Below are 56672 nucleotides of genomic sequence, written 5' to 3' on the forward strand. Positions count from 1 at the left end.
CACAAGCGCGCCGGGCGTTCCTGCAAAATAGAAGCGTCCCGCCCGGCGCGCTTGTGCCGGCGGGCGAGCAAGAATATCAATCCGACAGACTCTCGTTATGACTGCGGGACCAGCGGGGGGCAGGTCAATCTAGGTGAATTTAGGCATGTTACCCTTCCGAGCCAGCTTGCCGAATGGCGGGTGAGCCGGACGCCACACCCGATGTGGGGCTATATGTGGGGCGTGCCCACCGCGATGACAAAATAAACGTTTCTGATCAACGCTTTAAGCGAAGTAGTTGGCGGAGCGGGAGGGATTCGAACCCACCCCTGGCATCGCTTTCAAATTCCACTGTTTTCTGCTACCTATCCCTTGGAAAATCAAGGGTTTTAAGTCGTTCGAAGCAGTTTGGCAGATCGCTCCAGTTCGCTGCGTTCCGCCCCATTCCGCGACTCAAACCCGGACGCAAACCCGGACGGAAAGCCGGACGCGGAGAACACGGATGGGAACCCGGACGGAAGGACGGGTTCGACGGACGAAGGAGGATTCGAATGTCTCGCGCAATGCACAAGCTGAGCGCCCGTCGCGTGGAGACGATCAAGGCGTCTGGCTGGCACGGTGACGGCGGCGGGCTTTGGCTGCGCATTGACAACAGCGGCTCCCGGAAATGGGTGTTCGCTTGGGAGCGATCCAAACGCCGCCGAGAGATGGGGCTGGGTGCCGCCTCCGATATAACGCTTGCGACGGCACGCGAACTCGCTGCCGAGGCTCGTGCCTTACTGGCGCAGGGTCTTGATCCAATCGAAGAGCGTCGTGCGAAAGAGGCTGAGCAGGAAGCTCCCGCGGCCACTGACGATGCCGCGGACGAAATTCCCAGCGTCCCGACCTTCGGCCAGTTCGCCGATACGTACATCGATGCCCACGAGGACGGCTGGAAGAATCCCAAGCATCGGCAGCAGTGGCGCAACACGATCAAGACGCATGCCAAGTCGCTTCTGGACATGCCTGTCGACACGATCACGTCGGATGACGTGGTTGCCGTCCTTCGTCCCATCTGGCGCAAGGTTCCCGAGACTGCCGGTCGCCTTCGAGGCCGGATCGAGAACATCCTGGATGCGGCAAAGGCGTCTAAGCACATCGTCAGTCCTTGGGAGAACCCTGCGCGGTGGCGTGGTAATCTGATACATCTCCTGCCCCGCCCGCCCAAGAAATCCCAGGTCAAGCATCACGCGGCGATGCCGTTTGATGATCTGCCTGATTTTTTTGGCAAACTGCGGCGGCGCCCCGCAACGGCTGCGCGGGCGCTCGAACTGACGATATTGTGCGCAACCCGGACCAACGAAACGCTGCAGATGACGTGGTCGGAGATCGACCTTGAGCAGGCCGTGTGGACGGTGCCGGGCGAGCGGATGAAGATGGGGATAGAGCATCGCGTGCCGTTGCCCAGCCACGCCGTCGAACTCATCAAGGCACAGGCTAGAACGTCAAACAAGGCACCGGATACATATGTCTTCCCAGGCGAAAAGCCGGGCAGGCCCTTGTCGCAGATGGCGATGACGATGGTGTTGCGTAGGATGAAGCTCGGGTATTTCACAGTTCACGGCATGCGAAGCTGCTTTCGCGATTACATGGGTGACATGACCGATCATCCAGAGTCGCTCGTAGAGCAGGCGCTGGCGCACCAGATCGGTGACGAGACGACCCGGGCCTATCGGCGCGGCGACGCGTTCCTAAAGCGACGCGCCCTAATGCAGGAATGGCAGGATTATCTACTTCCGGTTCAGAAGCGCAGTCCGATGAAACGAGGCAGCATTAAATTGGCGGATTCTAAAGCTCCCTCGCCAGTGCCCGCCTGAGCCCTTTAATGCTGGCAATATAGCCCATTCCGCAGGCCGCGAGGCAGACTGCCTCATAGCACGATCTTCCAATAGGCGAGCGCGTCCCGGACTTTCTGTCGAGGGTAGAATTCGCCCGCGTTCTCGAGATCGCGCGTAATCGCGACCCTGCGCTTTCGCGCATTGGCCCGGACCTTGTCGTTGATCGGAACGATCCCGGGCACGGTTCCCGACGCGGCGTGCCTCCAACTCTCGGGATAATCGGCGGAGTCGAAGGCGTCGCCAGCCTGCGGCAACAGGTCGGGATGGTCGCAGGACCAGCCAAAAAGATCGCCGGAGCACCGGCGGAGCATCGCCTTCACCTCCGGCATGACATCGGTGAACGCTTTCAATGGCGTTGGCAGCAGGACCATGTTGGCCACGCAGGAGAAAAAGCGATGGTCCTGCACGACCGAGTTGGCCTTTACGAAGCTCGGATCATCGACCCCCCAGATATGGCAGCAAGTCCAATGTGGCCTTTCTTTGAGGGTGATGCCCATAGCCTCGCATAGCGCTTTGTTTGCTTGAGTGTTGCCCTCGATTTTGTCGGTGACGTCGCCTGACTGGCGGTTGGTGTTTTGCCGGCGGATTGACCAGTTCGCGTTGTAAAGCGCGCCACGCCGTGCAAACTCGGGAAACCATACCGGCAGGAGCCTGAAGGTCTCTGGGTCGACCCAACGCGCAGTTCGCTCGATGAGTGCGGCGATGCTGCGAGTGTCGATATGACGCTTGAGAACGAGCAAGCCATCTTCCACTTTTTCACTCCCGCTTGTGGACGGTCTTCAGCCGATCATGACCTCTTCGCGCACGCATGACTTGGTGTCGGAAGTCACGACCGACAGGAAGAGGCCATGGGATGCGACGGCTTGCACGACCGCCGTGCCGGGGTGCCTCCACGTGCCGATTGCATCGGCGGCAACTATGCAGAAACTGGGGTCTATTTTGGTGAGGAGTTCGGCATCGAAATTGCCTTCCGATCCGTGGTGCGGGACAGTCAGTGTGACGACTTCGTCGAGGAGCTTGCGATAGTGCGCGAGGAACCGCCGCCGTCGGGCCTTTTCCTTCAGCGCCGCGTCCCCCGTTCCCAGCCAGGCTATTCCGCCTTTGCCCTGCGCGTTCCAGATGCCGAAAGTCCCATAATGCCCTTCCGGTCGAACGATGCCGTCGGGGAGCGGTCCAGAATACAGACACATCGAGGTGATGTTGAGGTTCTTCGAGACGGTAGAATATGCCTGTGTCAGGTCACCCGTCCGATTTGTAACGAGATCCCGCAGATTGGCCGGCACGGCAAGCCAGGGCTTCAAGGCCGCAGCCTTCATCTTGGCCTTGGCGGAAACGCCGTGGTTGAGCGCCTTTAGCAGAGCGCGGAAAAACACGGCCTGCTGTGCATCAACCGCCGGATCGACGAAGGGAGAGAGAAGCCACAACCCCAGGTTGGGATCAATGCTGGGAGAAACCAGCCCAACGCTATCGGGCAGAGTGGCGACGATCGGGCCAGGAAGCGCCGACTCTGCCCGGGGTCGGCCGTTCGGAGAATTGATCCATCCCCGGCCCAGTGGCTTCCAAGTCACCTGACCTTTTTCGTCGCGCAAACCTTGTATGTCGTAGCCGTCAGGCCCTTCGGGCCTGCCGCCGTCCAGATCCGGCGCACCGGGACTGTCTGGACCACCGGGAACCATGAAAAGTATCTGACGTGGACGAAATCCCGACAGCGCCGTTGTCGGGTCGATCACGAACTCCCGATAGAAGTCGTCAAGCAGCGTTGCGGGGTCGTCGATGGCGTCGCGCGCATAGGCGATCAGGCGATCGGCAACATTGAAGAATGGCAATACGATCGTATCGACCGCAACGCCCTTCTTGCTGTCGAGAAGTTGGGTCAAGCCGTTCAGGTGATCGGCATGGACATGGGATATGAAAAGAAGATCGAGCTTTGAGCGCGCTCCAACCGACTTGATATGCTCTTTAATGCAGTTTGAACGAGCCACCTGGTATTTTGTCATCGCTCCACAATCATAGACGTAGCGAAGTCGCAGCGTGCTCCCCTCATGAAGCTCGGCGGTGTGGAAAAAGCCTTGGCCCACCGCATGCTGCAATCTTGTGTTGGTCAGGCCCACCCATTCCTCCGTCATCGACTGCGCGAAGTCGTGACGGTTTAACAACGGTCGGTAAAGAGGCAGACAAATTGGCCTCTTACGTTTCCGGCTATTTCAATTTCCGCGAACGACGCGTTCGATCCACGCTTCGACCTCGCGTTCGCTCCATCGTGCAGCGGCGGCGGTGATCTTGTATGGCTTCGGGAAGCGCCCATCGCCGATCATGGCGTAGATCATGGTCTTGCCCAAGCCCACCCGATGGCGAACTTCCGCCAGCCTGAGCAACCTTTCCGGCTGCGCCGCATCGGGTTCGGCCGTCATTTGCGCCGCTCCGCCAGTCCTTCACGCGCCTTTGCAAAGCCGCGGTCACTCGCAAGGAAGACAGCAAGCATGTGCGGGACGAGTTCGGCGACCGTCTGCGCTTCGCCATAGGTCTGCTGATAGATCGTCGCATAGTCCGCTAGCGCCTGTTGAAGGTCAGGGGCGATGCTAACGGTCAACTTCACCGGCGTTCTATCCGGCAGGCGAGCAAGCTTGAGATCAGACATATCGGGCTCCTATTCCTTCCAGGGTGCCAGGATGAGATCGCGATGCACGACTAGCCGGACCGGGGCGCCGGGCCGGATCGTAATGGTCGGTTGGATCTGAAGGTTGCGGGACGTGATCTGGTCGCCGGCGCGGGATACATTCTGCTGGGTGGATTCGCGGATCGCCTGGACGAGATCGCTCTCCCCGGAGAAGGTCACGTTCGCGCCCACGCCCAGCAGAGTCGAGATCGCAACGCCCTTGAGCAGTGTCCAGGTGTGGAAATCGACTTGAGACATGCGCCGACGCCTTTGGCCGCAAGCGGCTTGGACATGCGCGTCGGCCACCCGGCCGCGTCGATGGCGGGTCAGACTTTCCCAAGCGAGGTTCTCAAGCCTCGGCGCCACCCTGGCGGCGCCCTGCCAGACTAACACCCTGATTCCGAGAAGCAATACCAACGGCATTGGCGGGGCATTGCCAGAATCGGAGTGCCGCAGCGGTCGGGTTGCTCGACGATCCTGCTGGAGCAGGTGTCACATTGCGGACCAGCTTTTCCAGAGCATGTAGAGGGCGACACAGAAGATCAGCACCGCAAAGACGCTGTTGAGAAGGCCCTTGCGGGCGGACAACCGCCGGGATGCGGCTGCCCCAGTGACACCGCCGATGATACCGCCGCCAATGAAGGTCGCGGCCAGGCCCCAATCGACCAGCCCGGAAAAGGCGTAGTTGAGCGCTGTCGTCAGGCCAAAGGCTGTCACCGCGACGAGCGAGGAGCCAACCGCATTGATCATCGGCATGCCGGTAGAGGCCATAAGGCCCGGTACGATAAGAAAGCCGCCGCCAATGCCGAAGAACCCTGAAAAAAGACCTGTCGCGCTGCCATAGGCGATGACCTTGGGGGCATTTTCGCGCCGGCACTGTACGTCGGGATTGCCCAGGTTGTCGCGATTGCGCAGCATCAGCGCGCCGACCACCAGCATGAGCATCGCGAACAGAAGGAGAAGGTGCTGGCCGTCGAATGCCTTGCCCAGCGTCGAACCGCCATAGGCGCCGAGCACGCCGGCAAGAGCATACATGCCCGCACAGCGCCATTTGATCGTGCCCTGCCGGGCATGGGGAATGAGGTTCGCGCCGGCATTGGCAGCGACGGCGAGCGCGCTGGTGCCGATAGCGACGTGCGGCGAGGTGACGCCCACAAGATAGACCATGAGGGGAACGGCCAGGATCGAGCCGCCACCCCCGACCAGTCCCAGCGTGAAACCGACAAGCGAACCCGAAGCGGCACCCAGCAGATATTGGACGGGCTCGAGCATAAGCGCGTTACAAGCTGTTCAAGGGAAGCTTGAGATAGCGCGTACCGTTATCCTCGGGCTCGGGAAGGTTGCCGCCGCGCATGTTCACCTGAATCGAGGGCAGGATCAGGCGCGGCATGCCGAGTGTGGCGTCGCGCGCTTCGCGCATCGCGACGAAGGCCTCTTCGGAGACGCCCGGATGGACATGGACGTTGCCCTGTCGTTCATCCGCCACCGTCGTCTCCCACACGAAATGCTCACGGCCCGGTGCCTTGTAATCATGGCAGAGGAATAGCCGGGTCCGGTCCGGGAGCCCTAACAGGCGGTGGATCGATCGGAACAATGTCCCGGCGTCCCCGCCGGGGAAGTCCGCACGGGCAGTACCGTAATCGGGCATGAAAAGCGTATCGCCCACAAAGGCTGCGTCACCGATGACATAGGCCATGTCGGCCGGGGTGTGGCCCGGGACATGGAGTGCGATCGCCTCGAGCGATCCGAGCCGGAAGCATTCGCCATCCTCCAGCAGTCGATCGAATTGCGATCCGTCCCGCGCGAAGTCCGGACCTTCGTTGAAGATCGTCCCGAAGACCGACTGGACCGTCAGAATATCGCGTCCGATCGCAAGAGTGCCGCCCAGCCGCTCATGCAGATAGGGCGCCGCCGAAAGATGATCGGCATGGACATGGGTTTCGAGCAACCACTCGATCTCGAGGTTTTGGGCCTCGACATAGGCGATCACCTGGTCGGCAGAACCATGCGAGGTTCGGCCTGAAGCCGGATCGAAATCGAGCACGCTGTCGATAATCGCCGCCTTGCGGGTTGCCGGATCGCTGACGATATGGCTCGCGGTGAAGGTCACCTCGTCGAAGACGGTGTGCACGATCACGCTGCCGGGTGCCGCCTCCACAAGGCGGACGGCATGGCTGAGAGGAAAATCGGTCATGTCGTGCTCCACGAACGGCCTGCTAAGCGCTTGTCGGTGCAGCGCCGGCTTGCGCCGTGAACTGGTCGAAGGCCTCTACCGCCTGGGCCGCGTACATCAGGCTCGGCCCCGCGCCCATGTAGAGCGCCATGCCCATGACCTCCATGATTTGCTCGCGGGTCGCGCCCTGCCTGACCGCCGCCTGGCTATGAAAGGCGACACAGCCGTCGCAGCGGATCGCCACCGAGATGGCGAGCGCGATCAATTCCTTGGTCTTGGTGTCGAGCGTACCTGCTTCGGTCGCGGCCCTGGCCATCGCCGAGAAGGCCTTCGTCACCTCTGGACTGCCCAGGCGTACTTCCTTGATCGCGCCGGTCAATTGCGCGGCCATTTCCGGCCAATCCTTATGCATCTTGGTCATCCCTCATGTCAGCAGCGGCCCATCAGGCTCAGCAGCCGGTAGGCCGCTACGATGCGGTCGGTGCCGGCCCGCGCGGCGCCTGCCTCAGCGGCAATCGATTCGCGCTCGGCATCGAGCAGGTCGAGCTGCGGCTTCATGCCGACCCGAACCTCGTGTCGCACGCTCTCGAGCGCTTGCGCCGCGGCGCTCGCCTGTTCGGTAGCCGCCTGTTCGACCAGTTGCGCCGTACGAACGTCCTGAAAGGCGGAGATGACCTGTTCCTCGATCTGCATCCGCATGGCCCGTACCCGCGCATCGGCTGCCCGGACGCCGCTATCGGTTTCGGCGACCTTGCCCGAGACCCGGCCGCCGCTGAACAGCTCCCAGCGCGCGCGGATGCCCACGGTCGCGCTGTCCGCGCGATAGTCGGGAAAGAACTGATCGCGTACCGTGGCGCCTTCCACGAAGGCACCGACCGTAGGCAGGCGCTCCGCGCGCGCACCGCGAGCCGCGGCCTGAGCGGCGCGCAGGCTGGCTTCGGACTGCGCCAGCGCGGGATTGCTGCGGATTGCCGCATCCATCGCCTCGTCGAGCGTGGCGGGAAGCAGGGGATTGGATGGGAGCGGCTGCAGATCGACGGGCTCAAGCCCTGTCAGGTTACGGAAATGCGCCTGCGCCGAGACCTGCATCCCTTGTGAGCGGGCAAGCCCGGCGCGCGCCTCGGCAAGCCGGGCACTCGCCTGGGAGACGTCGGTGCTGGGGCTCTCACCTGCGCGAAACTTGAGCCGGGCCTGGCGCTCGATCTCGGTCGTCTGGATGACAAGGCGGCCGTAGAGATCGACCATGTGCGCGGCTGTCAGCAGGTCGCCATAGGCTTGGGTCACCGCCATGACGAGCTGGCTGCGCATGCCGATCTGCCCGGCCTCGGCGCCGGCAATACCGGCGCGGGCCTGATCGATCCCGGCGCCGACCCTGCCCCCGGTGAAGAGGGGCTGCTCGATCGTCATCTGGGCGGCGCGCGGCGTCACATTCGCCGCGCCAAGTCCGAAGAAGCCGCGCGGATCGAGCCGACCATAGCCGATCGTGCCGCTGAGCGTCGCGGTCGGCAGTCGGCCCGCCTTCGCCTGTTCGAGCCGCGCCTTGGCGGCATCCGCATCCGCGTCGGCCGCGGCAATCTCTGGCGCATGCGCGATGGCCGCCGCAAGCGCCTCTTCAAGCGTCGTAGCGTGCGCCGCGGTGCTCAGCGCCAGCGGGGTGGCAAGCCACAGCATCAGGCGCGCAATGCGGCGCTTGACCGTCATTTGAAGGCGTTGCCCGGACGGACGCCCATCGCCTTGAAGACCATCGCTGCCGGACAAAAGCCGGTGAAGCCGGCCTGGATCATATTGAGCCCGGCAAAGGCGCTGAGCCCGATCCACCAGGGATGGACGGTGAAGGACAGGACGATCCCCAAGAGGACGACAGTGCCTGCGAAGATCATGACGGCGCGATCGAGAGTCATTGTGCTGTTCCTTTTCGTGTCGAACGAGGCGGTCACATCCGCAATTTCTTGATGCCCATGACGTGGAGCGCGAGCTTCTCGTAGAAGGGCTCGCTTTCGCCCTTGCGCACCTTGCGTAGGAAATATTTCTCGAAGCCGATCTTGGCGAAATGGACCCATTTTCCGCTCGCCGCCCAATTGACGTTGCGCGGGGGAATCTGCGGCTGCGCGACGAAGGCGACGCCGCCATCGCCAAAGTCGGCGAGGCACACCGCATTCCAGGTCGCCTCGGCGGTGGGCTCCTTGCCGTCGAGGATCGCGTCCAGATTAGCCGCGATCGCGGTCACCATGCTCTCAATCATGAAGCCGGTCTTGGGAACGCCGACCGGCACGGGCGTCGGCCCGGTTGGCGGGATCGCGACGCAGACGCCGAGCGCGAAGATCTCCCGGAAGGCCGGATTGCGCTGGTGCTTGTCGATCAGGATGAAGCCGCGCGGGTTGGTGAGGCCCGGAATATCGCGCACGGCCGCCACGCCGCGGAAAGCCGGCAGCATCATGGAGAATGCGAACGGCAGATCGTGCGTCTTGGCGACCGCGCCCCCTTCCGCGATCTCCTCGACATGCATCATGCCCGCTTCAACCTTCGCGACGCGCGCGTTGGTGACCCATTTGATGTGGCGCTCGCGCAATGTGCTTTCGAGCAGGCCCTTGGTGTCGCCGACGCCGTCGAGCCCGAGATGGCCGATATAGGGTTCGGCGGTGACGAAGGTCATCGGCACCTCGTCGCGGATCTTGCGCCGGCGAAGTTCGGTGTCGAGGATCAGCGCAAACTCGTAAGCCGGGCCATAGCAGGACGCGCCCTGCACCGCGCCGACGACGATAGGGCCTGGATTTTCGACGAACCGATCGAATGCGTCCGCCGCAGCCGAGGCGTGCGCGGTCTGGCAGATCGAAACGGTGTGGCCGCCATGCGGCCCCAATCCCTCGATTTCGTCGAACGCTAAATCAGGGCCGGTCGCAATTACGAGATAGTCGTAATTGATGTTGCTGCCGTCATTGAGTTCAAGGCGTTTCTCGGTGGCGTGCAATCGCTTCGCCCCCACCGCCGTGAAGCCAATCTTCCTCTTGGCGAAGATCGGCGGCAGATGCACCTGGATCGCCGCGGGTTCACGCCAGCGGACAGCCACCCACGGGTTCGAAGGGATGAACGAATAGGTTTCCGTGTCCGACACCATCATGACTTCGGCGCGGCCCTTGGCGGCGGCCTGGATTTCGTAGGCGGCGATGGTGCCGCCCAAGCCGGCGCCCAGCACCACGATCTTCGGTTTGTTCATGATGTCGGTTCCTCGCCTCAATATCGTGCTTGACTGAATATAATGATTACACGATATATGCAATATACAAATTGATGATCCAATCAGGAGGCCCGGGCATGTTCGGATTCAGCAAGACCAAGGCGCACCGGGAAATCGACGCGCAGACTCTCAAAGCAATGCTGGCCGATGGTTCAGCGCTCCTCGTCGACGTGCGGGAACCCGACGAATTTGCCGCCGAGCATATCAAGGGCGCAGTAAACGCCCCGCTTTCGACATTCGCACCGCGTAATGTTCCGGATGCAGCGGGCCGAACGATCGTGCTCCAATGCGCCGGCGGCAAGCGGTCGGGCCTCGCGCTCGACCGCTGCGTCAGCGCGAAGTCGAGCATCGACACGCATCTCGCTGGCGGCATTGGCGCCTGGAAGGCCGCCGGTCTGCCGGTCGAACGCGGTTAAGGCCATGCAACAGGGGAGCCGTCGGCAGTGACAAAATGGGCATGGATGGTCGCTGGCGCGGCACTGACGCTGACGCTGACCGGTTGTGGCGGTAGCGCGCCGAGCGAGGAAAAGGCTGCGGCCCTGCCTGTCGGCGAACGGCTGACCGTGGCCCTTGCCCAGATCACGGACATGAAGGCCGTCGGTGCCGAAATCACCACGCGTGATCAGGCCCAGGCGCTGGCCCGCATCCCAGGCACGTTGGTCAGTCTTTCGGTTCGCGCTGGCGACATGGTAACCAAGGGCCAGCGCATCGGGTCGATCGTCGATTCGCGCCTTGGCTATGAGACGAGCGCGGCGGGCGCGCAGGTGGCGGCCGCGCAAGCCGAAGCAGCGCGCGCAAGAGGTGACCTTGCCCGGGTCCAGGATCTCTACAATCACAATGTCTATGCAAAGGCTCGCCTCGAACAGTCGGTTGCAATAGCGCGCGCGGCCGATGCTCAGGTCGCAGCCGCTCGCGCCCAGCAGAATGCGAGCGCGAGCGTTGCTGGACAGGGCGCGGTCCTCGCACCGGCCACCGGCCGTGTTTTACGCGCCGATATCCCTGCGGGCTCGGTCGTGGCGCCGGGCATGTCGATCGCGACGATCACCGCAGGCCCGCCGGTCCTCCGGCTCGATCTCCCCGAATCGCTGGCAAGCGCCGTTCATGTCGGCGCACATGTTGCGGTTGCCGAGGGAGATTTGCCCGACGGATCGCGCCATGGGCAGGTCAGCCAAGTCTATCCTGCGATCGCCGGCGGCCGTGTGCAGGTCGATGCAACCGTGCCCGGCCTTACCACCCAGTTGGTCGGACGTCGCGTCGGTGTGATGATCGAGGTCGGTCAGCGCCGGGCCATAGTCGTTCCACGCCGCTTCATTTCGACCCGCTACGGTATCGATTATGTCGATGTCGTCACCCCCGACCGACGCATCAGCGCGGTCGCGGTCCAGACCGCGCCGACGGCTGACCCCGACAGGATTGAAATCCTCGGCGGCATAACCGCTGGCGACACCCTCTTCGCTCCAGGAAGCCGCAAGTGAATCTCGGCCTCTCAGGACGCCTGACCCGCGCGACGATCACCTCGCCTCTGACGCCGCTGTTCCTGCTGGCCGCGATCGCCATCGGCCTGCTCGCGCTCTTCACGATCCCGCGCGAGGAAGAGCCGCAGATCAGCGTGCCGATGGTCGATATCCAGGTTATGGCGCCGGGCTTATCGGCGCCCGATGCCGTTCAGCTGGTCGGCATTCCGCTCGAGACCATCGTCAAGAGCGTCGACGGGGTCGAGCATGTCTATACCCAGGCCGAAGACGATGGAGTGATGGTCACCGCGCGCTTCCTGGTCGGATCGAACCCCGAGGACGCCGCGACCCGGATCGACGAGAAGCTTCGCGCCAATTGGGATCGCATACCGGTCGGCATCCCCGACCCCAAGGTTACAGTGCGCGGGATCAATGATGTCCCCGCCATCGTTCTGACGCTTTCGCCCAAGCCCGGCGCGGCCGGGCAATACAACGACCAGACGCTCTATGCGCTCGCCGGTCGCTTGCGGACCGAGATTGCCAAGGTCGACAATGTCGGCCTTACCTTCCTGACCGGCGGGCGGCCCGAAGAAATTCGCATCGCGCCCGATCCCGGCAAGCTCAGCCAATATGGCGTGCCTTTGGGCGGTGTGATCGATGCCGCAGCGCAGGCCAATCGCAGCTTCCCCGCCGGGAGCATCCGCGAAGGCGGGCAAGCTGTCACGGTCACCGCAGGCCAGACCCTTTCGTCGGCACAGGACGTCGGCATGCTCACCGTCCGGTCAGTGACAGGAGCGCCGGTCTATCTGCGCGATGTCGCCTCCGTCACCCAGGGGCCGCGCGAAGACCAGGCGCGGGCCTGGCGCTGGGCACGCAATGACGGGCGCTGGTCGAGTGCGCCCGCGGTCAGCATCGCGATCGCCAAGCGGTCGGGCGCCAATGCCGTGGTTGTCTCCGAGGCAGTGCTCGCCCGCCTTGAAAGCCTCAAGGGGATACTCATTCCCGATGGCGTCGATGTCGCGGTGACGCGCAACTATGGCGCGAGCGCGAACGAGAAGGCCAATGAACTTCTCTACCACCTCGCGCTCGCGACGATCTCGATCGTTGTCCTGATCGGTTTCGCGATTGGCTGGCGTGAGGCCGGGGTCACGGCCGTGGTGATCCCGACGACGATCCTGCTGACCATGTTCGCCTCGAACCTGATGGGCTACACGATCAACCGGGTCAGCCTGTTCGCGCTGATCTTCTCGATCGGCATCCTCGTCGACGACGCGATCGTCATGATCGAGAATATCGCCCGCCATTGGGCGATGCCCGATGATCGCACCCGGACGCAAGCGGCGATCGAAGCGGTCGACGAAGTCGGCAACCCGACGGTGGTCGCGACGCTGACCGTCGTGGCGGCACTGCTGCCGATGCTATTCGTTTCTGGCCTGATGGGGCCGTACATGGCGCCGATCCCCGTCAATGCGTCGGCCGCGATGGTCTTTTCCTTCTTCGTTGCCGTGGTCATTGCGCCGTGGCTGATGATCCGCTTCGCGCGCAAGACGCTGGCGGCCGATGGCGCGGATGGCGATCACGGGAACGGGCATGACGCAAGCGGCGGCAAGCTCGGCCGCGTCTACGCGCGGGTTGCGCACCGGGTCATTGACGATCGCAAATCGGCGCGCAATTTCCTGATCGCGGTCGGCTTCGCCACGTTGCTGGCCTGCTCGATGTTCTACTTCAAGGCGGTGACGGTCAAGCTGCTCCCCTTCGACAACAAGTCCGAAGTGCAGGTCGTGGTCGACATGCCCGAGGGCACCAGCCTCGAAGGCACGGGCCGCGTCCTCGAAGATGTCACCCGCCTGACCCGCGAGTTGCCCGAGGCGACCGCGATGGAAGCCTATCTCGGCACGTCCGCGCCGTTCAATTTCAACGGGCTCGTGCGCCACTATTTCCTGCGCAGCCGCCCGGAGATGGGCGATGTCATGGTGATGCTGCTACCCAAGGGCGACCGTGACCGCTCGAGCCACCAGATCGCGCTCGACCTGCGCCAAAAGCTCAAGGCGTTGAAACTGCCAAAGGGCGCGTCGATCAAGGTCGTCGAGACACCCCCGGGCCCGCCGGTGCTGGCCACCTTGCTCGCCGAGATCTACGGCTCGGACGCGCAGAGCCGACGTGCGACGGCGACCGAGTTGGAAAAGATCTTCAAGTCCATCCCCTATATCGTCGACGTCGACAATAGCTTCGGCCAGCCCCGCCCCAAGCTCCGGCTGATCCCGCGGCGCGACCGGATCGACTATTACGGTCTCTCGACACGCGACATCAACGACTCAATCGGTGCCTTGCTGGGCAGCAAAACCGTCGGCTATGCCCCGCGCGGCGATGAACGGACGCCGCTGCCGGTCACCATCGCGCTCCCACAATCCGCGCGAAGCTGGACGCAGACGCTTGCCAGCACGCCGGTGGCGGTCTCGCAAGGCTCCACCGGTCCAAAACTGGTCGAACTCGGTGCTATTGTCGATGCACGGCAGGAGCAGAGTAGCCCGGCCATCTTCCGGCGCGACGGGCACTATGCCGATATGGTGACCGCCGAACTGGCGGGTGATTATGAGGCACCGATCTACGGCATGCTGGCGGTGGACCGCGCTGTCGATAGTTACGATTGGGCCGCCAAGGGACTGCAAAAACCAGTGATCCGCTTGGCCGGCCAACCCACCGACGAAAAGGCGACCAGCCTGCTCTGGGACGGTGAGTGGGAGATCACCTGGGTCACCTTCCGCGACATGGGTGCCGCGTTCATGGTCGCGCTGCTCGCCATATACGTCCTCGTCGTCGCCCAGTTCCGCAGCTTCAGGCTACCGCTCGTGATCCTGACGCCGGTCCCGCTGACTCTGGTCGGCATCGTCATCGGCCATATGCTGTTCCGCGCGCCGTTTACCGCCACCTCGATGATCGGCTTCATAGCGCTGGCCGGCATCATCGTACGCAACTCGATCCTGCTGGTCGATTTTATCCGGCATACCGCGACGCCCGACAAGCCGCTGCGCGACGTGTTGATCGAGGCGGGGACGATCCGGTTCAAGCCGATCGTCCTCACCGCCGCCGCAGCGATGATCGGCGCTGCCGTCATCCTCACCGATCCGATCTTCCAGGGCCTCGCCATTTCGCTCCTCTTCGGTCTCGCCTCCTCGACCTTGCTTACCGTGCTGGTTATCCCCGCCATCTACGTGGTGCTGCGTGACGACGGGAGACCGGGAAGCAAATGACGATGACGATGACCGACAGTGCGGTGGAAATGCTGTGCGAACGCGCGACCGAGGTTGCCGTGTTTCTCAAGGTCGTTGCTAATGAACAGCGCTTGCTCCTGCTCTGCCGCCTGCGCGAAGGCGAGGCATCGGTCGGCGAGTTGGTCGGCTTGTGCGGCCTGTCGCAGTCGAGCGTGTCGCAGCATCTCGCCCGCATGCGCGAGGGCGGCTTGGTCCAGACCAGGCGCGAGAACACCACGATCTTCTATCGCATCGCCGATATCAGGGTGCAGGCCTTGATGGCTTTCCTGTGTGATCAGTTCGGCGAGCAAGTCACCGGCGTGCCCGCTGCAGAGCGCGCACCGTAACCAACAACCGGCCGCCGGGGGAACTAAAGGATCTTGGCGAACATGGCAGCCGATCCACGTGCCGGCGACGCCGCCTTTCGGTCAGCCCGAGCTGCCATTTCGACAGGTCCAGTCCTTGCAAGCGCGGCGAGAAAGGCCGCCGCCGCGATGAACGCATCCGACGCCACACTGTAATAGACCTGCTTTGCGGCGCGCCGGGTCTGAACCAATTCAGCCTTGCGCAGCACGCCGAGCTGCTGCGACAGCCCCGGTTGGCCGACGCCGGTCAAAGCCTCGATTTCGCCGACCGACTTCTCGCCTTGCGCGAGCAGGGTGGCGATCAGCCGGAGGCGGGTATCATGGCCCAAGGTGCGCATCACTTCGGCGAGCGCTTCGAGATCCGGGGCGGGCAAAGTGTCAGCCATCGCCTACCCTTTCTGCGGCTGCGGCTTGCTGCGGTAAAACCACAGCGGGTCATCCGCCGCGGCCAGCAGAGCAGCCTGGTCCTGGTGGGGCGGCAACAGCACCGCGTCGCCGGGATGCCAGCCTTCCGGGGTCACGACATGATCGGCATCGACAATCTGCAGGGCGGCCAACACCCGGAGCATCTCATCGACCGAGCGTCCGATCGTCGCGGGATAGCAGATCATCGCGCGGATGATCCCGTCGGGATCGATGAAATAGGTCGATCGCATCGTGGCCGCGTCGGGCGAGCGATCTGAGATCATGCCGTAGGCCCGCCCGATGATCAGCGATGGATCCTCGACAATCGGGAAGCTCACCGTGACGCCGAACCCGTCGCGGATCGCGCGGATCCAGCCCAGATGCGAATAGAGACTGTCGACCGAGACGGCGAGCAGCGCGCCGTTGAGCGCCTCAAATCGGTCGTTCGCCTTTGACAGGGCGACGAACTCACTGGTGCAGACCGGGGTGAAATCGGCGGGGTGCGAGAACAGGATCAACCATCGGCCGCGAAAGTCGGAGAGGTTGAGCACCCCCATCGTCGTTCGCGCCTGGAAATTGGGGGCCGGATCGCCGATCTGCAGACACTGTGGGGTGCCGCCCATACCGGCCGATGTTTCTTCCATTTCGGAAAATTCCGTCTCACACATCTTGGCATTATTCCCTACACGATTACATTACAAATGTAAGCGATAAATTGAGGATTTGGTTGCGGGAATGTCGAGACGATGTGCCACATGGCTTCCGGCGCGCCCGAAGGGAATGACTCCGGGCCTTCCATTGGACGCGGGCAAGGCATATCAATTACGGGGAATTGCGGGATGAATGCAGCGTTGGCTAATCCTGTCGTCATCATCTACCCCTCCTGCGCGACGGCAAATCGCGTTCCGGCCACCCGCATCTCGGAAAGCCCGAAATGCGGGCGCTGCAGCCAGATGCTGTTTCAGGGAGCGCCGGTTGCTGTAAGTGGCCAGGCGTTCGATCGCCATGTGAAGACAGGCTCGCTACCCGTCCTCGTCGATTTCTGGGCAAGCTGGTGCGGGCCTTGCAAGGCGATGGCTCCTGCCTTTGCCGCCGCGGCCAAGGGTCTCGAACCAAGGGTGCGTTTGCTGAAGGTCGACACCGAAGCAGAACAGGCCGTTGCCGCCCGGTTCGCGATTCGGTCGATTCCAACGCTCATCCTGTTTTCTGGCGGACGTGAGATCGCGCGCAGCGCTGGCACCATGGACCAACGCGCCATCACAAGTTGGGTCAATCAGCACCTGCCTCCCGGCTAGTCTTCGCCGTACAGATCCCGCTGCGACCGATCGATCTCGTCAGCATAGCGCTTGCGGACATATTTCTCGGTCAGCATGCCCAGGATGCGCCCTGCGGGATCGACGACCGCCAGGTCGTCGGCTTCGCTCTCGTCGAAGCGCTCCATGATCGCACCGATCGGCATATCGGGAGACAGGGTGGCGTCGCGCAGGATCGAAAGCTCGGATATCATGCGGTCAGTCGGGCCTGTGTCGGCATAGACCGATGCCGTCGGCACCAGGCCGGCATAGTACCCGTCATGATCTTCGAGCAAAACCCGGCTCGTCGAGCCCAGCGGAAACTGCTCCTTGAAGGTAGCCATCGACAGGGTCGGCGACGCAGTGGCCGGTGCGGTGCGCATCATGCGGCGCGCTGTCAGTAGACGCATCCACCCGACGTCGCGCGCGCTTCTGACGACTTCTCCACGCAGGTGCAATCGCCAGGTCGAGAAGGAATAGCCGAAGCGCTCGCGTACCAGCGCGCTCGAACATAGCGTGGCAGTCAGGACGACCGCGGTGATCTCGAAGTCATGCGTGGCCTCCAACACCAGGAGCGACATTGTCATCGGGCCGCCGACCACCGCGACCGCGAGCGCCGCCATGCCGACAAGCGCTGCATCCACCGGTGAGAGAGTGACCGCCCCGGGAATGAGTGCCCAAAGACCCGCCAGGATCTGGCCAAGCAAGGCGCCCAGGAACAATGACGCGAAAAACAAGCCGCCGCGGAACCCGAAGCCGAGCGACACGATCGATGCGAGGGCTTTCAAGCCAAAGATCAGCGTCAGCATGCCCAAAGCGAGTTCGCCGCCAATGGTCAGATGCAGGGCACCGTGCCCGGCCGAGAGCGCGTGGGGCGAGATCATGGCAATGGGCATGAGAATTAGCCCGCCCAAGACCGGACGCGACCATTCCGGCAGCCTGGTATGCCGAACGGTCGCTTCCGCGAACGAGACCAGACGCATGAGCGCAATGCCAAGCATGGCCGCGATCAGGCCGAGCACTGCGTAAAGCAGATAGTCGATGGTCGCGAGATTTTGGCTGCTGGTTGCCGCAATGAGATAGGGCGTCGCGCCCAGAGTGCGGGCCGTGATCACTGCGGCAATAGTGGCAGCCAGCACCGGCGCGATGCTCGCCGGCGTATAGGCGCCGATGACGATTTCAAAGGCGTAAAAGGCACCGGTCAGCGGTGCGCCGAACGCCGCGCCGATGGCGGCACCTGCTCCGGCCCCCACGAGCACGCGCATATCGTTGCGCCGCAGATTGAGCCATTGGCCAATCAGCGATGCGATGCCGCCTCCGGCCTGTGCATATGCGGCTTCCAGGCCGACGGACGCGCCGCAACCGTTGGAGAGCAGGGTTTGACCAGAAACCAGCAGTGTGTCGCGAAACGGAATGCGCCCACCATGCAAGGCATTGGCTTCGACCACGTCGATCGCGGTGCGCTTGTGCTTGCGGACGATGAGGATGATCGCTCCCAGTAGCGCGCCGCCCAAGGGCAGTGCCAGCAGACGGATGGGAGAGATGATGGCGAGGCCGCTCAGCCGGTCGTCAAAATTGAGGTCATAGAGCGCGGATTGGAAAAGATGCGCGATACTGCTCAGCGCTGCGGCAACGAGCCCGGCCGCAATGCCGACAACCACGGCGAGAAGGATGAAGCTGGCTTCGCTCGATCGGAAGATGCGCCTTGCGAGGTAAAGGAGCGCCGAAGGCCGCAACGGGCGCTCATTCATGGGGCGAAATGGTGTCCGCCTGATCTGCAGGCGCAACTGAAATGACTGGAAACATGGCAAGGATTACCGTTTGAGCACGAGTCTCGAAAATGCGATTGAGCAATTTTCTCCTTAGATCGGACTGTCGCATGAGTCTCGCGGGTCACGTCCCAACCGCGATCTATTTTTCGTCGCTGCACCTCAATCCCGTGCTGCTTCAGATCGGTCCATTCGCGCTGCGCTGGTACAGCCTGGCCTACATAGCCGGCATTCTCCTCGGCTGGTTCTATCTGGTGAAGCTGCTCGCCGATGACGGCGCCCCCATGACGAAGGAGCAGGCTGATGCTTTGGTGACATGGGTCACCGCGGGCATCATCCTCGGTGGGCGTCTCGCCTATGTGGTCTTCTACGACCCTGGAACCTATCTCGCGCAGCCCTTGAAGATATTCCAGCTTTGGGCTGGGGGCATGTCGTTTCACGGCGGCGCGCTGGGCGTTGCGATCGCCATTTTCCTGTTCTCCCAGCGACATCGTCTAAATTGGTTGCGGATCATCGACTATGTCGCAATGTCCGCACCGATCGGACTGTTCCTCGGTCGTCTCGCCAATTTCGTGAATGGTGAGCTTCGGGGACGGCCGACAGACCTGCCATGGGGAATTGTCTTTCCAGGCGCCGGGCCTCTCCCACGCCATCCCAGCCAACTCTACGAAGCGATGCTGGAGGGGGCGATCCTATTCCTCTTGCTCTGGTGCCTATTCCGTTTCACCAGTGCGCGCCGTCGACCTGGGTTGCTGAGTGGCGCGTTCGTCCTGGGCTACGGCGTTTTCCGGTTCTTCGTCGAGTTCATTCGCGAGCCCGATCAACAGTTGGCTGCCTTTGCCTCCGCGACAGGTCTTCATATGGGTCAGTGGCTTTGCGTGCCGATGGTCTTCGCCGGATTCCTGATAGTTCTACGTGCAACAATTCGACCCGTCGTCTCGGCAGGCGCTTCCGATTGTCCAAGTCTTTTTTGAAACGCCCGTAATGCAGTTCATGCGCGGTCATGGGCGAGCCGTGCGAGCGCGGGGACGCCCACCGGCGGTGTGGCCTGCCAAGGCACAAAGAACAGTCGCTTAGCAATCGATCCGCGTATGCGATCGACCTGTTTCAGCTCGCCGCTGAGCCGCTGGCGCAGCAGTGGATCGCTCGAGCCAGCCGCCAGCAGGCTTTTGTTGATGATCCAGGCAAAAGGCTCGATTTGCGCGCGCCGCAAATCGTCCTGCAATGCGCCTGCCTGCGAGACAGGTGTGGTCTCCGCAAGGGTAACCAGCAGAATATGCGTATAGTCGGGATCCTGGAGCCGCATCAGCGGCGTAGTTATGCGGCCGGCAAGGTCGTGCAAAGTCGATTGCCGTGTCATTTGGCGGTGATAGGCGCCGGTCGCATCCATTAGCAGAAGGCTGTGACCGGTGGGGGCCGTGTCCAGCACGACAAACGCGCTGCGCGCCTCGGCGACGATATGCGAGAAGGCATGGAAGACGGCGACTTCCTCCGTGCAAGGCGAGGCCAAGTCCTCGCGCAGCAGGGCCTGACCCTGCGCATCGAGCGTGCCGCCTCTTTGCTCCATGATCTTGGCGATGTACCGCTCGGTTTCCGCTTTGGGGTCAATTCGGTCGACGAGAAGGCCGGCGACGTTCCCGGTCATCGTCATTGCCAGGTGGGCGGCGGGGTCAGTGGTACTGAGATGCACGCCATGGCCGCGCGCGACGAGCCCCAGCGCTATGGCAGCGGCGATGGTGGTCTTGCCCACGCCGCCTTTTCCCATCACCATGACCAGCCCTTTGCCGTCCGCTGCGAGCAGGTCGATCAGTCGATCGAGGCCGGGTAGATCGCCGACCCACGGCGCAGCAACGGCGGGTTCGCCACGGCTCGACGACAATGGACCAGGGCACAGGATTGAACGCAGAGCGTCAAGGCCCATCATCTCAAAGGGGCACAGCGCTATGTCGTCGCGTGGAAGCTTTCGGAGCACGGCTGGCATCTCTGCCAGCGCCTGCTGTCCCTGCGCCTCCAGCGATGCCGCTGTCGCATCGGATGGGTCGCTGGCGCGGAAAAGGCCGTTCACAACAAGATGCTGGTTGCTGAGCCCCAGCACCGCCAACTCGGTCGAGGTTCGGCCCGCTTCGGCGATCGCGCCGCGTTCCGGGCGCGTCACGAGTATGACGGTTGTGGCTGCCGGATCGCACAACGTCGCCATGGCTTTTCTGAAGCGCTCCTCCTGCGTCTTGAGTCCCGAGTGCGGTCCCAGGCACGAGGCGCCCTGGTCATTCTCCGCGAGGAACCCGCTCCACGCCTTGGGCAAGCTGAGCAGTCGCAGCGTATGCCCCGTCGGCGCAGTGTCGAAGATGATGTGATCATAGGTGCCGTCAGCATCGGCAAGGCGGCCGACGAATTCGTCGAATGCCGCAATCTCGGTCGTACAGGCGCCCGAAAGCTGCTCACGAACCGTATCACGTTCCTGAGCGCTCGCATTGGCCTCCATCTGAGCAAGCACGCGCGTGCGATAAGCTTCTGCCGCGATGGTCGGATCGATGTTCAGGACGTCCAGACCGACAGCATTCGGCACCGCGACCGGCTGATTGGTCAAGGGTACGTCCAGTATTTCGTCGAGATTGGAGGCAGGGTCGGTGCTGACGAGAAGGATCGATTTGCCGCGATCGGCAAGCGAAAGGGCGGCTGCGCTTGCGATCGACGTCTTGCCCACGCCTCCTTTGCCCGTGAAGAACAGGAATCGAGTGGGCTCGGCCAGAAACCGTGGAAGATCGGCCCAGGAACTTTCGCTCATCATTTGACCAGATCCTCTTTCACTCCGGAGAGCGGTCGCCCCGCCGAACAGTACCGCTATTGGCGAGACGTGTCGTGAATGCCTGTATCAGAACACTCCGTGGAATGGGGTAGGCTCACTTAGAACACATAGTGATGCGTAGATTCCCGGAGAAATTGGAATGGCTACACCCGCCCGCTACGCGGCTCGTCGCAGAAACTTATCGGGTGGCCGCAGCGGTTCGCAGAAATCCGCCGCTCGAACCCGGACGGAGACCCGGACGGAGTTAATTCTCCTAAAAATTACCCAATTATTTCAATAGGTTTTGGCGGAGCGGGAGGGATTCGAACCCTCGATACGCTTTTGACGTATACTCACTTTCCAGGCGAGCGCCTTCGACCACTCGGCCACCGCTCCGCATGTCCTGGACAGGAGCGTCGCCCTAGAGCGTCCTGCACGACTGCGCAAGCATTGCTCTGCATCAGCGGGGATTGCGTGGCTGGACGGTGGCGTGGCACCGTGTCGTGATGACCATGCTTCTGCCACTCCTCGCCTCGCTCGCCGCCGCGCAGTCCGTCGCCGCGCCTGCGCCCGCACCCAAGCCAACCGCCGCACAGCTTGTCGCGGCGGCTCCGGCAGAGGCCTGGGCGTGGATCGATCCCAATGACCTGCTATTGCTCGATTTCGCCGATGGCCAGCGCAGTGTCATCTGGCTCGCTGCCGAATTTGCCCCGGCGCATATCGCCAATATCCGCACGATCGCGCGCAGCGGGTGGTGGAGCGACGCGACGGTGTACCGCGTGCAGGACAATTACGTCACGCAATGGGGCGATGCGAGCGAGAAGAAGCCGCCCGCTGCCGGCATCGATCGCCATCCGCCGGCCGAATATGAATGGGCATGGGGCGTGCATGGCCGCGCGGTCGCCAATCCGTATCGTGATGCTTATGCGACGCGCACGGGTTTTACCCCGAGCGGCTGGGCCGTGGCGGGCGACGGCAAGGCGCAGTGGCTGCCGCATTGCTATGGCATGGTCGGCGTGGCGCGCGATCTCGCACCCGATACCGGCACTGGCGGTGACCTCTATACCGTGATCGGCCATGCCCCGCGCCATCTCGATCGCAACATCGCCCTGGTCGGGCGTGTGATCGACGGAATGGCGGCGTTGTCGGCGCTGCCGCGCGGCACCGGCGGGGGGCTTGGCCTGTATGAAGATGCCAAGATGCGCGTGCCGATCAAGCGTATCGTCCTCGCGGCCGATTTGCCGCCGGGGGAGCGGCCCGCTTTCCAATATCTCAGGCCCGACGCGCCCGTGTTCGCCGCCACGCTGGAGGCACGCGCCAATCGCGGTGGGCCGTTCTTTACTGTACCTGCGGGCGCTGCAGACCTGTGCAATTTGCCGGTGCCGGTGCGCAAGGCCGCGGCACCGCAGTGAGGCTTATTTGCCGACCCAGTCGGCCACCTCGCCCGCAACGGTGTTGGCGGCCTGGTTGAGCGCGACGCTGACTGGCCCCGCTGCGATCGCGGTAACGTGAACGCGCGCTTCGAAGCGGCGCTTTTCGACGATCTTGCCGGTGGTACGGATCAGCGAGCCATCGAAGGTGACCACCGCATCCTGCGTGGCGGCATCGACCCCAAACGTGCGCAACTCGCCCGAGAGGACCGCGCCGGGATCGGAAAAGGCCTGCGAACTGCTCAGCACGACACGACCGGTCTTGGCGGGGATCGTGTCCGATAACAGTCGCGCGAACATGCGGTTGGGCGGCTCGACCCATTGCGCCTTGGCGACATACGCGATCGAGGTCTCGCTCGCTTGCACCGGGATGCGCGTGCCCGCAAGCGACTGGCCGACAACGGGCACCTGGATTGTGATGGTCGGTGCCGTGCCCGAATTCTGTGTGTTGCCGGCGGGCAGGGTCGCGGTGGAGGTCAAGGTCAGCAGCGAGGGCGGAGGCTTTGCCGCAAAGCTGATGCAGCCGGCCAGCGGCGCCATCGCGGCCAGCGCGAGCAGCGCTCTGGTGGACGAACGAATCATGGTCACTGTCCCTTTCCGGGCTTGTAATCGGGCAATTTCGGTTGACCGATCAACGCGCTTGCGCCACCGCGATCGAGCTTTTCGGTGACCGAGGTAAGCGCTTGTGACATCTGGCGCAGATCATGGACGAGCTGGCCGACCTCGGGGATGGTCTGCTTGGAGAAGGCCTGCAGGCCCGGACGCGCATCGCCAATCGCGGCATCGAGCGTTTCCACACTGTGCTGCGCGCTGGCGATCGCCTTGTTGAGGTTGCCGATCACCGGATGGATGTCATCCTTCAACAAACCATTGGTGGTATCGGCGAGATTGCCGATCTGTTCCGCGGCGATCCCGGCCTTTTGCAAGGTCGTCTTGGTTTCGGCGAGCGTGGCGGCGATGTCGGGCCCGCGATCGGCCAAGGCCTTGGTCAGGCGATTGGTATTGGCGAGGATACCGGTGATCGATTGCTGGTTTTTCTCCGACAGCACGTCCGACAGTTTCTCGGTCAATGTCGAGATGCGTTCGAGCAATTGTGGCGCGGAACTGAGCAGCGCGCCAAGCCCGCTCGCCTTGGTCGGGATCGTCGGCACGCCATTGGGGCAATCGCTGAGCGGGTTGACCGCCGGGCACGTGATCGGCGGTGCGCCCTTGATCGCGCCATCGAGCTGCACCGTGCTGGTGCCGGTAAAACTGCCTTGCAGCGTGGCGGTGGTGCCGACCAGGATCGGCGTATCGGCATTGACGCTGATGCGCACGCGGACGAGCTGGGGATCGGGCTTCCACAGCTTGATGTCCTTGACCTGGCCCGACGGCACACCCGAAAAGGCAACCGCTGACCCCACGGCCAGGCCGTCGACCGACTGCTTGAAGAAGATATCATATTCCTTGTTGGTGGCGGTGCCCCAGCGGGCGAGCCACACCAGAAACAACAGCATCACCGCGAGCAGGATCAGCACGACGGTGCCGACCAGAACGTGGTTCGAGCGGGTTTCCATCAGCTACTGCCTTTCGCTTGCGCGATCTGTTCATTGTGGTGAACCGTCGCGATCGCCGCCCGCCCGCGCGGGCCCTTGAAATATTCCTGGATCCACGGATGGTCGAGCGCGAGCAATTCGTCGATCGTGCCGACCGCGATCACCTTTTTGTCGGCGAGCACCGCGACACGGTCACAAATCGCGTACAGCGTATCGAGATCGTGCGTAATGAGGAACACCGTCAGCCCCAGCGTCTTTTGCAGCGAGGCGGTAAGCTCGTCGAACGCGGCAGCACCGATTGGGTCGAGCCCGGCGGTGGGTTCGTCAAGAAACAGCAATTCCGGATCGAGCGCGAGTGCGCGCGCCAGCCCGGCGCGCTTTTTCATGCCACCCGACAGTTCCGCGGGGAATTTCGGGCCGGCATCGGCGGGCAGGCCGGTCATCACCACCTTGTAGGCGGCAATCTCGTCGAGCAGCGCCCCCTCCAGAGTGGGATAGAATTCGCGTAGCGGCACCTGCACGTTTTCCGCCACGGTCAGTGTCGAGAACAAGGCCCCGCCCTGAAACAATACGCCCCAGCGCTTGGTGAGGCCGATCAGGTCGATTTCCTCGCGATTGACGGTCGATTCGCCGAACACCTCGACCTCACCCGCAACCGGCACCTGCAAACCGATGATCGACCGCATCAACACCGATTTGCCGGTGCCCGACCCACCGACCACGCCGAGAATCTCGCCGCGCCGCACGCTCAGATCGATGCCGTCATGCACCACCTGATCGCCGAACGCGCTGCGCAGGCCGCGCACGACGATGACCGGATCGTCCGCGTGGGTATCGCGCATCACTTCCACCCGATTGCGGTGAAAAAGACCGCAAAGAAGGCGTCGAGCACGATCACCAGAAAAATCGCCTGCACCACCGCCGCCGTGGTGCGTGTGCCGACCTGTTCGGCGTCGCCCTCGACCAACATCCCCTGGAAACAGCCGGCGATGGCGATGATGAGGCCGAACACCGGCGCCTTGATAAGTCCGACATAAAGATCGGTAAGCGGCACCACCTCACGCAGCCGTTGGATGAAGGTGACCGGCGGGATGTCGAGCGTAATCCAGCACAGCAGCCCGCCGCCGATGATCGACCAGAGCGAGGCATACATGCCGAGCAACGGCATCATGATGACCGATGCCAGCACGCGCGGCAGCACCAGCGCCTCCATCGGCGATACGCCGATCGTGCGCATCGCATCGACCTCTTCGGTCAACTTCATCGTGCCAATCTGCGCCGCGAACGCCGAGCCGGATCGCCCGGCGACCATGATTGCGGTCATCAGCACGCCCAGCTCGCGCAAGGTGATGCGGCCGACCAGATTGATCGTCAGAAATTCCGCGCCGAACTGCTGCAACTGCACCGCGCCCTGTTGCGCGATGACGACACCGATCAGGAAGCTCATCAGGCCGATGATGCCGAGCGCGCTGACCCCGACGACTTCGAAGCGCTGGATCACCGCATTGAACCGAAATCGCCGGGGATGCGTGGTAACGTGCCAGAAGGCGATCAACGTCGCGCCAAGAAAGCCGAGCAGACCATATAAGGTGCGCCCGGTCTGGACGACGGCATCGCCGATTTCACCAACGACGCGCGTGAAGCTGCCAAGGGAGGCGGGGCGCATGGCCACTGGCTGATCGGCATGGGCGACTTGCGACAGCAGATGCTTGCCATCGGCATCGAGGCCGGTGACATCCGCATCATGTTCGGCGGCGAAGCGGTGGATCAGCCACGCCCCGACCGTATCGATTCGGGTGACCGCGCTCAAATCCACATGCGCAACCTGCCCCTGGAAAGTGCGGAGCTGCTCGGGCAAGCTGCCGATCGCCGCCAGCGACAGGCTGCCGGTGAAGCGCACGGTGTCGCGGTCGAACGAAAAGGCGGCCATATCGGTCATCTGGTGCCTTCTCTGCTGCAATCGGGGTAGATCGGCAAGGCTCCAACATCCTATGGCGCTGCAATGCACCATCTTAGCGTTTACGATATGGACAAGACCATCACATACGCGCCGACCTGGACTTCGTTCCTCGTCCGCACGGCATGGGCGCAGGCGCCGTGGCGGCTGGCGCTGCTTCCGGTCGCCGGGCTGGCGACGCTCGCTTATGCGGCGGGAGTGATCGGGCGGGCGCGGCTGAAGGAAATGACGCACGCGTTGTTGCTGGGCGATGCACTGCCTGAGGCCAAGGCCGCGCGGGCGGCGGCACGCTTCGCCGACCGGATTGTTGCGAGTGGAGTCTATGCCGGTGCGCTGGCGCAAATCGCGGCGGACCGGGCGGCGGGATACCGGCTGGTGCTGGCGACTGCCTCTTATGGTTTTTATGCCAGCGCGATTGCCGAACGGCTTGGCTTCGACGCGGTCATCGCGACGGGCGTGGAGCGCGCGGGCACTGTGTTGCGCGCGCGTATCGCGGGGGAAAATTGCTATGGTGCGGCCAAGCTCGGGATGATCGAAGCATGGCTGGCGGGGCAGGGCATTGCGCGGACCGATGCGCTGGTCCGCTTCTATTCGGACCACGTCTCGGATGCGCCGTCGCTGGAATGGGCCGATGTCGTCATCGCGGCCAACCCGCACGCACCGCTGCGCGCGCTGGCCCATGCTCGCGGCTGGACGGTGGAGGATTGGGCACGTTGACGGGCAGGGCGCAGGATTTGGCGCCCTACAGGGTTACATCGACCGTATGGATCGCCAACCCCACCAAACCGCCAACCAGGGTGCCGTTGACGCGGATATATTGCAAATCGCGGCCGACGGCATTTTCCAGGCGCCGCGTGATTGTGTGGGCATCCCAGCCGCGGATCGTTTCGGACACCAGTCGCACGATGCCGTCGCCATAATCCGCCGCCATGCCCACCACGGCGCGGCGCACGAAGCGGTTGATCGTCGCGCGCAATTTCGCATCGGTCTGCAACGTTTCGCCCAGTTGCCGCAGTGCATCGCCGACCGGGCCTGCCAGCATCGCATCGGGATTGCGCGCGATCCGCAGCATCCCGCCGCGCGCTTGCTCCCACAGCCCGTCGAGCCAGCGCTGCATCGCGGGATTGTCGATAATCTCGCCCTTCACCGCCGCGACGCGCTCGCGCATCCGGGGATCGTTGATGAGATCGTGGGCGAGCGCGGCCAGCCCGGCTTCGGCCTTTTCGCGCAAAGGATGGTCGGGGTCCTCTGCGATCCCCGTCAACATGCCATTGAGACCATCGATGATCTTGGTCGCCAGCGTCTCGTCGAGCCCGGTCCAGCGCATCACGGTGCCCGCGCGATCATGCACCATCTGGCGAATGAGCTGTTCGTTGGAAGCCAACAGCCGCGCACCCCAGCGCACGATGCCGTCGAGCAGCGGCAAATGCCTGTCTTCGGCAATCGCCGCGCTCAGCGCCTGGCCGAGCAGTGGCGATACGTCGAGCGCGCGTAGCCGTTGCCCGATCCCGGCCTTGACCATTCCGCCAAGACGTTGCTGGTCGAAAGCCTCCAGCATGTGCGCGGCAAGGCCTGCGGCACCGCGCCGCAACCGACCATCGCCACCGGGCGGATTAGCAAGCCAGCGTCCCGCCGCCCCCGCCATATCAACACCGCGCATCCGCCGCGCGACGACGCCTGGAATGAGGAAATTGTCGCGCAGGAAGGCGGCGAGCGTGGTGCCGATCCGATCCTTGTTGCGCGGGATGATCGCGGTGTGGGGGATGGGGAGGCCAAGCGGGTGCCGGAACAGCGCGGTAACCGCGAACCAATCGGCCAGCCCGCCTACCATTGCCGCCTCGGCAAAGGCGCGCACGAAACCAAGCGCGGGATAGCGATCATCGAAGGCGCGCGCGACCAGGAAGGTCGCCGCCATCAGTACGAGCAGTCCACCCGCGATCCAGCGCATCCGCACCAGGCCAACAGGCGGGGCCTCGAAGGTGCGGGGCGGTCGGGTGCGGCTCATACCCCGACCAATCCCCGAACGCGCCGATAGTTCAAGTGCAAAGCGCCATCCGGCCGATTTCCGATCGGCGCGGGCAGGGTTATTCGGCCGGCTGCGGTTCGTCGTCACCCGGTTGATAAACGATGCGGGTGGGGGCCGCAGGGCCAAGCTCGGGGCGGTGCGGACGGTTTTCGATCAGCGGGCCATGATCGTCGCCCGCGCGGTACGTCAGCAGGTTGCGGCGCAGGAATGGACCGACCCGCGCCTCGACCCCGACTGCGAGACTGAAGCTGGCCGGTACGATCAGCAGCGTCAGGATCGTCGACATCGTCAAACCGCCGATTACGGTGATACCCATCGGCACGCGCGACGAGCCATCGCCGGTCAGCGCCAACGCGGTCGGCATCATGCCCGCGACCATCGCCACCGTCGTCATCACGATCGGCTGCGCGCGCTTGTGCCCGGCGTCGATGATCGCCGTTACCTTATCGACGCCCTTGTTCATCTCCTCGAGCGCGAAGTCGATCAACAGGATCGAGTTTTTGGCGACGATACCGAGCAGCATGATCAACCCGATATAGACTGGCAGCGAAATCGGCGTGTTGGTGATCCACAGCCCGAGCAACCCGCCAAGCGGCGCAACCGCCAGCGACAGCACGTTGATGAAAGGCGGCAGCAAACGCCGATAGAGCAGCACGAGCACCGCGAACAACAGCACGACACCGGCGAGCAGGGCGACGATGAAGTTGTTGATCAACTCAAGCTGCCACTTGGATTCGCCAAGGACGATTTCCTTCACGCCGATCGGCAAGTTCTTCATGATCGGCAGCGCGTGGATCGCCGCCTGCGCGGTGCCGCTGACCACGCCCGGCGCAAGGTCCGCGCCCACGGTAAGCTGGCGCTGCTGCGCGACTCGCTCGATCTTGGTTGGCCCCGCGCCGAAGCCGATGCCGGCAACGACGTTGAGCGGGACCGATCCGCCAGTCGCGGTTTGCACCGGAATGTTCTGGATCGTCGATAGACGCTGGCGTGCGTCCTGATCGAGCGCGACGCGGATCGGGATCTGCCGATCCGACAGCGAGAATTTCGCACTGTTCTGGTCGATGTCGCCAAGCGTCGCGAGCCGGATCGCGTTGGACATGGCCGCGGTGGTCACGCCAAGGCTCGCCGCCAGATCCATGTGCGGGGTGATGACGATTTCGGGCCGCTTCAAATCGCCGCCAATGCGTGGCGCGACGATGCCGGGCAGGCTGGACATCGCCTCGACCAGCTTGGCACCGGTATCGGCCAACAGTTTGGGATCGTCCCCGCCAAGCGTAACGGTAAGCGCGCGCCCGCCGCCGCCCCAGCCGCTGTCGGAGCGGAACGACACGCGCGCATCCGGGATTGCCTGCAGCTCAGGGGCGAGCGAGCGTTCGAACTCATAGCTCTTCATCTTGCGTTCGCGCTTGGGCTTGAAGATCGCGGTGACGCGACCATTCCCGACAAACGCCCGCGAATAGACCGACTCAACACTCGGTTGCTTCTGCAGGAATTCCTGAACGCGAGTGACCACCGCCTGTGTTTCGGCCAGCGTCGTACCCGGGACCATTTCGACCAGTGCCGTGCTGCTGTCGCTGTCGCGCAGCGGCTGGAAAGTGGCCGGGATCGTCATGAACAGAAGGATCGTTACCCCGAAGGCAGCGGCTCCGCCGAGGACCGCCGACCAGCGATGCAGCAATGTCCACTTCAGGATGCGCATATAGACATCCATCACCACACCCTCGCCATGCGAGGCTTCGCCATGCGCCTTCAGGAAATAGGCGGCGAGCATCGGCGTGATGAGGCGCGCAACGGCAAGGCTCATCAGCACCGAGGCCACAACCGTCAGGCCGAAATTCTTGAAGAACTGGCCGGAAATACCGGGCATCAGGCCGACCGGCAGGAACACCGCAACGATCGCCATCGTGGTGGCCAGCACGGCAAGCCCGATTTCATCAGCCGCGTCGATTGCGGCCTGATAGGCGGATTTGCCCATGCGCATGTGCCGCACGATGTTTTCGATTTCCACGATCGCATCGTCAACCAGCACACCCGCCACCAGGCTCAACGCCATCAGCGTCATGTTGTTGAGCGTGAAGCCGAGCAACTCCATGACCCAGAAGGTTGGAATCGCGGAAAGCGGAATGGCAAGCGCCGAAATGATCGTCGAACGCCAGTCGCGCAGGAAGATGAAGACGATCAGCACCGCCAACGCGGCCCCCTCGACCATCGCCTCCATCGCCGCATCATATTGCGCCTTGGTATATTTGACGCTGTCCGAAATGCGCTTGAAATGGACCTTGGGATTGCGCGCCTCGAGCGCGGCAAGCTTCTTTTCCGCTTCTTCGAACACGGTGACGTCCGAGGCACCCTTGGCGCGCTGGAAATCGAAGCTCAGCACCTGGCGGCCGTTGAGCTGCGAGGCCGAACGCTGTTCGGCATAAAGATCTTCGACGCGTCCAAGATCGGCGACCTTGATCGCGCGCCCGTTGCCGGTTGCGATTTGGACTTGCCCCAATTCATAGGCGGTTTGCGCATTGCCGAGCACGCGAACCGACTGCTCCGAGCCCGCAATCTGGGCGCGACCGCCAGCGGCATTGAGGTTCACCTGGCGCAGTTGCTGGTTGACCTGCGCCGCTGTCAGCCCCTGCGCCGACAGTTTTAGCGGGTCGAGGATGACGCGGATTTCGCGATTCACCCCGCCATTGCGATCGACCCCGGCCAACCCCTGAACCGACAGCAATTCCTTGGCCACGGTATTGTCGATATACCAGCTCAATTGCTCGACCGTCATGTCGGTGCTGATCGCGGCATAGCTCGCCAGATCGTTGCCGGTCGTGTTGGCCCGGATGATTTGCGGTTCAAGAATACCATCGGGCAGGTTGCTGCGAATCTGCGCGACGGCCGAGCGGACATCCTCCACGGCCCGGTCGATCGGCGTACCGATGGCGAGCTGGACGATGGTCTGGGAATTGCCTTCGGTAACCGTCGAATTGATTTCGTCGATGCCCTGCAGCGAACGGACAGCCGCTTCGACCCGTTGCGTGACTTGCGTCTCAAGCTCGGTCGGTGCCGCCCCAGGCTGCGAAATTTCGATAATGACAACCGGAAAATCGATGTCGGGCTGATTGTTGACGTCGAGGCTGCGAAAGCTGACGATCCCCGCGATCGTCAACATGAAGAACAGGACGATCGATGGGACCGGGTTGCGGATCGACCAGGCCGAGATATTCCGGAAGTTCATCGCCCTACCTCTTGTTTGCCGCGTCCGCTGTTACCAGCGTCGGCTTTACCTTTTGGCCTGGATTAAGAAAGGCGCCAGCCGTCAGGACAACCCGTTCGGTGCCATTTAGTCCAGAAGCAATCGCGACGCCCGAATCGGAGACCTCCCCGACGGTAATCGCCCGCCGAACGACTTTGTCGTCGGGCCCAACTACATAGACGTAATTGCCCTTTTCGTCGCTCTGGATCGAGGCATTGGGCAATTGCGGGACGTCGGTTGACCCAGAAACGATGGTTGCGGCGGCAAAACCACCCGGACGCAGCAACGGGTTATAGGACAGCGCGATGCGGGCGATGCCCTGGCGCGACTGCGGATCGATCACGGGGGAGACCTGCCAGACCTCGCCGGTAAACACATCGCTGCCGCCAACGGGGGTCACCTTCGCTTGCGATCCGACATGAAGCCCGCGCAAGTCGGCCTCGCTCACCTGCGCGCGCAATTCCATCTGGCCGCCCTCGGCGAGGCGGAACAATACGCCCGAGCCCGCGCTGACGATCTGACCCGGCTCGACCGCGCGGGTCAGCACAAGGCCGGCCGCGGGTGCGCGGATGTCGAGGCGGTCGGTGCGGGCCTGGGCTTCGCCCAGCGTGGCGCGCGCTACCGCGACTCGCGCCAGTGCGGCGTCGCGTGTCGCGGCCTTGCGTTCGAGATCCGCCTTGGAGATGAAGCCGCGATCGACCAACTGCTTCGCGCGGTCGAGCTCGGACTGGGCGATGGCGGCGTCGGATTTCGCGACGTTGATCTGTGCGACAAGCGACGCCGCAGTCTGGGTGGCGACCGAACGGTCGACCAATGCAAGCACCTGATTCTTGCTTACCCATTGGCCCGGTTCCACCAGCACGCGCACGACCATGCCGCCTTCACCCGAAACGCCGACCGGCATTTCACGCCGCGCGGCGAGTGAGCCCGTCGCGGAAACCACGCGCGCGACGCTGGATCGCCCCGGTACGACAACGGAGACCAGCGGTAGCTGCACCACCGGTTTCGCGCTCGGGGCAGGGCTGCGCCCAAATACGAGAAAGGCGATGAGCGCGATGGCCAGGACCGCGGCCACGAGCGCCGCGATGATGCCCCAACGCGGTCGCCGCGATCCGTGGTCGCCCGGCAAGCCGAGAATTTCCTCATTGCCGATCGTCCGCGTCTCGTAATTCATCTGCGTCAATTCCCGACCCCTTGGGCTCTCATACCGCCTCGGCACCACGAGGTTGCCGACCATTCATTGTCACTGTGTTATAGAAATAGATCACCGACCTCAAGAGGCCGATTGCTTCAAATGCGGCATGACGCGTTTCGGGTTCGCTCGCAAGGACACACAAGGGAGAAGGCCGCTTAATACGTCACGTTGACGAAACAAATTGGTTGCATTTGCATCTAGCGAACGCGAGGTTTCGCACCGGTCCGCCGCTGGCGGGCGACAAGGGGGAGAAAGACGGTGGATCGCTCTATTCTCGGTTGGCTGCTGATCGGCCTCGTTGCGGGCGTGCTCGGCAAGATGATTATGCCCGGCAAGGATCCGGGCGGCTTTATCGTAACGATTCTGATCGGGATCGTGGGGGCATTACTGGCAGGGTTCGTCGCCAAGTCGATGAACGTCACGTTGGTCGGCGGCTGGCAGAATTATGCGGCGGCGACCGGCGGCGCGGTGATCCTGCTGGCTCTGTACCGACTCGTGACGTCGCGCCGTATTCGATAGTTCGTTCTGTTCATCCCCGGTTGGCGAGCACGCTGGCATTACAGCCGGCATGATGCGGGCCGAAGAGCGGCTTGTTCAACCGGGAGATATTGATGCGTTCGTCCCTTTTCCTGTTCGCCCCTGCTTTGCTGCTGGCTGGGGGTAGCCCTGCCGCGGCGCAGACCGTGTCCGCGCCAGTCGCTGATGGCACACTGCTTGATATCACCGCCGAGGGGCATGTCGCGCGCGTCCCTGACGTTGCGACCATTCGCGCGGGCGTGGTGACGCAGGGGCAGACTGCCTCCGCCGCGCTGTCCGATAATGCTGGCCGCATGGCGCGGGTGCTTGCCGCCTTGAAGAAAACCGGCGTGGCGGCGCGCGACGTGCGCACCGCCAGTGTCTCGCTCAGCCCGCAATATCGGTATACCGATGGGCAAGCCCCCGTCCTGACCGGTTATCAGGCAAGCAACAGCGTCGCGGTGCGGTTTCGCGACATTGCCAAGTCGGGTACGATCCTCGACGCGCTTGTTGCCGAGGGCGCGAACCAGATTGATGGCCCCAGCCTTTCGATCGATCAACCGGACGCCGCGCTCGACGAGGCGCGCAGTGCGGCGGTGAAGGTCGCGCAGGCACGGGCCGCGCTTTATGCCAAGGCGGCGGGTTTGTCGGTCGCACGGATCGTGTCGATTGCGGAAAGCGGGGCGAATGATGGCGCATCACCGCAGCCGGCGGTGCTTTACGCCCGCGCGATGAAGACGAACGAAGCCACCCAAATCGCGGCCGGTGAAACCGAAATTTCGGTCACGCTTTCGGTGCGGTTTCTGCTGAAATAAAACGAAGCGCGTTCAAAAATTGGCCGCCGGGTTGCCCCGGCGGCCAATTTTTAAACGAGGAGTTGGAGCTTAGAGACCGTTTGGAAATGCGCGATGGCGCATTTCCAAACAGACTCTTAGCGGACCGACCCGCGGCGAACGAGGTTGACGATTGCGAGCAGGATAATGGCACCGATCAGAGAGTAGACGAAGGTCATGACCTGATTTATTCCAGCGCCAAACAGAAACGAAGCAATAAATGATCCGATGATTCCGACGACAACGTTAAGGATGATACCCTGTTGTCCGTCGGTCCGCATCACCATGCTGGCAAGCCAACCGCAAACGCCACCGACAACGAGCCAAATAAGGAGACCAACCATCTTATCCTCCATTTGCCCGGCTGCATCCGGGCTACGAGGGTAAGACTCATGAATTGCGAATTTTGTTCCGGTTACGGTTTGAAAACACAGTGCGGCTCGATCAATATTTCTGCTGGCGCTCGTACAGCGATTTGTAATGCTGGATCCGCGTGACGCGCAGACCGGGCATCCCCGACCGGTCGATCGCGCGCTGCCAGCCGGCAAATTCCTCGACCGTCAGGCCATAGCGATCGCACACCTCGTCAACCGACAGCAGCCCGCCATTCACTGCGGCGACAACTTCGGCCTTGCGGCGCACGACCCAGCGCGTCGTCTCCGGCGGCGGGAGCGATTCGAGCGTCAAGGGCTCTCCGAGAGGTCCGATCACCTTGGCCGGGCGGATCTTCTGGTTTTCGATCATTCTTAAACCTCGTGTCGGGGCGGGGGCCCCCTGCATCTCAATAACGGCAATTACCCGAAGGACTTGAACACTGACTAAAGCGGCTCGGTAAACAAGGCTTTCATTTATTGCCTCCCGCAGTCGGCGTGGCGGCAAGCATTTCGGCTACGACCAGATTGAAGGCACCGTGCGCGGGTGCAAACCAATCCGGTTTTGGATTGGGTCCAGGCAGCCGACTCTGGATGATGGCAGTCGGGCTCGCGGCCTGGCGCGCCGCGATTCCGACCATCAGCACGGCGAGGTCCGGTGGTAATGCTACCACCGTCGCATCGGCTTCGAATCGAGAAAAACTGAGGTCCACGCACGCACTTCCGCTAGGGATCGAAACTCTGTTGTAGCGGCGAGGTCCTTTCGGGCGGGTAAAGCTGCCGCTCTTTTTTCGGCTTTTTTGCAAGTGCGCGCGCGAACGCCTATCTGCGCCGCCATGACCGAAGCCGATTTTCAACTGGGTGCCGATCTTACGGGCAAGCGCATCGTCGTCGCCATGTCGGGCGGGGTCGACAGCTCGGTTGTCGCTGCGCTCGCCGCGCGCACCGGCGCGGAGACAATCGGCATCACGCTGCAACTCTACGATCATGGCGAGGCGGTCGGGCGTGCGGGTTCGTGCTGTGCCGGGCGTGACATTCGCGATGCGCGCAGCGTGTGCGACCGGCTCGGCATCGCGCATTATGTGTTCGACCATGAATCGCGCTTTCGTGACCAGGTGATCGATCGCTTCGCCGACGATTATCTCGCCGGGCGCACCCCCATTCCGTGCATCCAGTGCAATATGGGGCCGAAATTCACCGATTTGCTCGCCGCCGCGCGCGATTTGGGGGCGGATTGTCTGGCGACCGGCCATTATGTGCGGCGCGTGGAAGGGCCGGGTGGTGCCGAACTGCACCGCGCGTTCGATCCCGCGCGCGACCAGAGCTATTTCCTGTTCGCAACGACGCAGCAGCAGCTCGATTATCTGCGCTTTCCGCTGGGTGGGTTGCCCAAGCCGCGCGTGCGTGAAATCGCCGCCGAATTGGGGCTGGGCGTGGCGGGCAAGCCCGACAGCCAGGATATCTGCTTCGTGCCCGACGGCGATTATGCCTCACTGGTCAAAAAGCTGCGGCCCGAGGCCGACACCAGCGGCGAAATCGTCGATGAAACGGGACGGGTGCTGGGGCGGCATCGGGGCCTGATCCACTTCACCGTCGGTCAGCGGCGCGGGCTTGAGATCGGCGGGACACCGGAGCCGCTTTACGTAATCCGGCTCGAGGCCGTGACCAAGCGCGTGGTGGTGGGGCCGAAGGCGGCGCTTGCGGTGGGCGCGGCGCGGCTGAGCGGGGTCAATTGGCTGGGCGGGGACCATACCGGGCCGATGACGGCCAAGGTCCGCTCGCTCGCCAAACCGGTTGCCGCACGCTTCGACGGCCAGCGCGTTGCCTTTGATGCGCCCGAATATGGCGTGGCACCGGGCCAGGCGACGGTGCTTTACGCCGGTGACCGCGTGCTGGGCGGCGGCTGGATCGAGGAAACCGAAAGCGCGCTGGTCGTGGCATGACGCGGATCAGGGCAGGAAGAACGTGCCTTCCATCACCGTGACGCACTGCCCGCCAAGCACCACGCTGTCGCCATCGAGCTGGCAGGTCAGATACCCGCCGCGCGCGCTCGCCTGATAAGCGGTGAAGCGGTCGCGACCGAGGCGCGCGGCCCAATAGGGTACGATCACCGAATGCGCCGAGCCGGTGACTGGGTCTTCATCGATCCCTGCACCGGGCGCGAACATGCGGCTTACCACGTCGGTGTTGTCGCCAGGCGCGGTGACGATCGTCTGGCGATCGCCGCCCTGTGCCAGCGCGCGGAGATCGGGCGTGATGCCGCGCACGGTCGCTTCGTCCGCGACGACGACAACGCGGTAGCCGCCATCGCGCCATAAGGTCTCGACCGCATCGACGCCGAGTGCGGCAACGATTTCGGGCATCGCCTTGGGGGCGGGCGCCCATGCGGGCAGCGCGAGTGCATAGCCGTCGCCCGCACGCTTTACCGTCAGGATACCGGCCTTGCGCGTGCGGAAAGACACTGTGTCGCGCTCGGGATCGCTCGACAGCACGAAATGCCCGCTGGCCAGCGTGGCGTGGCCGCATAACGCGACCTCGGCGGTGGGGGTGAACCAGCGCAGCTCAAAGTCGCTCGCCGCGGTTTCGTCGGGAACCAGGAACGCGGTCTCGCTGAGGTTGTTCTCGGCGGCGATCGCCTGCAGCACAGCATCGTCGAGCCACGCGGCGAGCGGCATTACCACCGCCGGATTGCCCGTGAAAGCTGCGCTGGCAAAGGCGTCGATCTGGACAATGGGCAGTCTCATGCGCGTTTCCCGAACCAATGCGGGGTGACGTCGGCCTCGACCAGCGGATTGTCGGTGTCGATATGGCCTTCGGGATCGAGGTGGATCAACACCTCGACCTTGGGGAAGGCCTTGTGCAGCGCGCGTTCGACGCCCTCGACCACCTTGTGCGCCTGCGCGACGGTGATGTCGCCCGGCACTTCCATGTGGAATTGCGCGAAATCATGCGTGCCGGCGTGGCGCGTGCGGAAATCGTGAATGCCCTTGATGCCGGGCTGGCGCGCGGCGACCTCGATGAAATCGGCGCGCATCGCCTCGGGCCATTCCTTGTCCATCAAATGGTCGATCGCGTTGGACGAGGCGCGGAAGGCCCCATAAGCGAGCCACAGCGCGATCACGATGCCGAAGATCGGATCGGCGCTGCGCCAGCCGAGATATTGGTCGAGCACCAGCGCCACGATCACCGAGCCGTTGAGCAGCACGTCGGACTGGTAATGGACATTGTCGGCGACGATCGCGACCGATCCGGTGCGGCGGATCACCGCGCGTTGATAGGCAAGCAACACCACGGTCGCAAAAATTGCGATGAGCGACACGCCGATACCGAATTCGGCACTTTGCGTCGGCTCCTTGCTGCCCAGCGCGAGCACGGCGCGCCATGCGATCCCGGCGGCGGACGCGGTAATCAGCATGACCTGGAACAACGCCGCCAGCGATTCCGCCTTGCCGTGGCCGAAGCGGTGGTCGTGGTCGGCAGGCTGGGCGGCCAAGCGTACGCCGTATAGCGTTACCGCGCTGGCCAGCAGATCGAGCCCCGAATCCGCCAGGCTGCCGAGCATCGCGATCGATCCCGTCGACCAGGCGGCATAGGATTTCAATACGATCAGGAAGACCGCCATCGCCACGCTGGCGATAGCAGCGCGCACCGCGAACGGAATGGCGCGGCGCTGGTCTTCGGTCATGGGTAGAGCAGCCCTTCGCTCCAGCCATCGGCAGCGCGCGTGAACACGCGGCGTTCGTGCAAGCGGTGCGCGCGGTCCTGCCAGAATTCGATGCGGTCGGGGGTTACGCGGTAGCCGCCCCAATGCGGCGGGCGTGGCACGTCCTGGCCTTCGAACTTGGCCTGGAACTCGGCGAAGCGTGCCTCGAAGATCGCACGATCGGCCAGCGGGCGCGACTGGTCCGAGGCCCAGGCACCAAGCTGCGAGTCGCGACCGCGCGAGGCGAAATAGGCGTCGGATTCGGCATCGGTCACGCGACTGATCGCGCCTTCGATGCGGATCTGCTGGCGTTGCGATTTCCAGTGGAACAGCAAGGCGGCGTGCGGATTGGCGTCGAGGTCGCCCGCCTTGCGGCTCTCGCGGTTGGTGTAGAACACGAACCCCTCGGGGCTGCGGCCCTTCAGCAGCACCATCCGCACCGACGGTCGCCCGCTGGCGTCGGCGGTAGCCAGCGCCATCGCGTTGGTGTCATTGGGTTCGCTGGCGCGCGCGGCGGCATACCAGAGGTCGAACAGGGCAAAGGGATCGTCGGTCATGCCGGTGCTTTAGCGTGCCCATCCCATTGCGTCACCCCGAACCGGCACCGATGCGACGACCAGGGCACCTAGACAGTAACCTGCTCGCCCAGTTCCAGCACCTTGCCCGGCGGGATCCTCAGGAAGTCGGTCGGGTCGCTGGCATTGCGTTGAAGGAACATGAAGATGCGGTCCTGCCAGAGCGGCATACCTTGATTGGCGGCGGGCTTGATCGTGTTGCGGCCGATGAAATAGCTGGTCTTGGCCGGGTTGAGCACCTTCTTGTGGCTCACCGCCTCCAGCCCCAAATCGCGCGGCACGTCGGGCGATTCCATGAAGCCATAGGTCAGCACGATGATCGTGAAATTGTCGTCGACCGGGCGGATTTCGGAGCGTTCGTCGGCCTCGACCGAGGGGCGGTCGGCGGTGCGCACGCTGACGATCAGGTTCTTCTCGTGCAGCACCTTGTTGTGCTTGAGATTGTGCAGCAGCGCACCCGGCGCGCTGTCGGGATTGGCGGTGAGGAAGACGGCGGTGCCTTCCACGCGCTCGGGCGGGCGCTTGGCGAGCGCGGCGGCGAGATCGGCGAGCGGGACGCTCTGCCGCGCCTCGAACGCGCGAACGATGCCGCGACCGCGGTTCCAAGTGTAAATAATCAGCCCGATGGCGGCGGCAACCACCAGCGGCACCCAACCGCCTTCGACCACGCGCAGAATGTTCGCGCCGAAGAAGATCAGATCGAGCATAAGGAACGGCAGGATCACGGCAAGCGCCAGCGGACGCCCCCAGTTCCAGCGATGCCGCACGACGATATAGGCGAGCAGTGTCGTCACCACCATCGTGCCGGTCACCGCGATGCCGTACGCGGCGGCCATTGCCGAGGAGGTGCGGAACTGGATCACCAGCACCAGCACGCCCGTCAGCAGCAGCCAGTTGATCGATGGCAGATAAATCTGCCCCGCTTGCGTGGCCGAGGTCTGGCGGATGCGCAGGCGCGGCAACAGGCCGAGCTGGATTGCCTGCTGCGTCAGCGAATAGGCACCCGTGATCACCGCCTGGCTGGCGATGACGGTGGCCATCATGGCGAGGACGATCAACCACGGACGCACGCTCTCCGGCGCCATGACGAAGAACCAGTCCTGATTCACGAACGGTTTGCCCGACACCGCAGCCGCTTCGAGCGCGTTCAGGGCATAAGCCCCCTGGCCGAGATAATTGAGCACCAGGCACGGGAAAACCAGGAAAAACCAGCCGATGCGGATTGGCCTGATACCGAAATGGCCCATATCGGCGGTCAAGGCCTCGGCACCGGTGACCGTCAGGAACACAGCCCCCAGTACGAACAGCCCCGTCACGCCGTGGGTGGCGAGCAGGATTGCGCCATAATGCGGGGAAATGACGCGCAGGATCGAAGGCTCGTCGGCGATGTGCCACAGGCCGAGCCCACCAATTGCCAGAAACCACACGATACAAACCGGGCCGAACAACGCGGAAACGCTCGCGGTGCCGCGGCTCTGGATGAAGAAGAGCGCGACGAGGATTACGATCGTCACCCCGAGGATCGCCGAATCATCGAAAATGGGGGCGAGCGCGGGAATGGTCTTCAGTCCCTCCACTGCTGACAACACCGACAATGCCGGCGTGATGATCGCATCACCATAAAAGAGCGAAGCCCCCGCCGCGCCAAGGACCAGGGCGATGAGCGAGCGTCGCCCCAGCGCACGCCGCGCGAGTGCGGTCAGCGCCAGTACGCCGCCTTCGCCCTGATTGTCCGCGCGCATCAGGAAGATGACATATTTGACGGTGACGACCAGGATCAGCGACCAGATTGCGAGGCTCAGCACGCCGAGAATCTCGCTGGAGTCGATGCCGTCGCCTGCCGTCTGGCTCAACGCTTCGCGAAAGGCGTAAAGCGGGCTGGTGCCGATATCGCCGAACACCACGCCGATCGCACCGATCGTCAAGGCCAGCAGCGCCGGATGGGGGGCGTGCGGGGCGGGGCTGTCAGGCTTGGTCACGGTCGCTGCGGTCATAAGCGGTGAATGGCTCGTCAGGAAGGACGGCGCGCTTTACGCTCGTGGCGGCTTTGCGCAAGGCCTTTGATACGCGCGCCGGTCAGGGTGTGGCTCGGGCGTTGCACCAGGGCCACCATTGCGACATAGCCAATCGCATGGTTCCCTTTTCGTTCGCAGACCGTGATTTCCTTGCTTTGGGTGGCGGTGCCCTGTTCTGGCCTGCGCGCGGGGCGTTGCTGGTCGCCGACCTGCATTTCGAGAAAGCGAGCTGGTATGCACGCGGCGGCCAGATGCTGCCGCCTTATGATTCGCTGGCGACGCTCGCCGATCTGGCCGCGCTGACGGAGACGCTGCGCCCGCGTGAAATCTGGTGCCTGGGCGACAGTTTTCATGACGATGAAGGTTGCGATCGGATGGCCGAGGCGGCGCAGGCGCGGCTGCGCGCACTGACGGAGGCGGTCGCGTGGACCTGGATCACCGGCAATCACGATGCGGGCATGGCCGATCGATGCGGCGGGGTTGTCGTCGGCGAGGCGGAAGTGGACGGGTTGGTCCTGCGCCATGAGGCCTTGCCCGACGAGGCCCGTCCCGAGCTTTCGGGCCATTTTCATCCCAAATTGCGGTTGCGCGTGCGTGGACGCTCGGTCTCACGCCGCTGCTTCGTCGCCAGTGCGCGCAAGCTGATCCTGCCCGCATTCGGCGCATTGACCGGTGGGCTGGATGCCGCACACCCCGAGATTGTCCGCGCGGTCGGGCGGGGGGCGGAGGCGCTGGTCCCGGTCGAGGATCGGCTGTTGCGCTTTCCGCTGGCGGCGTGAGCCGTTGCGAAAAGCCCCTCCCCGGTCGGGGAGGGGCTTGCGGTCTCAGATCGCCAATTGCGGAAAGGCCGCCCGGAACGCCGCGACCTTCGGTTTGTCGAACGTCACGATATAGGGGTGGTTGGGGTTCCGGTCGTAGAAATTCTGGTGATAGTCCTCGGCGGGGAAGAATGCGCCGGTCTCGATCTTGGTGACGATCGGCGCGGCGAAGGCGTGCGCTTGCCCCAATTGCGCGATATAGGCGGTGGCCACGCCACGCTGTGCCGCGCTTTGCGGGAAGATCGCCGAGCGATAGCTATAGCCGCTGTCGGGGCCCTGGCGATTGAGTTCGGTCGGATTATGCGCGATCGAGAAATAGACGCGCAGCAGCGTCGCATAGCTGACCTTGGCCGGATCATAGACGACGCGCACTGCCTCGGCATGCTTGGTCGTTTCGGTCGAAACCTGGTCATAGGTCGCGGTGTCGCGCGTGCCGCCGGCATAGCCGGAGGTGACCTTGGTCACGCCCTTCACATGTTCGAACACGGCTTCCATGCCCCAGAAACAGCCGCCTGCGAACACGGCGGTTTGCGGGCCGGTGGCGGTGACATCGACTTTGGAGACCGGGAGCGGCACGGCGCGCTCGGCCTGCGCGGCACCGCTGCCGAGGGCAAATAGCGCGGCGGCGGCGATGCCGCTGGCAAAGAGAACGGGTTTTAACATCGGGGCACCTCTTGATGGGACACGACGTACTTCGCGTGTTGATCGCGCTTAGTTACGGTTTGGCGACCAAAGAGATGTTACGCAGGATCAATGTCGCTTCAAGCCGCGCACGCGGTGCCAGATATAAAAGCCGACTGCCACGACCAGCACCACCGCGATCACCGCGTCGACGCTGTGGAACGCCGCCTTGACGCGCGGATCGCTGTTCCATTTGTCACCCAGCACCATGCCGAGATAGGCAAGGCCAAAGCACCACGGCCACGATCCGATAAAGGTGTAGATGTGGAACGGGATCAGCGGCATCCGCGCCACGCCCGCCGGAAACGCGATGAACGAGCGGATCACCGGCAGCAGGCGGCCGATCAGCACCGCCGCGTTGCCGAAGCGCGCGAAGAAGCGGTCGGCGGCATCGAGTTCGCCCGGGCCGACCAGCACGTAACGGCCCCAGCGCTCGGCCACTGGTCGCCCGCCGCGCTTGCCGATTTCATATGCGACGATCGAGCCGAGATTGCACCCGATCGCACCCGCCGTCGCCGCGAGGTATAGGTTGAAATGCCCGGTCGAGACGAGATAGCCGGCAAAGGGCATGATGATCTCGGACGGCAGCGGAATGCAGGCCGATTCGATCGCCATCAACAGCGCGATGCCGAGATAGCCGCCGCTGGAAATGACGCCGATGGTGAAGGTCGCGAGGATGCCGAGGATTTTTTCGATCATGGGGCAGGGCTTTGCCGTGGGACGGGGCGCGGGGCCAGCGGAAATGTGCGGGGGCGTGGGAAGGGGTTTGCGTTTTAGGCCTATTTCCTTCGGCGCCCTTCGCGTCTCCGCGATGAAGGCAGGGGCGGTCTCCTTATTCAATGGGCCAAGTTAAAACGGACAATTGCCATCGAGAAAGCAAATACGAAGGCATAGCCAAAGCGGTCCAATCCTACCCGTGTTTGTCCCTTGCTGTCCCGCAGTCGTCCAATCAGCATCATGATGCCCCCAACGATCAGGGGGGTTATGGCGACGTTCGCTTCGCGGAGCCCAAGGTTGGAGATGAAGGATTTCGGCATAATCAAAAGGCTTATGCCGCCAGCCATCGTACCCCACAACGCGAAGCCGATTGTCGACAAAAACGCGTTTCTTGGCTTTTTGAAGGTGTCTGCAAGGCCGTGAAAGCCAAGTTCAGCTAAGGACTCGAACAATAACTGCAGCAAAATCTCGCCGAGAAATTGAAAGATGATCTCGACTATAAATTCCATATATCTCTGTCATAGCGATGGGCGGTCCCGGAGCTTAACCTGAGCATCCGCTGTCGCCAATGTCGGCGGCAAACGCGCATGTCCGAAGTCTACGCATTTCAAACGCGCACCGTGTGCTCCGCTAGCGAACGGTGGTAGAGCGCGCCCATGAACGAGTCCGACAAACGCCTCGCGGCGCTGGCTGCGGTGGAAGAGGTTCGCGCTGGCATGAGTGTCGGCCTTGGCACCGGATCGACTGCGGCATTTGCGATCGAGGCGCTGGGCGAGCGGGTGCGTGGGGGGCTTGCGGTGCAGGCGGTTGCTACTTCGCTTGCCACCGAGGCCCATGCCCGCGCGGTCGGCATTGCGCTGATCGACCTGCCTGCGCGTATCGACCTCACCATCGATGGCGCCGATGAAATCGATGACGTTCTGCGCGCGATCAAGGGGGCGGGCGGCGCTATGCTGCGCGAGAAGGTGGTCGCCGCCGCCAGTGTGCGGATGGTGGTGATCGCCGATGGCTCCAAGCGCGTCGCCGCGATCGGGGCGGCGAAGATCCCGGTCGAGACCTTGCCCTTCGCCTGCAATTTCGTCGCGGCGCGACTCGAAAGCCTTGGTGCAGAGGTTGTCTTGCGCGGTGATTTTCGCACCGATCAGGGGAATTTGGTCCTCGATTGCCGTTTTGCACCCGATATCGACCATCGCCGCCTTGCCGCCGAAATCGCCGGAATTCCGGGCGCTTTGGAGCACGGCCTGTTCCTGACCGAGGTGTCTGCCGCCTATATCGCGACCAATGGCGTCGTTACGCGGCTGGAACACGACGAAAGGACGAGATAAGGCCCTCGCAAACCGCAACCGGGCGGGCGCATGTGCGTTCAGACCCACATTAGCGAGGCGATACCTTTCATGGCCGATTCCCCGACGACTGCGACTGCAACGAGCGTTCATGAGGACGGCTCGCCCGAGCGGCTTGCCATCGATACGATCCGCACCTTGTCCATGGATGCCGTGCAGGCTGCCAATTCGGGCCATCCCGGAACGCCGATGGCGCTGGCACCGGTCGGCCATACGCTGTGGAGCAAGTTCCTGCGCTATGATCCGACGACGCCGGACTGGCCCAATCGCGACCGCTTCGTACTCTCGGTCGGCCATGCGTCGATGCTGCTCTATGCGTTGATCTATCTCGCCGGGATCGAAGAGATCGATGCCGAGGGCAATAAGACCGGCAAGCCCGCCTTGAGCCTCGACGATATCAAGCAGTTCCGCCAACTCAGCTCGCGGACCCCGGGTCACCCCGAATATCGCCACACTACGGGTGTCGAGACGACGACGGGTCCGCTGGGCGCGGGTTGCGGCAATTCGGTCGGCATGGCGATTGCGGAGCGCTGGTTTGCGGCGCGCTACAACAAGCCCGGTTTCGACCTGTTCGACCATGACGTCTATGCGCTGTGCGGCGATGGCGACATGATGGAGGGCGTCTCGGCCGAAGCCGCCTCGCTCGCCGGGCATCTCAAACTGTCCAATTTGTGCTGGTTGTACGACAGCAACTACATCTCGATCGAGGGGGCGACCAGCCTCGCGTTCGACGAGGATGTCGGCAAGCGCTTCGAGGCCTATGGCTGGAACGTTATTCACGTAAACGACGCCAACGATGTCGCTGCGCTGACCGCCGCGCTCGATACCTTCAAGGCGACCACTGATAAGCCGACCTTCATCGTCGTGCATTCGATCATCGGCTGGGGCAGCCCCAAAGCGGGCAGCGAAAAGGCGCATGGCGAGCCGCTGGGTGCTGAAAACATCCGCCTTACCAAGCAGGCCTATGGCTGGCCCGAAGACGAGGCATTCTTCGTGCCCGAGGGCGTGGCCGAGCATTTCCAGGGGGCGATTGCCGGGCGCGGCACGCCCTTGCGCGAAGCCTGGGACGCGCTGCGCGCACGCTATGCCACCGAATATCCCGAGGAATCGGCGCAGCTCGACGCGATCTTCAGCGACAGCCTGCCCGAGGGCTGGGATGCCGATATCCCGGTGTTCGAGGCCGATGCCAAGGGCATCGCCAGCCGCGATGCGGGCGGCAAGGTGCTCAACGCGATTGCGGCGAAGGTGCCGTGGCTGCTCGGCGGATCGGCTGATCTGTCGCCCTCGACCAAGACCGATATCAAGGGCGCGGCGTCGTTCGAGCCGGATTCCTATGGCGGCAGCAACATCCATTTCGGCGTGCGCGAACATGGCATGGGCGCGATCGTCAACGGCATGACGCTGTCGCATTTGCGCGGTTATGGCTCCACCTTCCTGGTGTTCGTCGATTATATGCGCGCGCCGGTGCGCCTGTCGGCACTGATGGAGATTGGCGCGGTGTGGGTGTTCACGCACGATTCGATCGGCGTGGGCGAAGACGGCCCGACGCACCAGCCGATCGAGCATCTGGCGACGCTGCGCGCAATTCCGGGGCTCGACACGATCCGCCCGGCCGATGCCAATGAAGTGGCGGCGGCGTGGCGGGCGATCATGGCCGATGCCGGTCACCCGACCGCGCTGATCCTGTCACGCCAGGCGCTGCCGACGCTCGACCGCGCGAAATATGCGAGCGCGGACGGCTTGGCCAAGGGGGCGTATGTGCTCGCCGACAGCGAGAACCCGGAGGTGATCCTGATCGCGACGGGGTCGGAAGTGTCGCTGGCGCTGGCGGCGCACGAAACGTTGATTGCCCAGGGTGTCGCCTCACGCGTCGTGTCGATGCCGAGCTGGTATCGCTACGAATTGCAGGATGCGGCGTATAAGGAATCGGTGTTGCCCAAGGGCGTGAAGGCGCGGCTCGCGATCGAGATGGCGGGCGAAATCGGCTGGGATCGTTATGTCGGTCTCGACGGGCGCACGATCACCATGTCGACCTTCGGCGCATCGGCCCCGATTGCCAAATTGCAGGACAAATTTGGTTTCACTGTCGACAATGTCGTGAAGGTCGCGATCGAAATGCTCGGCGAAGGCGCCTGATCGCCGATTGGCCTTGTTCCGGTAACCGTCATGCCCAAATGCAGCATTATGCTGGCGCGATGGACTCGGGAACAAGGCCGGGTGAAGCCAATACGATATATGGAGAAGCACTGATGGGCCGTTTGAACGATCTCGCAAATCTCGGTCAGGCCGTTTGGCTCGACTTTGTCGACCGCAAGTTTTTGGCCGAGGGCAGTCTGCAGAAACTGGTCGACGAGGATTCGCTGACTGGCGTCACTTCCAACCCGTCGATCTTCGAAAAGGCGATGGGACATGGCGATGCCTATGATGCCGAGCTCGCGGCATTCGACCAGGCCAACCCCGATGCCTCGACGATGGCGCGTTACGAGCATCTCGCGATCCTCGATATCCAGGCGGCGGCGGATACGCTGCGCCCGGTCTATGACCGGCTGGGCACGAAGGATGGCTATGTCAGCCTTGAAGTGTCGCCCTATCTCGCGAACGATACCGACGGCACCATTGCCGAGGCACAGAAATTGTGGGCCGAGGTCGATCGCCCCAACCTGATGATTAAAATCCCCGGCACCCCCGCCGGTGTTCCCGCGATTGCGGCGACGATCGATGCCGGGATCAACGTCAACGTGACGTTGCTGTTTTCGCAAAGCGCCTATCAGGCGGTGGCGGAAGCCTATGTCGAGGGCCTGGAAAAGCGCGTCGCGCGCGGCGAGCCGATCGACCATATCGCGAGCGTCGCCAGCTTCTTCGTCAGCCGGATCGATTCCAAGATCGACGACAAGATCGATGCCGGTATCGGCGGCGATGCGGCCAAGGCGCTCAAGGGCAAGGTCGCCATTGCCAATGCCAAGCTTGCTTATGCCTGGTATGAGGAATTCATCGCGTCCGCGCGCTGGCAGGCACTCGCCGCCAAGGGCGCGCAGGTGCAGCGGCTGCTCTGGGCGTCCACGGGCACCAAGAACCCGGATTATCCCGACACGCTGTATCTCGACACGTTGATCGGCAAAGACACGGTCAACACCGTGCCGCCCAAGACGCTCGACGCGTTCCGCGAACGCGGTACGCCCAAGCTGACGCTGAGCGAGGATATTGCGGGCGCGCGGCATGTCCTGTCGGAGGCGGAGCGGTTCGGGCTCGACCTCGACGGCGTGACCGATACGCTGGTCGAGGAAGGCGTCGCATCCTTCTCCAAGGCGTTTGACGATCTGCTCGGGGCGATTGCCGCCAAGCATCCCGCGCACGCCTGAAGGACCTGCTCCATGAAGATCGGAATCATCGGCCTTGGCCGGATGGGCGGGAATATCGCGCGCCGAATCATGCGCGCAGGCCACGAAACCGTGGTGTTCGACCGCGACGCCAAGGCGGTGGCCGCACTCGCTGCCGATGGCTCGGTGGCGGCGACATCGCTCGAGGACATGCGCGACAAGCTCGACACGCCCGCACTCTACTGGGTGATGCTGCCAGCCGGTGATCCAACCGAACAGACGATTGCCACGATCGGTGGCTTTGCCAAAGCGGGCGACATCGTCATTGATGGCGGCAATAGCTTCTACAAGGACGATATCCGCCGCGCGAAGACGCTTGCCGAACGGGGCATCCACTATATCGATGTCGGCACGTCGGGCGGCGTATGGGGCCTGGAGCGCGGCTTTTGCATGATGGTAGGCGGCGACAAGGAGTCGGTCGACCTGATCGATCCGGTTCTCGCCGCGCTGGCGCCTGGCATCGGCACAATCCCGCGCACGCCGGGTCGCGATGCGGGCAAGCATGATGATCGCGCCGAACAAGGCTATATCCATGCCGGGCCCGCGGGCGCGGGGCACTTCGTCAAGATGGTGCACAACGGCATCGAATATGGCCTGATGCAGGCCTATGCCGAGGGCTTCGACATCCTGAAGGGCAAGGCGTCGGAAAACCTCCCCGAGGACGAACGCTTCGATCTCAATTTGACCGACATCGCCGAAGTGTGGCGGCGCGGCTCGGTCATCTCGTCGTGGCTGCTCGATCTGTCGGCATCGGCGCTGGCCAAGGATCAGGCACTCGATGCCTTTTCGGGCAAGGTTGCGGATTCGGGCGAGGGCCATTGGACGATCGAGGCGGCAATGGAAGAGGCGGTGCCCGTCAACGTACTCTCCGCTGCCCTGTTCGCGCGTTATCGCAGCCGGGTCGACCATACCTTCGGCGACAAATTGCTGTCGGCGATGCGCTTCGGCTTTGGCGGCCATGTGGAGATGCCGCAGTGACAGAGGCGCGCGCGATTGGGCTGGTGGTGTCGGATGTCGACGGCACCCTGGTCGATCGCGCGAAGCAAATCACGCCGGGCGTGGCGGCGGCGGTCGCGCGGTTGCGCGCGGCGGGTTTGCCCTTCACGATCATCAGCGCGCGCCCGCGATCGGGCTTGATGCCGATTGCCGAGGCGCTGGCGATCGATGCGCCGATGGGGGCGTTCAATGGCGGCACGGTCTTTACCCGTGATGGGCGGGTAACCTGCCACCATAGGATTGGCCGGGCGGTGGTTGAGGCGGCCTTCGGGGCGGCGCGCGGGCTGGCGGTTGACACCTGGGTGTTCGCCGACGACCTTTGGTATGCCAGCACGGACGTCGGCGCACATGTCACCAGCGAGCGGATCGCGTCGAACCAGGCGCCGATCGTGACGCAGGATTTCTCCGGCCTGTTCGATCGCGTGGACAAGATCACCTTCGTCAGCGATGCGCCGACCCTGCTCGCCAATCTCCACGCCAGTCTGGAACCCTATGCGGCGCAGGCGACGATCGCGCAGTCGCAGACCTACTATCTCGACATCACCGCGCTCAACGCCAACAAAGGCGATGGCGTGGCGACGCTGGCCGAGGTGATTGGCGTACCGCTCACCGAAACGGCGGTGTTCGGCGATCAGGCCAATGATCTGCCGATGTTCGCTCGCGCAGGGCTGTCCTTCGCGATGGGGCAGGGGCCGGAGGCGGTGCGCGCACGGGCCGACCATGTGGTCGCTGGCAATGAGCAGGATGGCGTGGCTGAAGCGATCGACGCGATTTTGGCGGGGCGGTAGCCCCGCCGCCCGGTCAGCGACCGAACCAGATCCGCTGGATTTCCTTCGTCCCGTCCAGCCACTGGTGCTTCAGCGCCCCCGCCAGATGCAGGGCGACGAGCGCGTAAACCGCATAAGCGATGATCTCATGCGCTTCGCCAAATCCGTCATGCACCGCCTTCTTGGTCGCGGGATCGAGCGCGAGGATGAAGCCGAGACGCGGCCACTGGAACAGGCCGTAAAGATACATCGGCGTGGTCGCGGCCTTCTCATACGCCGAATCCATGATCCAGCCGGTCAGCGGCATCGCGAACAGGATCGCATACAGCCCCCAATGCACGATGTGCGACGCGGTGACTTCCCAGCCGGCATAGCCACGCGGCAGCGGCGGCGGGCGATGGCCGAAGCGCCACAGGATACGCAGCATGGCAAGGCCAAGGACGGTGATGCCGATCGATTTGTGAAGATCGATCGCCGGGCGCACCTGCGCGTCGGGCAGCACCGGCCAAATCCAGGCAAGCGCGACATTGGCGACGATCAGCGCGGCGACGAGCCAATGCAACACGATCGCGACGTTGGTGTAGCGCTGAACCAAGATCGTGCTCCTATTACCCTAAAGTCGCATTAACCTAGCGGGACTCACGCGTGCGCGCTAGGCGGCGTCATCGCTCGTTCATCCTGAATCGGTATCGCCACCGCCATGACATCGCTCGCCGAAACGCTCGTGGCAGAATCGCCGCGCCTGACCCCACGCCGGATTCCCGTCGCCAGCCGTATCATCGGCGCGTTCGGGCCGCTCCTGTTCGCTGCACTGTTGGTGCAGGCGTTTCAGCGGCAAGGGCTGGCGATGTGGTCGATCGGCATCGTCTATATTCTGTATGACACTGCCTTGTTGGCGTTTACCGCGTGGAACATTCGGGACTTGCGCCTGAAGCCGCAACCGGCCCCGGCAACGTCGGTCAGCTTCGGCGTGATCGTCGCGGCGCACAATGAGGAGGGCGTGATCGCCGCGGCGATCGACCGGCTGGCGGGCCAGACGGCGGCCCCCGACCTGATCCTGATCGCGGACGATGGATCGAGCGATGGCACAGCCGAGGTGCTGGCGCGCCGCTACGGGCTGATAGCACCGCCGTTTGGCACGATGAGCGATCCCTCACCGGTGTTGCCGTCGCTGCGCTGGCTACGGTTGCGCCACAGCGGCAAGGCGCGCGCACTCAACGCGGCGATGGTGCAGGTCGATACCGAAGTGGTGTTGACGGTTGACGCCGATACGCTGCTGGAGCCGGGCGCGATCGCGGCGATGCGCGCGGCCTTTGCGGCTGAACCCGAATTGGTCGCGGCGACGGGGGTGCTCGCGCCGATTTGCGGGCCGGACCTGCAGGCGCGGTTCTTCGAGTGGTTCCAGACCTATGAATATGTCCGCAACTTCCTGTCGCGCCATGCGTGGGAACGGTTGAACAGCCTGTTGCTGATTTCGGGCGCGTTCGCCGCGTTCCGGCGCGATGCGGTGGTGGCGGTCGGTGGGTTCGATCCCGATTGCATGGTTGAGGATTATGAGTTGATCCACCGGCTGCACCGCCATGCGGTCGACCATGATCGCGACTGGACGGTGCGCGTGGTCGGCGGCGCGCTGGCGCGGACCGATGCCCCGGCGAGCCCGCTCGCCTTTCTGCGCCAGCGGCGGCGCTGGTTCGGCGGCTTCCTGCAGACGCAGCATTGGAACCGCGACATGGTTGGCGCGCGGCGCTTTGGCTGGCTTGGCACGGCGATGCTGCCGGTCAAGACGCTTGATACGCTCCAGCCAATCTATGGGGTGGCGGCGTTTGCGATCCTGATCGGGCTGGTCGTGACCGGGCGGTTCACCATCGCTTTGCCGATCCTGATCGTGATGCTGGTCAAAATCGCGATCGACCTGACCTTTCATCTGTGGTCGCTCGGCATTTACAAAAACTGGACCGGGCAGCGCGAGGGGCTGGGGTTGTTCCCGGCGTTGATCGCGGCGATCCTGGAGCCGTTCAGCTTTCAATTGCTGCGCCATGCCGGGGCGGTGTGGGGCTGGCACGCCTTCCTAACCGGGCGTGAAAGCTGGGGACGGCAGCAGCGCACCGCGATTACGGCACCGGCGGAGTAGCGGGGCGTTTACGCCACCAGCCGGTAGCCGATTCCCGGTTCGTTGAGTATCAGCGCGGGGGCCGCCGGGTCTGCCTCCAGCTTCAGCCGCAGCGCGCGCACGGCGACGCGCAGATATTCGACGTCGTCGATATGGCCCTCGCCCCACACCACGCGCAGCAAATGCGCATGGGTGAGCAGCTTGCCCGCGTGGCGCGCGAGTGCCGCCAGCAACGCAAATTCCTTGCGGGTTAGCTTCACCGCACCGCCATCGCGCCAGACCTGATGCGCGGCAAGATCGATCTCGACCGGCCCCACCTTCAGCCGGTCCTGCCCGGTCGCCGATGCGTTGTGCCGTCGCAGCGCGACCCGGATCCGCGCCAGCAATTCTTCGGTGTCGAACGGTTTGACGACATAATCATCGGCGCCGAGATCAAGCGCCGCGACTTTTTCGGCGGTGGCGTCGCGCGCGGTGAGCACGATCACGGCGCGGTCCATCGCTTTCAGCAGCGGCACCAGCTCGATGCCGTCGCGGTCGGGCAAACCGAGATCGAGCAGGACCAGCTCGCAGCCCGCGCGGCGCGCGGCGATGAGCGCATCGTGGGCGGTGGCGGCGTCGTCGGCGGTAAACCCGGCGCGCTCGACCGCACGGCGCACGAGGCGACGGATCGCGGATTCATCGTCGACGATCAGGATTTGTGCGGTCATTGGCAATCTCCTGCCGTCACCCCGGCCTTGTGCCGGGGGCCACCGTTCAGCGAAGGGAGCGGCTGAAAAATCATCCGTCGAACGTGCGGCTTGGTGGACCCTGGCACAAGGCCGGGGTGACGCAATTTGGTCATTCCTCGACCGCTCGCCGGATCAGCGCGTTCGGCCATGCCACCACGAACGCCGAGCCACCCGTTTCGCGGTTCGAGGCGCTGACACGCAGCCCCATCGCTTGCGCGAAGCCCTGAACGATCGCAAGACCGAGCCCGGTGCCACCGCTACGATCATTGCCATCGACACGGGTGAAGCGATCGAACAAATGCGCCTCGCGTCCCGCCGGTAGCCCCGGCCCCTGATCGAGCACGCCGAGCGTCAGGCCATCGGGCGTGCGCCGCCCCTCGATCACGATGTCGGTGTGGGCGGGGGCGAATTTGGCGGCGTTGCCGAGCAGGTTGATGAGGACGTGGTGCAGCATTCGCGGATCGGCCTCGACCAGCGGCAGCGTCGGCGGCACGTCGAGAATCAGGCGATGGCGCGCGAGTTCGGCGCGCAGGTCATGCACGGCGGCGGCGACCGCATCGGTAAGGTCGGTCGCCTCGCGCCGCACGACCAATGCGCCAGCTTCGATCCGGGTCATCTCGACCAGATCGTCGAACACGCGCCGCAAACGCCGCGCCTCGCTCTGTAGCGTGGCGGTGGTGGAAGAGGCCCCACATTCGTTGGCGAGCTGATCGGCGGCGGCAACGACGGCGGTGAGCGGCGTCTTGAGGTCATGCCCGATCGAGGACAGCAAGGTCGCGCGCAAATCGTCGCGCTGCTTCAGCGCATTCACCTCGCGCGCCTGCGCTTCCAGTTGCAGGCGTTCGTGGGCCAGCGCGGCCTGGCCAATCAGCGTGGTGAACAGCACGCGTTTGTCGGCGGGGATCGGGTCGCCATCGCGGTCGCGTGCGACACCGAGTACCCCCAACACGCCAAGCGCGGTCTTGAGCGGATGGAATTGCCACGCGCTCGCGGTCAGCGTCCCGCTCGCGCGCCCGGTCACCTCGCCGCGATCGAACGCCCAGTCGGCGGCGGCGAGATCGATCGGGCTTAGTTGCGGCACATCGGGCGCACCGGCGATCACAACATGGCGGCCATCGCGCTCACCGAGCAAAACCGTGGACACGCCCAGCAAGGCAGCGGTCTCCTCGCACGTTGCGATTGCCGTGCCGCTTTCATCGGCGACGGCGGCAAGGCGCTGCCCGAACGCCGCGAGCGCGGCATTCTCGGTTGCGGTGCGCGCGCCGATATTGGCTTCGCGGCGGACTTGCCCGGCCAATTGGCTCGCGACGACCGCGACGATGACGAACACGATCAGCGTGACGACATTCTGCGGATCGGTAATCGTCAGCGTATAAAGCGGCGGAAGGAAGAAAAAATTATACGCCAGCGCGGCACCGAGGCTCGCGATCAGCGATGGGCGCAGGCCATAGAGCGTCGCGGTGGCGATCACCGGCAGCAGATACAGCAAGTCCATCGCATTGGCGCCAACCAGCGGCTGTAACAGCGTCGCGAGCGCGGTGTTGGTGCCGACGAGTGCAAGCCCGATCAGACTCCCGCGCGCCAGGATCGGCCGCGTGGTGGGGGCTTCGCGTAGCGCTTCGCTGGGTTGCGCGACGGGCACGACATGGATTGCCACGCCATCGAGCGCGCGCACCAGCCGGTCGACGATCGAGCCGTGGCGCAGCTCGAACCACCACGAACGGCGCGATTTGCCGATGACGACGGCGGTCGCGCGCGCCTCGCGGATTTGCGCGATCAGCCCTTCCAGCACGCTGCGCGCCGGGATGGTGGCGATGGTGGCGCCGAGGCTGGTCGCGAGGTCGAGCGCCTCGGCCATGCGCGCGCGCGCCTCGGCGGAGAGTGTCGCCGTGCGCGGAGTTTCCACCACTACCGCCGTCCAGCTTGCGCGCAGCGCATCGGCGAGGCGCTTGGCCGAGCGGATCAGCGTTTCGCTCCCCGGCTGATCGCCGACCGCGACGACGACACGCTCGCCGCCCGCCCAGGTGCCGCTTTCGCCGAGACTGGCGACATGATCGAGCAGATGGCGGTCGACCGTCTGCGCGGCGCGGCGCAACGCCAGTTCGCGGAGCGCCGACAGGTTCGATTTGGAGAAGAAATGCCCAAGCGCGCGCGTTACCTCAGCGGGGATATAGACCTTGCCGTCCTTCAACCGGCCGATCAGCTCGTCGGGGGGGAGGTCGACCACTTCGATCTCGGCATCGTCCAGCACCGCATCGGGCACGGTCTCGCGCACGCGCACGCGGGTGAAACCGGCGACGACATCGTTGAGGCTTTCGACATGCTGGATGTTGAGCGTGGTGAGCACATGGATGCCCGCCGCGCGTAACTCTTCAATATCCTGCCAGCGTTTGGGGTGGCGGCTGCCGGGGGCGTTGGTGTGCGCGAATTCGTCGATCAGGGCGACTTGCGGATGCCGCTTGAGCATCGCGTCGAGATCGAATTCCTCGAGCGTGTGCGCGCCATGAATGATTTTCGCGCGCGGCAGAATCTCGAACGGGGTGGTCAGCCGCTCGGTTTCGGCGCGGCCATGCGTTTCGATCACGCCCGCGACGACATCAGTGCCAGTGCGCAGGAGTTCCGCGCCCTCGCGCAGCATTTCGAAGGTCTTGCCGACGCCGGGTGCGGCCCCCAGGAAAATCTTGAGACGACCGCGCCCCTCCTGCTGGGCGGCCTTGAGCAGCGCATCGGGGGAGGGGCGGGAGTCGATCATAATGTGTCCACCGCCCCGTTCGTCACCCCGGGCTCATCCGGGGGTCCACTGTGCCGCGAGATCGACGGCGTCCGGCTATGCGGCGCGGTGGCCCCCGGGACAGGCCAGGGGTGACGGTGGAAGGAGATGTGCGGCAGGATCATTATCCTGTGGTGGTAGCGGAAAGTGTGTCGAGCTGTCGATTGAACAGCAGGACGTTGACGTGCGGTTCGCCGATGATGCCGAGCACGGGGTGCTCGGTCTGGTCGGCGATCAGTGACTTTACCTTGGCGACGTCCAGGCCGCGCGCCTTGGCAATGCGCGGTGCCTGCAAAAAAGCCGCCTCGGGGCTCAGATCGGGATCGAGCCCCGAGGCGCTAGTGGTGACCAGGTCGGCGGGTAAATCCCCGGTCATCCCTTCCGCCCGCGCGGTGGAAACGCGCTTGGCGATGGCGTCGCGCAGGTCTTTCGAGCCCGGCGCTAGGTTGGTTGCAGCCGACGCACTTGCATTATAGCCGTCCTTGCCTGCGGCGGAGGGGCGCGGATGCAAATAGCGCGCCCCCGTGAAATTCTGGGCGATCAGCGCGGAACCGACCGGATTGCCCCTGGTGTCCGACAGGATGCTGCCATTGGCCTGGACCGGCAGCAGACCTTGCGCGATGCCGGTGATCGCGGCCGGATAGAGCAGCCCGGTGACGAGCGTTACGAGCAGCAGCAGGACCGCGGTCGGGCGGAGCGCGCGAAGCGTTTCGGTGAACATCGAAAGATCCTTCAAGCGAGATGGAGGGCGGCGACGACGAGGTCGATCGCCTTGATGCCGATGAACGGGGCGATCAGCCCGCCGACGCCGTAAACGGCGAGATTGCGCGCGAGCAGCGTGCCCGCCGGGGCGGGGCGATACTTCACGCCCTTCAGCGCGAGCGGCACCAGCGCCGGGATAATCAACGCGTTGAAGATGATCGCCGACAGGATCGCGCTTTCCGGGCTCGCCAGGTGCATGACGTTGAGCACGCCCAACCCCGGATACAGCACCACGAAGATCGCGGGCAGGATCGCAAAATACTTGGCGACGTCGTTCGAGATAGAGAAGGTGGTCAGCGCACCGCGCGTCATCAGCAATTGTTTGCCAAGGCCGACGATCTCGATCAGCTTGGTCGGGTCGCTGTCGAGATCGACCATGTTGCCGGCTTCGCGGGCTGCTTGCGTGCCGGTGTTCATCGCCACGCCGACGTCGGATTGGGCGAGCGCGGGCGCGTCATTGGTGCCGTCGCCGCACATCGCGACGAGCTTGCCGCCTTCCTGTTCCTTGCGGATCAGCGCGAGCTTGTCCTCGGGGGTCGCCTCGGCAAGGAAGTCATCAACGCCACTTTCGGCGGCGATGCTGGCGGCGGTGAGCGGGTTGTCGCCGGTAATCATCACCGTGCGGATGCCCATCCGGCGCAGCTCGCCGAAGCGTTCGCGGATGCCTGCCTTGACGATATCCTTGAGCTGGACGACGCCGAGCAGGCGGTTGCCGTCGGCGACCGCGAGCGGGGTGGCACCGCCGCGCGCGATTTCGTCCGAAATCTTGCGCAGCGCATCGGCATTGGGGGCGGTGGGCAAACGCTTGAGGATCGCGTCGACCGCGCCCTTCACCAAGGCGCGATCGCCGATTTGCAGCCCCGAGACGCGCGTTTGCGAGGTGAATTTGATCTCCTCGGCTCCCTCCGGCATCGCAACGGCGGCGGCGCCATCGGCGCTGGCAAGCACGACGATCGAACGACCTT

The 56672-nt window shown here is 63.8% G+C and carries 55 protein-coding genes, 1 tRNA gene and 1 pseudogene (1 of these 57 running past the window's edge); 19 read left to right on the forward strand and 38 right to left on the reverse strand.

Annotated features, from left to right (window positions below; genetic code table 11):
* Positions 1-530: 530 nt before the first annotated feature.
* Complete coding sequence (locus WC704_RS10585) at positions 531-1835, forward strand: tyrosine-type recombinase/integrase (protein ID WP_372889892.1); 1305 nt, start codon at positions 531-533, stop codon at positions 1833-1835.
* 53 nt (positions 1836-1888) lie between these two features.
* Here the strand turns inward: WC704_RS10585 and WC704_RS10590 are convergent, their stop codons facing one another.
* The 11 genes and pseudogenes from WC704_RS10590 to WC704_RS10640 form a co-directional block, all read right to left on the reverse strand.
* Positions 1889-2596 carry a hypothetical protein gene (locus tag WC704_RS10590; RefSeq protein ID WP_372889893.1) on the reverse strand — a complete coding sequence of 236 codons (708 nt, stop codon included), beginning with the start codon at positions 2594-2596 and terminating at the stop codon, positions 1889-1891.
* Positions 2597-2635: 39 nt separating this feature from the next.
* Entirely contained in the window at positions 2636-3967 is a 1332-nt protein-coding gene (locus WC704_RS10595; RefSeq protein WP_372889894.1) for a hypothetical protein, read from the reverse strand.
* 93 nt (positions 3968-4060) lie between these two features.
* Positions 4061-4267, reverse strand: a complete 207-nt coding sequence (locus WC704_RS10600) for a helix-turn-helix transcriptional regulator (protein WP_372889895.1) — start codon at positions 4265-4267, stop codon at positions 4061-4063.
* Positions 4264-4494: a DUF2274 domain-containing protein gene (locus tag WC704_RS10605; RefSeq protein WP_372889896.1), complete on the reverse strand. Its 231-nt coding sequence runs from the start codon at positions 4492-4494 to the stop codon at positions 4264-4266. Before WC704_RS10605 ends, WC704_RS10600 begins: the two co-directional genes overlap by 4 nt.
* Positions 4495-4503: 9 nt before the next feature.
* A pseudogene (locus WC704_RS10610) lies at positions 4504-4764 on the reverse strand (TrbI/VirB10 family protein); the annotation flags it as partial.
* Between the two features lie 240 nt (positions 4765-5004).
* Positions 5005-5784: a sulfite exporter TauE/SafE family protein gene (locus WC704_RS10615; protein WP_372889897.1), complete on the reverse strand. Its 780-nt coding sequence runs from the start codon at positions 5782-5784 to the stop codon at positions 5005-5007.
* Between the two features lie 7 nt (positions 5785-5791).
* Entirely contained in the window at positions 5792-6706 is a 915-nt protein-coding gene (locus tag WC704_RS10620) for an MBL fold metallo-hydrolase (RefSeq protein WP_372889898.1), read from the reverse strand.
* A gap of 22 nt (positions 6707-6728) precedes the next feature.
* Complete coding sequence (locus WC704_RS10625) at positions 6729-7106, reverse strand: carboxymuconolactone decarboxylase family protein (RefSeq protein ID WP_372889899.1); 378 nt, start codon at positions 7104-7106, stop codon at positions 6729-6731.
* An 8-nt stretch (positions 7107-7114) separates the two neighbouring features.
* On the reverse strand, positions 7115-8386 hold the full coding sequence (locus tag WC704_RS10630) for a TolC family protein (RefSeq protein ID WP_372889900.1): 1272 nt from the start codon (positions 8384-8386) through the stop codon (positions 7115-7117).
* Complete coding sequence (locus WC704_RS10635; RefSeq protein WP_372889901.1) at positions 8383-8586, reverse strand: DUF2892 domain-containing protein; 204 nt, start codon at positions 8584-8586, stop codon at positions 8383-8385. Before WC704_RS10635 ends, WC704_RS10630 begins: the two co-directional genes overlap by 4 nt.
* Positions 8587-8618: 32 nt before the next feature.
* Positions 8619-9899 (reverse strand): NAD(P)/FAD-dependent oxidoreductase, encoded by a 1281-nt coding sequence (locus WC704_RS10640; protein ID WP_372889902.1) that lies wholly within the window; start codon positions 9897-9899, stop codon positions 8619-8621.
* Positions 9900-9997: 98 nt separating this feature from the next.
* On the opposite strand from WC704_RS10640, the gene WC704_RS10645 reads away from it, so the two are divergent.
* Genes WC704_RS10645 through WC704_RS10660 form a run of 4 tightly spaced genes read left to right on the forward strand, consistent with a single transcriptional unit; the run spans position 9998 to position 14972 of the window.
* Positions 9998-10336, forward strand: coding sequence for a rhodanese-like domain-containing protein (locus tag WC704_RS10645; protein ID WP_372889903.1), 339 nt, complete (start codon positions 9998-10000; stop codon positions 10334-10336).
* Between the two features lie 27 nt (positions 10337-10363).
* Entirely contained in the window at positions 10364-11395 is a 1032-nt protein-coding gene (locus tag WC704_RS10650; protein ID WP_372889904.1) for an efflux RND transporter periplasmic adaptor subunit, read from the forward strand.
* Positions 11392-14625, forward strand: a complete 3234-nt coding sequence (locus WC704_RS10655; protein WP_372889905.1) for an efflux RND transporter permease subunit — start codon at positions 11392-11394, stop codon at positions 14623-14625. The genes WC704_RS10650 and WC704_RS10655 overlap by 4 nt, the downstream gene beginning before the upstream one ends.
* Positions 14622-14972: an ArsR/SmtB family transcription factor gene (locus WC704_RS10660; RefSeq protein WP_372889906.1), complete on the forward strand. Its 351-nt coding sequence runs from the start codon at positions 14622-14624 to the stop codon at positions 14970-14972. The genes WC704_RS10655 and WC704_RS10660 overlap by 4 nt, the downstream gene beginning before the upstream one ends.
* Before the next feature lie 23 nt (positions 14973-14995).
* Here WC704_RS10660 and WC704_RS10665 read toward each other — a convergent pair whose 3' ends face one another.
* Entirely contained in the window at positions 14996-15376 is a 381-nt protein-coding gene (locus tag WC704_RS10665; protein ID WP_372889907.1) for an ArsR/SmtB family transcription factor, read from the reverse strand.
* A gap of 3 nt (positions 15377-15379) precedes the next feature.
* On the reverse strand, positions 15380-16039 hold the full coding sequence (locus tag WC704_RS10670) for a peroxiredoxin (protein WP_372890206.1): 660 nt from the start codon (positions 16037-16039) through the stop codon (positions 15380-15382).
* A gap of 195 nt (positions 16040-16234) precedes the next feature.
* Here WC704_RS10670 and trxC point away from each other — a divergent pair, with 195 nt between their 5' ends.
* Positions 16235-16690, forward strand: a complete 456-nt coding sequence (trxC, locus tag WC704_RS10675; protein WP_372889908.1) for a thioredoxin TrxC — start codon at positions 16235-16237, stop codon at positions 16688-16690.
* On the opposite strand, the gene WC704_RS10680 is transcribed toward trxC, so the two are convergent.
* Complete coding sequence (locus WC704_RS10680; RefSeq protein WP_372889909.1) at positions 16687-18438, reverse strand: chloride channel protein; 1752 nt, start codon at positions 18436-18438, stop codon at positions 16687-16689. The genes trxC and WC704_RS10680 overlap by 4 nt on opposite strands.
* Before the next feature lie 128 nt (positions 18439-18566).
* Here WC704_RS10680 and lgt point away from each other — a divergent pair, with 128 nt between their 5' ends.
* Positions 18567-19430: a prolipoprotein diacylglyceryl transferase gene (gene lgt / locus WC704_RS10685; protein ID WP_372889910.1), complete on the forward strand. Its 864-nt coding sequence runs from the start codon at positions 18567-18569 to the stop codon at positions 19428-19430.
* 17 nt (positions 19431-19447) lie between these two features.
* Here lgt and arsA read toward each other — a convergent pair whose 3' ends face one another.
* Positions 19448-21244 carry an arsenical pump-driving ATPase gene (gene arsA, locus WC704_RS10690; RefSeq protein ID WP_372889911.1) on the reverse strand — a complete coding sequence of 599 codons (1797 nt, stop codon included), beginning with the start codon at positions 21242-21244 and terminating at the stop codon, positions 19448-19450.
* A gap of 302 nt (positions 21245-21546) precedes the next feature.
* Positions 21547-21637, reverse strand: a tRNA-Ser gene (locus WC704_RS10695).
* Between the two features lie 116 nt (positions 21638-21753).
* Here WC704_RS10695 and WC704_RS10700 point away from each other — a divergent pair.
* Positions 21754-22653 carry a peptidylprolyl isomerase gene (locus tag WC704_RS10700; RefSeq protein WP_372890208.1) on the forward strand — a complete coding sequence of 300 codons (900 nt, stop codon included), beginning with the start codon at positions 21754-21756 and terminating at the stop codon, positions 22651-22653.
* 3 nt (positions 22654-22656) lie between these two features.
* On the opposite strand, the gene WC704_RS10705 is transcribed toward WC704_RS10700, so the two are convergent.
* From WC704_RS10705 to WC704_RS10720, 4 genes are read right to left on the reverse strand one after another with little or no spacing between them, the layout of a single operon-like run.
* Positions 22657-23259 carry an ABC-type transport auxiliary lipoprotein family protein gene (locus WC704_RS10705; RefSeq protein ID WP_372889912.1) on the reverse strand — a complete coding sequence of 201 codons (603 nt, stop codon included), beginning with the start codon at positions 23257-23259 and terminating at the stop codon, positions 22657-22659.
* Entirely contained in the window at positions 23256-24227 is a 972-nt protein-coding gene (locus WC704_RS10710) for an MlaD family protein (protein WP_372889913.1), read from the reverse strand. The genes WC704_RS10705 and WC704_RS10710 overlap by 4 nt, the downstream gene beginning before the upstream one ends.
* A complete protein-coding gene (locus WC704_RS10715) occupies positions 24227-25048 on the reverse strand; it encodes an ABC transporter ATP-binding protein (RefSeq protein ID WP_372889914.1) in 822 nt (273 codons plus the stop codon). Before WC704_RS10715 ends, WC704_RS10710 begins: the two co-directional genes overlap by 1 nt.
* Positions 25048-26145 carry an ABC transporter permease gene (locus tag WC704_RS10720; protein ID WP_372889915.1) on the reverse strand — a complete coding sequence of 366 codons (1098 nt, stop codon included), beginning with the start codon at positions 26143-26145 and terminating at the stop codon, positions 25048-25050. Before WC704_RS10720 ends, WC704_RS10715 begins: the two co-directional genes overlap by 1 nt.
* A 63-nt stretch (positions 26146-26208) precedes the next feature.
* Here WC704_RS10720 and WC704_RS10725 point away from each other — a divergent pair, with 63 nt between their 5' ends.
* A complete protein-coding gene (locus tag WC704_RS10725) occupies positions 26209-26880 on the forward strand; it encodes an HAD family hydrolase (RefSeq protein WP_372889916.1) in 672 nt (223 codons plus the stop codon).
* Positions 26881-26905: 25 nt separating this feature from the next.
* On the opposite strand, the gene WC704_RS10730 is transcribed toward WC704_RS10725, so the two are convergent.
* From WC704_RS10730 to WC704_RS10740, 3 genes are all read right to left on the reverse strand, one after another.
* Complete coding sequence (locus WC704_RS10730; protein ID WP_372889917.1) at positions 26906-28168, reverse strand: DUF445 domain-containing protein; 1263 nt, start codon at positions 28166-28168, stop codon at positions 26906-26908.
* 79 nt (positions 28169-28247) lie between these two features.
* Positions 28248-31412: an efflux RND transporter permease subunit gene (locus WC704_RS10735; protein ID WP_372889918.1), complete on the reverse strand. Its 3165-nt coding sequence runs from the start codon at positions 31410-31412 to the stop codon at positions 28248-28250.
* Between the two features lie 4 nt (positions 31413-31416).
* Complete coding sequence (locus tag WC704_RS10740; RefSeq protein ID WP_372890210.1) at positions 31417-32604, reverse strand: efflux RND transporter periplasmic adaptor subunit; 1188 nt, start codon at positions 32602-32604, stop codon at positions 31417-31419.
* Between the two features lie 279 nt (positions 32605-32883).
* On the opposite strand from WC704_RS10740, the gene WC704_RS10745 reads away from it, so the two are divergent.
* The gene (locus WC704_RS10745) at positions 32884-33144 is read left to right on the forward strand and encodes a GlsB/YeaQ/YmgE family stress response membrane protein (RefSeq protein WP_372889919.1); all 261 of its coding nucleotides are present in this window, start codon (positions 32884-32886) and stop codon (positions 33142-33144) included.
* A gap of 92 nt (positions 33145-33236) precedes the next feature.
* The gene (locus tag WC704_RS10750; RefSeq protein ID WP_372889920.1) at positions 33237-33956 is read left to right on the forward strand and encodes an SIMPL domain-containing protein; all 720 of its coding nucleotides are present in this window, start codon (positions 33237-33239) and stop codon (positions 33954-33956) included.
* A gap of 116 nt (positions 33957-34072) precedes the next feature.
* Here WC704_RS10750 and WC704_RS10755 read toward each other — a convergent pair whose 3' ends face one another.
* From WC704_RS10755 to WC704_RS10765, 3 genes are all read right to left on the reverse strand, one after another.
* Positions 34073-34318, reverse strand: coding sequence for a GlsB/YeaQ/YmgE family stress response membrane protein (locus WC704_RS10755; protein WP_372889921.1), 246 nt, complete (start codon positions 34316-34318; stop codon positions 34073-34075).
* A 100-nt stretch (positions 34319-34418) separates the two neighbouring features.
* Positions 34419-34718, reverse strand: coding sequence for a DUF1153 domain-containing protein (locus WC704_RS10760; RefSeq protein WP_010404863.1), 300 nt, complete (start codon positions 34716-34718; stop codon positions 34419-34421).
* Between the two features lie 100 nt (positions 34719-34818).
* Positions 34819-35058, reverse strand: coding sequence for a hypothetical protein (locus WC704_RS10765; protein ID WP_372889922.1), 240 nt, complete (start codon positions 35056-35058; stop codon positions 34819-34821).
* Between the two features lie 123 nt (positions 35059-35181).
* Between WC704_RS10765 and mnmA the strand changes: the two genes are divergently transcribed.
* Positions 35182-36288 carry a tRNA 2-thiouridine(34) synthase MnmA gene (gene mnmA, locus WC704_RS10770; RefSeq protein WP_372889923.1) on the forward strand — a complete coding sequence of 369 codons (1107 nt, stop codon included), beginning with the start codon at positions 35182-35184 and terminating at the stop codon, positions 36286-36288.
* 6 nt (positions 36289-36294) lie between these two features.
* Here the strand turns inward: mnmA and WC704_RS10775 are convergent, their stop codons facing one another.
* From WC704_RS10775 to WC704_RS10790, 4 genes are all read right to left on the reverse strand, one after another.
* Positions 36295-37089, reverse strand: coding sequence for a PhzF family phenazine biosynthesis protein (locus WC704_RS10775; protein WP_372889924.1), 795 nt, complete (start codon positions 37087-37089; stop codon positions 36295-36297).
* Positions 37086-38030, reverse strand: coding sequence for a cation diffusion facilitator family transporter (locus tag WC704_RS10780; RefSeq protein ID WP_372889925.1), 945 nt, complete (start codon positions 38028-38030; stop codon positions 37086-37088). Before WC704_RS10780 ends, WC704_RS10775 begins: the two co-directional genes overlap by 4 nt.
* Positions 38027-38605, reverse strand: coding sequence for a pyridoxamine 5'-phosphate oxidase (gene pdxH, locus WC704_RS10785; RefSeq protein ID WP_372889926.1), 579 nt, complete (start codon positions 38603-38605; stop codon positions 38027-38029). The genes WC704_RS10780 and pdxH overlap by 4 nt, the downstream gene beginning before the upstream one ends.
* Before the next feature lie 68 nt (positions 38606-38673).
* Positions 38674-40617 (reverse strand): potassium transporter Kup, encoded by a 1944-nt coding sequence (locus WC704_RS10790; RefSeq protein WP_372889927.1) that lies wholly within the window; start codon positions 40615-40617, stop codon positions 38674-38676.
* 137 nt (positions 40618-40754) lie between these two features.
* Between WC704_RS10790 and pdeM the strand changes: the two genes are divergently transcribed.
* Positions 40755-41417: a ligase-associated DNA damage response endonuclease PdeM gene (gene pdeM, locus WC704_RS10795; protein WP_372889928.1), complete on the forward strand. Its 663-nt coding sequence runs from the start codon at positions 40755-40757 to the stop codon at positions 41415-41417.
* A gap of 45 nt (positions 41418-41462) precedes the next feature.
* Here the strand turns inward: pdeM and msrA are convergent, their stop codons facing one another.
* From msrA to WC704_RS10810, 3 genes are all read right to left on the reverse strand, one after another.
* Positions 41463-42119 carry a peptide-methionine (S)-S-oxide reductase MsrA gene (gene msrA, locus WC704_RS10800; protein ID WP_372889929.1) on the reverse strand — a complete coding sequence of 219 codons (657 nt, stop codon included), beginning with the start codon at positions 42117-42119 and terminating at the stop codon, positions 41463-41465.
* An 87-nt stretch (positions 42120-42206) separates the two neighbouring features.
* A complete protein-coding gene (locus WC704_RS10805; protein ID WP_372889930.1) occupies positions 42207-42836 on the reverse strand; it encodes a DedA family protein in 630 nt (209 codons plus the stop codon).
* Between the two features lie 137 nt (positions 42837-42973).
* Positions 42974-43363: a hypothetical protein gene (locus WC704_RS10810; protein WP_372889931.1), complete on the reverse strand. Its 390-nt coding sequence runs from the start codon at positions 43361-43363 to the stop codon at positions 42974-42976.
* A 147-nt stretch (positions 43364-43510) separates the two neighbouring features.
* Here WC704_RS10810 and rpiA point away from each other — a divergent pair, with 147 nt between their 5' ends.
* From rpiA to WC704_RS10835, 5 genes are all read left to right on the forward strand, one after another.
* Positions 43511-44179: a ribose-5-phosphate isomerase RpiA gene (rpiA, locus tag WC704_RS10815; protein WP_372889932.1), complete on the forward strand. Its 669-nt coding sequence runs from the start codon at positions 43511-43513 to the stop codon at positions 44177-44179.
* Between the two features lie 69 nt (positions 44180-44248).
* A complete protein-coding gene (gene tkt, locus WC704_RS10820; protein ID WP_372889933.1) occupies positions 44249-46333 on the forward strand; it encodes a transketolase in 2085 nt (694 codons plus the stop codon).
* 113 nt (positions 46334-46446) lie between these two features.
* Complete coding sequence (gene tal, locus WC704_RS10825; RefSeq protein WP_372889934.1) at positions 46447-47556, forward strand: transaldolase; 1110 nt, start codon at positions 46447-46449, stop codon at positions 47554-47556.
* A gap of 12 nt (positions 47557-47568) precedes the next feature.
* Positions 47569-48552, forward strand: coding sequence for a phosphogluconate dehydrogenase (NAD(+)-dependent, decarboxylating) (gene gnd / locus WC704_RS10830; RefSeq protein WP_372889935.1), 984 nt, complete (start codon positions 47569-47571; stop codon positions 48550-48552).
* A complete protein-coding gene (locus WC704_RS10835) occupies positions 48549-49358 on the forward strand; it encodes a Cof-type HAD-IIB family hydrolase (RefSeq protein WP_372889936.1) in 810 nt (269 codons plus the stop codon). The genes gnd and WC704_RS10835 overlap by 4 nt, the downstream gene beginning before the upstream one ends.
* A 13-nt stretch (positions 49359-49371) precedes the next feature.
* On the opposite strand, the gene WC704_RS10840 is transcribed toward WC704_RS10835, so the two are convergent.
* Positions 49372-49932: a cytochrome b gene (locus WC704_RS10840; RefSeq protein ID WP_372889937.1), complete on the reverse strand. Its 561-nt coding sequence runs from the start codon at positions 49930-49932 to the stop codon at positions 49372-49374.
* Positions 49933-50037: 105 nt separating this feature from the next.
* Between WC704_RS10840 and WC704_RS10845 the strand changes: the two genes are divergently transcribed.
* Entirely contained in the window at positions 50038-51468 is a 1431-nt protein-coding gene (locus WC704_RS10845; RefSeq protein ID WP_372889938.1) for a glycosyltransferase, read from the forward strand.
* 8 nt (positions 51469-51476) lie between these two features.
* On the opposite strand, the gene WC704_RS10850 is transcribed toward WC704_RS10845, so the two are convergent.
* The 4 genes from WC704_RS10850 to kdpB form a co-directional block, all read right to left on the reverse strand.
* A complete protein-coding gene (locus tag WC704_RS10850; protein WP_372889939.1) occupies positions 51477-52154 on the reverse strand; it encodes a response regulator in 678 nt (225 codons plus the stop codon).
* A gap of 130 nt (positions 52155-52284) precedes the next feature.
* On the reverse strand, positions 52285-54927 hold the full coding sequence (locus WC704_RS10855) for a DUF4118 domain-containing protein (protein ID WP_372889940.1): 2643 nt from the start codon (positions 54925-54927) through the stop codon (positions 52285-52287).
* A gap of 142 nt (positions 54928-55069) precedes the next feature.
* A complete protein-coding gene (gene kdpC / locus WC704_RS10860) occupies positions 55070-55666 on the reverse strand; it encodes a potassium-transporting ATPase subunit KdpC (protein WP_372889941.1) in 597 nt (198 codons plus the stop codon).
* An 11-nt stretch (positions 55667-55677) separates the two neighbouring features.
* A protein-coding gene (gene kdpB / locus WC704_RS10865; protein ID WP_372889942.1) for a potassium-transporting ATPase subunit KdpB crosses the window boundary here: on the reverse strand, positions 55678-56672 show its 3' end. It continues 1048 nt past the right edge of the window; only the last 995 of its 2043 coding nucleotides appear in the window; its start codon lies off the right edge, out of view; it ends in the stop codon at positions 55678-55680.

Origin of the sequence: Sphingomonas sp., from assembly GCF_041661885.1 — a bacterium.
Taxonomy (GTDB): domain Bacteria; phylum Pseudomonadota; class Alphaproteobacteria; order Sphingomonadales; family Sphingomonadaceae; genus Sphingomonas.

Bases quoted from the DNA above. Each gene is read 5' to 3' on its own strand.
- WC704_RS10585 (WP_372889892.1), top strand. From the start codon at position 531: ATGTCTCGCGCAATGCACAAGCTGAGCGCCCGTCGCGTGGAGACGATC.
- WC704_RS10600 (WP_372889895.1), bottom strand. From the start codon at position 4,267: ATGACGGCCGAACCCGATGCGGCGCAGCCGGAAAGGTTGCTCAGGCTG.
- WC704_RS10605 (WP_372889896.1), bottom strand. From the start codon at position 4,494: ATGTCTGATCTCAAGCTTGCTCGCCTGCCGGATAGAACGCCGGTGAAG.
- WC704_RS10615 (WP_372889897.1), bottom strand. From the start codon at position 5,784: ATGCTCGAGCCCGTCCAATATCTGCTGGGTGCCGCTTCGGGTTCGCTT.
- WC704_RS10620 (WP_372889898.1), bottom strand. From the start codon at position 6,706: ATGACCGATTTTCCTCTCAGCCATGCCGTCCGCCTTGTGGAGGCGGCA.
- WC704_RS10625 (WP_372889899.1), bottom strand. From the start codon at position 7,106: ATGACCAAGATGCATAAGGATTGGCCGGAAATGGCCGCGCAATTGACC.
- WC704_RS10630 (WP_372889900.1), bottom strand. From the start codon at position 8,386: ATGACGGTCAAGCGCCGCATTGCGCGCCTGATGCTGTGGCTTGCCACC.
- WC704_RS10635 (WP_372889901.1), bottom strand. From the start codon at position 8,586: ATGACTCTCGATCGCGCCGTCATGATCTTCGCAGGCACTGTCGTCCTC.
- WC704_RS10640 (WP_372889902.1), bottom strand. From the start codon at position 9,899: ATGAACAAACCGAAGATCGTGGTGCTGGGCGCCGGCTTGGGCGGCACC.
- WC704_RS10645 (WP_372889903.1), top strand. From the start codon at position 9,998: ATGTTCGGATTCAGCAAGACCAAGGCGCACCGGGAAATCGACGCGCAG.
- WC704_RS10660 (WP_372889906.1), top strand. From the start codon at position 14,622: ATGACGATGACGATGACCGACAGTGCGGTGGAAATGCTGTGCGAACGC.
- WC704_RS10665 (WP_372889907.1), bottom strand. From the start codon at position 15,376: ATGGCTGACACTTTGCCCGCCCCGGATCTCGAAGCGCTCGCCGAAGTG.
- WC704_RS10670 (WP_372890206.1), bottom strand. From the start codon at position 16,039: ATGGAAGAAACATCGGCCGGTATGGGCGGCACCCCACAGTGTCTGCAG.
- trxC (WP_372889908.1), top strand. From the start codon at position 16,235: ATGAATGCAGCGTTGGCTAATCCTGTCGTCATCATCTACCCCTCCTGC.
- WC704_RS10680 (WP_372889909.1), bottom strand. From the start codon at position 18,438: ATGAATGAGCGCCCGTTGCGGCCTTCGGCGCTCCTTTACCTCGCAAGG.
- lgt (WP_372889910.1), top strand. From the start codon at position 18,567: ATGAGTCTCGCGGGTCACGTCCCAACCGCGATCTATTTTTCGTCGCTG.
- arsA (WP_372889911.1), bottom strand. From the start codon at position 21,244: ATGATGAGCGAAAGTTCCTGGGCCGATCTTCCACGGTTTCTGGCCGAG.
- WC704_RS10700 (WP_372890208.1), top strand. From the start codon at position 21,754: ATGCTTCTGCCACTCCTCGCCTCGCTCGCCGCCGCGCAGTCCGTCGCC.
- WC704_RS10710 (WP_372889913.1), bottom strand. From the start codon at position 24,227: ATGGAAACCCGCTCGAACCACGTTCTGGTCGGCACCGTCGTGCTGATC.
- WC704_RS10715 (WP_372889914.1), bottom strand. From the start codon at position 25,048: ATGCGCGATACCCACGCGGACGATCCGGTCATCGTCGTGCGCGGCCTG.
- WC704_RS10720 (WP_372889915.1), bottom strand. From the start codon at position 26,145: ATGACCGATATGGCCGCCTTTTCGTTCGACCGCGACACCGTGCGCTTC.
- WC704_RS10725 (WP_372889916.1), top strand. From the start codon at position 26,209: ATGCACCATCTTAGCGTTTACGATATGGACAAGACCATCACATACGCG.
- WC704_RS10730 (WP_372889917.1), bottom strand. From the start codon at position 28,168: ATGAGCCGCACCCGACCGCCCCGCACCTTCGAGGCCCCGCCTGTTGGC.
- WC704_RS10735 (WP_372889918.1), bottom strand. From the start codon at position 31,412: ATGAACTTCCGGAATATCTCGGCCTGGTCGATCCGCAACCCGGTCCCA.
- WC704_RS10740 (WP_372890210.1), bottom strand. From the start codon at position 32,604: ATGAATTACGAGACGCGGACGATCGGCAATGAGGAAATTCTCGGCTTG.
- WC704_RS10750 (WP_372889920.1), top strand. From the start codon at position 33,237: ATGCGTTCGTCCCTTTTCCTGTTCGCCCCTGCTTTGCTGCTGGCTGGG.
- WC704_RS10755 (WP_372889921.1), bottom strand. From the start codon at position 34,318: ATGGTTGGTCTCCTTATTTGGCTCGTTGTCGGTGGCGTTTGCGGTTGG.
- WC704_RS10760 (WP_010404863.1), bottom strand. From the start codon at position 34,718: ATGATCGAAAACCAGAAGATCCGCCCGGCCAAGGTGATCGGACCTCTC.
- mnmA (WP_372889923.1), top strand. From the start codon at position 35,182: ATGACCGAAGCCGATTTTCAACTGGGTGCCGATCTTACGGGCAAGCGC.
- WC704_RS10775 (WP_372889924.1), bottom strand. From the start codon at position 37,089: ATGAGACTGCCCATTGTCCAGATCGACGCCTTTGCCAGCGCAGCTTTC.
- WC704_RS10780 (WP_372889925.1), bottom strand. From the start codon at position 38,030: ATGACCGAAGACCAGCGCCGCGCCATTCCGTTCGCGGTGCGCGCTGCT.
- pdxH (WP_372889926.1), bottom strand. From the start codon at position 38,605: ATGACCGACGATCCCTTTGCCCTGTTCGACCTCTGGTATGCCGCCGCG.
- WC704_RS10790 (WP_372889927.1), bottom strand. From the start codon at position 40,617: ATGACCGCAGCGACCGTGACCAAGCCTGACAGCCCCGCCCCGCACGCC.
- pdeM (WP_372889928.1), top strand. From the start codon at position 40,755: ATGGTTCCCTTTTCGTTCGCAGACCGTGATTTCCTTGCTTTGGGTGGC.
- msrA (WP_372889929.1), bottom strand. From the start codon at position 42,119: ATGTTAAAACCCGTTCTCTTTGCCAGCGGCATCGCCGCCGCCGCGCTA.
- WC704_RS10805 (WP_372889930.1), bottom strand. From the start codon at position 42,836: ATGATCGAAAAAATCCTCGGCATCCTCGCGACCTTCACCATCGGCGTC.
- WC704_RS10810 (WP_372889931.1), bottom strand. From the start codon at position 43,363: ATGGAATTTATAGTCGAGATCATCTTTCAATTTCTCGGCGAGATTTTG.
- rpiA (WP_372889932.1), top strand. From the start codon at position 43,511: ATGAACGAGTCCGACAAACGCCTCGCGGCGCTGGCTGCGGTGGAAGAG.
- tkt (WP_372889933.1), top strand. From the start codon at position 44,249: ATGGCCGATTCCCCGACGACTGCGACTGCAACGAGCGTTCATGAGGAC.
- tal (WP_372889934.1), top strand. From the start codon at position 46,447: ATGGGCCGTTTGAACGATCTCGCAAATCTCGGTCAGGCCGTTTGGCTC.
- gnd (WP_372889935.1), top strand. From the start codon at position 47,569: ATGAAGATCGGAATCATCGGCCTTGGCCGGATGGGCGGGAATATCGCG.
- WC704_RS10845 (WP_372889938.1), top strand. From the start codon at position 50,038: ATGACATCGCTCGCCGAAACGCTCGTGGCAGAATCGCCGCGCCTGACC.
- WC704_RS10850 (WP_372889939.1), bottom strand. From the start codon at position 52,154: ATGACCGCACAAATCCTGATCGTCGACGATGAATCCGCGATCCGTCGC.
- WC704_RS10855 (WP_372889940.1), bottom strand. From the start codon at position 54,927: ATGATCGACTCCCGCCCCTCCCCCGATGCGCTGCTCAAGGCCGCCCAG.
- kdpC (WP_372889941.1), bottom strand. From the start codon at position 55,666: ATGTTCACCGAAACGCTTCGCGCGCTCCGCCCGACCGCGGTCCTGCTG.